The 57,671-nt window shown below is 58.4% G+C and carries 48 protein-coding genes and 1 pseudogene (1 of these 49 cut by a window edge); 22 read left to right on the forward strand and 27 right to left on the reverse strand.

Annotated elements, in window-relative coordinates:
* The 7 genes from fdhA to glyA all read right to left on the reverse strand — a co-directional run.
* Positions 1-410, reverse strand: the start of a protein-coding gene (fdhA, locus tag QWI18_RS15150) for a formaldehyde dehydrogenase, glutathione-independent (RefSeq protein ID WP_369319176.1). 790 nt of this gene lie to the left of the window's left edge; the window shows 410 of its 1,200 coding nt (coding positions 1-410); it begins with the start codon at positions 408-410; its stop codon lies beyond the left edge, outside the window.
* A gap of 118 nt (positions 411-528) precedes the next feature.
* Positions 529-1,386, reverse strand: coding sequence for a formyltetrahydrofolate deformylase (gene purU / locus QWI18_RS15155; protein WP_065991274.1), 858 nt, complete (start codon positions 1,384-1,386; stop codon positions 529-531).
* Between the two features lie 32 nt (positions 1,387-1,418).
* Entirely contained in the window at positions 1,419-2,051 is a 633-nt protein-coding gene (locus QWI18_RS15160; RefSeq protein WP_369319177.1) for a sarcosine oxidase subunit gamma, read from the reverse strand.
* A gap of 153 nt (positions 2,052-2,204) precedes the next feature.
* The gene (locus tag QWI18_RS15165; protein ID WP_369319178.1) at positions 2,205-5,225 is read right to left on the reverse strand and encodes a sarcosine oxidase subunit alpha; all 3,021 of its coding nucleotides are present in this window, start codon (positions 5,223-5,225) and stop codon (positions 2,205-2,207) included.
* The gene (locus QWI18_RS15170; protein WP_369319179.1) at positions 5,222-5,536 is read right to left on the reverse strand and encodes a sarcosine oxidase subunit delta; all 315 of its coding nucleotides are present in this window, start codon (positions 5,534-5,536) and stop codon (positions 5,222-5,224) included. The genes QWI18_RS15165 and QWI18_RS15170 overlap by 4 nt, the downstream gene beginning before the upstream one ends.
* A gap of 14 nt (positions 5,537-5,550) precedes the next feature.
* Positions 5,551-6,801, reverse strand: coding sequence for a sarcosine oxidase subunit beta family protein (locus QWI18_RS15175; RefSeq protein ID WP_065991270.1), 1,251 nt, complete (start codon positions 6,799-6,801; stop codon positions 5,551-5,553).
* Positions 6,802-6,816: 15 nt separating this feature from the next.
* The gene (glyA, locus tag QWI18_RS15180; protein ID WP_192134982.1) at positions 6,817-8,070 is read right to left on the reverse strand and encodes a serine hydroxymethyltransferase; all 1,254 of its coding nucleotides are present in this window, start codon (positions 8,068-8,070) and stop codon (positions 6,817-6,819) included.
* A 330-nt stretch (positions 8,071-8,400) separates the two neighbouring features.
* On the opposite strand from glyA, the gene QWI18_RS15185 reads away from it, so the two are divergent.
* Together QWI18_RS15185 and QWI18_RS15190 are read left to right on the forward strand one after the other, a co-directional pair.
* Complete coding sequence (locus QWI18_RS15185; RefSeq protein ID WP_369319180.1) at positions 8,401-9,138, forward strand: hypothetical protein; 738 nt, start codon at positions 8,401-8,403, stop codon at positions 9,136-9,138.
* Positions 9,139-9,471: 333 nt separating this feature from the next.
* Complete coding sequence (locus QWI18_RS15190; protein ID WP_192134986.1) at positions 9,472-9,939, forward strand: hypothetical protein; 468 nt, start codon at positions 9,472-9,474, stop codon at positions 9,937-9,939.
* Positions 9,940-9,996: 57 nt separating this feature from the next.
* Here the strand turns inward: QWI18_RS15190 and alaC are convergent, their stop codons facing one another.
* Together alaC and QWI18_RS15200 are read right to left on the reverse strand one after the other, a co-directional pair.
* Entirely contained in the window at positions 9,997-11,214 is a 1,218-nt protein-coding gene (gene alaC / locus QWI18_RS15195; protein ID WP_369319181.1) for an alanine transaminase, read from the reverse strand.
* Positions 11,215-11,474: 260 nt separating this feature from the next.
* The gene (locus tag QWI18_RS15200) at positions 11,475-12,200 is read right to left on the reverse strand and encodes a TraX family protein (RefSeq protein ID WP_369319182.1); all 726 of its coding nucleotides are present in this window, start codon (positions 12,198-12,200) and stop codon (positions 11,475-11,477) included.
* 117 nt (positions 12,201-12,317) lie between these two features.
* On the opposite strand from QWI18_RS15200, the gene QWI18_RS15205 reads away from it, so the two are divergent.
* Positions 12,318-13,358 carry a low specificity L-threonine aldolase gene (locus QWI18_RS15205; RefSeq protein WP_296311304.1) on the forward strand — a complete coding sequence of 347 codons (1,041 nt, stop codon included), beginning with the start codon at positions 12,318-12,320 and terminating at the stop codon, positions 13,356-13,358.
* Positions 13,359-13,425: 67 nt separating this feature from the next.
* Here the strand turns inward: QWI18_RS15205 and QWI18_RS15210 are convergent, their stop codons facing one another.
* Positions 13,426-13,728, reverse strand: a complete 303-nt coding sequence (locus tag QWI18_RS15210) for a cell division protein ZapA (protein WP_065991262.1) — start codon at positions 13,726-13,728, stop codon at positions 13,426-13,428.
* The gene (locus QWI18_RS15215) at positions 13,725-13,958 is read right to left on the reverse strand and encodes a hypothetical protein (RefSeq protein WP_065991261.1); all 234 of its coding nucleotides are present in this window, start codon (positions 13,956-13,958) and stop codon (positions 13,725-13,727) included. The genes QWI18_RS15210 and QWI18_RS15215 overlap by 4 nt, the downstream gene beginning before the upstream one ends.
* A 315-nt stretch (positions 13,959-14,273) precedes the next feature.
* Between QWI18_RS15215 and QWI18_RS15220 the strand changes: the two genes are divergently transcribed.
* Positions 14,274-15,899: a methyl-accepting chemotaxis protein gene (locus tag QWI18_RS15220; protein WP_369319183.1), complete on the forward strand. Its 1,626-nt coding sequence runs from the start codon at positions 14,274-14,276 to the stop codon at positions 15,897-15,899.
* Positions 15,900-15,974: 75 nt separating this feature from the next.
* On the opposite strand, the gene gbcB is transcribed toward QWI18_RS15220, so the two are convergent.
* Positions 15,975-17,075, reverse strand: a complete 1,101-nt coding sequence (gene gbcB, locus QWI18_RS15225; RefSeq protein ID WP_065991259.1) for a glycine-betaine demethylase subunit GbcB — start codon at positions 17,073-17,075, stop codon at positions 15,975-15,977.
* A gap of 329 nt (positions 17,076-17,404) precedes the next feature.
* Between gbcB and gbcA the strand changes: the two genes are divergently transcribed.
* The 6 genes from gbcA (at position 17,405) to QWI18_RS15255 (ending at position 22,137) form a co-directional block, all read left to right on the forward strand.
* A complete protein-coding gene (gene gbcA, locus QWI18_RS15230) occupies positions 17,405-18,703 on the forward strand; it encodes a glycine-betaine demethylase subunit GbcA (RefSeq protein ID WP_192134996.1) in 1,299 nt (432 codons plus the stop codon).
* Positions 18,704-19,078: 375 nt separating this feature from the next.
* A complete protein-coding gene (locus tag QWI18_RS15235; protein ID WP_369319184.1) occupies positions 19,079-20,080 on the forward strand; it encodes a hypothetical protein in 1,002 nt (333 codons plus the stop codon).
* A 9-nt stretch (positions 20,081-20,089) separates the two neighbouring features.
* Positions 20,090-20,428, forward strand: a complete 339-nt coding sequence (locus QWI18_RS15240) for an ATP-binding cassette domain-containing protein (RefSeq protein ID WP_369319185.1) — start codon at positions 20,090-20,092, stop codon at positions 20,426-20,428.
* Complete coding sequence (locus tag QWI18_RS15245) at positions 20,359-20,736, forward strand: hypothetical protein (RefSeq protein ID WP_369319208.1); 378 nt, start codon at positions 20,359-20,361, stop codon at positions 20,734-20,736. The genes QWI18_RS15240 and QWI18_RS15245 overlap by 70 nt, the downstream gene beginning before the upstream one ends.
* A 687-nt stretch (positions 20,737-21,423) precedes the next feature.
* Positions 21,424-21,612 carry a hypothetical protein gene (locus QWI18_RS15250; RefSeq protein ID WP_065991257.1) on the forward strand — a complete coding sequence of 63 codons (189 nt, stop codon included), beginning with the start codon at positions 21,424-21,426 and terminating at the stop codon, positions 21,610-21,612.
* Positions 21,613-21,618: 6 nt separating this feature from the next.
* The gene (locus tag QWI18_RS15255) at positions 21,619-22,137 is read left to right on the forward strand and encodes a hypothetical protein (protein WP_065991256.1); all 519 of its coding nucleotides are present in this window, start codon (positions 21,619-21,621) and stop codon (positions 22,135-22,137) included.
* A gap of 35 nt (positions 22,138-22,172) precedes the next feature.
* Here the strand turns inward: QWI18_RS15255 and QWI18_RS15260 are convergent, their stop codons facing one another.
* From QWI18_RS15260 to QWI18_RS15285, 6 genes are all read right to left on the reverse strand, one after another.
* On the reverse strand, positions 22,173-22,976 hold the full coding sequence (locus tag QWI18_RS15260) for an electron transfer flavoprotein subunit beta (protein ID WP_369319186.1): 804 nt from the start codon (positions 22,974-22,976) through the stop codon (positions 22,173-22,175).
* On the reverse strand, positions 22,966-24,186 hold the full coding sequence (locus QWI18_RS15265; RefSeq protein ID WP_369319187.1) for an electron transfer flavoprotein subunit alpha/FixB family protein: 1,221 nt from the start codon (positions 24,184-24,186) through the stop codon (positions 22,966-22,968). The genes QWI18_RS15260 and QWI18_RS15265 overlap by 11 nt, the downstream gene beginning before the upstream one ends.
* On the reverse strand, positions 24,186-26,147 hold the full coding sequence (gene dgcB / locus QWI18_RS15270; RefSeq protein ID WP_369319188.1) for a dimethylglycine demethylation protein DgcB: 1,962 nt from the start codon (positions 26,145-26,147) through the stop codon (positions 24,186-24,188). The genes QWI18_RS15265 and dgcB overlap by 1 nt, the downstream gene beginning before the upstream one ends.
* A gap of 161 nt (positions 26,148-26,308) precedes the next feature.
* Positions 26,309-28,369 carry a dimethylglycine demethylation protein DgcA gene (dgcA, locus tag QWI18_RS15275; protein WP_192135014.1) on the reverse strand — a complete coding sequence of 687 codons (2,061 nt, stop codon included), beginning with the start codon at positions 28,367-28,369 and terminating at the stop codon, positions 26,309-26,311.
* 15 nt (positions 28,370-28,384) lie between these two features.
* Positions 28,385-28,915, reverse strand: a complete 531-nt coding sequence (locus tag QWI18_RS15280; RefSeq protein WP_192135016.1) for a 4-vinyl reductase — start codon at positions 28,913-28,915, stop codon at positions 28,385-28,387.
* A gap of 87 nt (positions 28,916-29,002) precedes the next feature.
* Positions 29,003-29,980 carry a dipeptidase gene (locus QWI18_RS15285; protein WP_074886739.1) on the reverse strand — a complete coding sequence of 326 codons (978 nt, stop codon included), beginning with the start codon at positions 29,978-29,980 and terminating at the stop codon, positions 29,003-29,005.
* A 228-nt stretch (positions 29,981-30,208) separates the two neighbouring features.
* On the opposite strand from QWI18_RS15285, the gene QWI18_RS15290 reads away from it, so the two are divergent.
* Both QWI18_RS15290 and QWI18_RS15295 read left to right on the forward strand, forming a co-directional pair.
* Complete coding sequence (locus QWI18_RS15290) at positions 30,209-30,613, forward strand: lysozyme inhibitor LprI family protein (protein ID WP_192135020.1); 405 nt, start codon at positions 30,209-30,211, stop codon at positions 30,611-30,613.
* A 47-nt stretch (positions 30,614-30,660) separates the two neighbouring features.
* Entirely contained in the window at positions 30,661-31,080 is a 420-nt protein-coding gene (locus QWI18_RS15295) for a DUF3010 family protein (RefSeq protein WP_369319189.1), read from the forward strand.
* A 241-nt stretch (positions 31,081-31,321) separates the two neighbouring features.
* On the opposite strand, the gene QWI18_RS15300 is transcribed toward QWI18_RS15295, so the two are convergent.
* Positions 31,322-32,278, reverse strand: a complete 957-nt coding sequence (locus tag QWI18_RS15300) for a GlxA family transcriptional regulator (protein ID WP_192135024.1) — start codon at positions 32,276-32,278, stop codon at positions 31,322-31,324.
* 249 nt (positions 32,279-32,527) lie between these two features.
* Between QWI18_RS15300 and QWI18_RS15305 the strand changes: the two genes are divergently transcribed.
* From QWI18_RS15305 to QWI18_RS15315, 3 genes are all read left to right on the forward strand, one after another.
* Positions 32,528-33,415 carry a 3-keto-5-aminohexanoate cleavage protein gene (locus tag QWI18_RS15305; protein ID WP_065991245.1) on the forward strand — a complete coding sequence of 296 codons (888 nt, stop codon included), beginning with the start codon at positions 32,528-32,530 and terminating at the stop codon, positions 33,413-33,415.
* Between the two features lie 138 nt (positions 33,416-33,553).
* A complete protein-coding gene (locus QWI18_RS15310; protein ID WP_369319190.1) occupies positions 33,554-34,519 on the forward strand; it encodes an L-carnitine dehydrogenase in 966 nt (321 codons plus the stop codon).
* A gap of 225 nt (positions 34,520-34,744) precedes the next feature.
* Positions 34,745-35,233 (forward strand): thioesterase family protein, encoded by a 489-nt coding sequence (locus tag QWI18_RS15315; protein WP_369319191.1) that lies wholly within the window; start codon positions 34,745-34,747, stop codon positions 35,231-35,233.
* 75 nt (positions 35,234-35,308) lie between these two features.
* Here the strand turns inward: QWI18_RS15315 and fba are convergent, their stop codons facing one another.
* From fba to tkt, 6 genes are all read right to left on the reverse strand, one after another.
* Positions 35,309-36,373, reverse strand: a complete 1,065-nt coding sequence (gene fba / locus QWI18_RS15320; protein ID WP_065991242.1) for a class II fructose-bisphosphate aldolase — start codon at positions 36,371-36,373, stop codon at positions 35,309-35,311.
* A 121-nt stretch (positions 36,374-36,494) separates the two neighbouring features.
* Entirely contained in the window at positions 36,495-36,818 is a 324-nt protein-coding gene (locus QWI18_RS15325) for an MliC family protein (RefSeq protein WP_369319192.1), read from the reverse strand.
* A 110-nt stretch (positions 36,819-36,928) separates the two neighbouring features.
* Positions 36,929-37,156, reverse strand: coding sequence for a hypothetical protein (locus QWI18_RS15330; protein WP_065991240.1), 228 nt, complete (start codon positions 37,154-37,156; stop codon positions 36,929-36,931).
* 24 nt (positions 37,157-37,180) lie between these two features.
* Complete coding sequence (locus QWI18_RS15335; protein WP_369319193.1) at positions 37,181-38,344, reverse strand: phosphoglycerate kinase; 1,164 nt, start codon at positions 38,342-38,344, stop codon at positions 37,181-37,183.
* A gap of 19 nt (positions 38,345-38,363) precedes the next feature.
* Positions 38,364-39,410, reverse strand: coding sequence for an erythrose-4-phosphate dehydrogenase (epd, locus tag QWI18_RS15340; RefSeq protein ID WP_369319194.1), 1,047 nt, complete (start codon positions 39,408-39,410; stop codon positions 38,364-38,366).
* A 124-nt stretch (positions 39,411-39,534) separates the two neighbouring features.
* Positions 39,535-41,532 (reverse strand): transketolase, encoded by a 1,998-nt coding sequence (gene tkt / locus QWI18_RS15345; protein WP_192135033.1) that lies wholly within the window; start codon positions 41,530-41,532, stop codon positions 39,535-39,537.
* Between the two features lie 258 nt (positions 41,533-41,790).
* On the opposite strand from tkt, the gene QWI18_RS15350 reads away from it, so the two are divergent.
* The 5 genes and pseudogenes from QWI18_RS15350 to QWI18_RS15370 all read left to right on the forward strand — a co-directional run bounded on the left by QWI18_RS15350 (position 41,791) and on the right by QWI18_RS15370 (position 53,886).
* Entirely contained in the window at positions 41,791-42,789 is a 999-nt protein-coding gene (locus QWI18_RS15350) for a metalloregulator ArsR/SmtB family transcription factor (protein WP_192135035.1), read from the forward strand.
* Positions 42,790-42,806: 17 nt separating this feature from the next.
* Positions 42,807-43,997, forward strand: a complete 1,191-nt coding sequence (metK, locus tag QWI18_RS15355; protein WP_065991235.1) for a methionine adenosyltransferase — start codon at positions 42,807-42,809, stop codon at positions 43,995-43,997.
* A gap of 397 nt (positions 43,998-44,394) precedes the next feature.
* Positions 44,395-44,496 (forward strand): annotated as a pseudogene (locus QWI18_RS15360) (hypothetical protein); the annotation flags it as partial.
* A gap of 37 nt (positions 44,497-44,533) precedes the next feature.
* Complete coding sequence (locus QWI18_RS15365) at positions 44,534-45,367, forward strand: hypothetical protein (RefSeq protein ID WP_369319195.1); 834 nt, start codon at positions 44,534-44,536, stop codon at positions 45,365-45,367.
* Between the two features lie 527 nt (positions 45,368-45,894).
* The gene (locus QWI18_RS15370; protein WP_369319196.1) at positions 45,895-53,886 is read left to right on the forward strand and encodes a Tc toxin subunit A; all 7,992 of its coding nucleotides are present in this window, start codon (positions 45,895-45,897) and stop codon (positions 53,884-53,886) included.
* Positions 53,887-53,976: 90 nt separating this feature from the next.
* On the opposite strand, the gene QWI18_RS15375 is transcribed toward QWI18_RS15370, so the two are convergent.
* Entirely contained in the window at positions 53,977-54,597 is a 621-nt protein-coding gene (locus tag QWI18_RS15375) for a LysE family translocator (RefSeq protein ID WP_192135043.1), read from the reverse strand.
* Positions 54,598-54,787: 190 nt separating this feature from the next.
* Here QWI18_RS15375 and ligB point away from each other — a divergent pair, with 190 nt between their 5' ends.
* Positions 54,788-56,473 (forward strand): NAD-dependent DNA ligase LigB, encoded by a 1,686-nt coding sequence (gene ligB, locus QWI18_RS15380; RefSeq protein ID WP_192135045.1) that lies wholly within the window; start codon positions 54,788-54,790, stop codon positions 56,471-56,473.
* 59 nt (positions 56,474-56,532) lie between these two features.
* Positions 56,533-56,952: a DUF1090 domain-containing protein gene (locus QWI18_RS15385; protein ID WP_192135047.1), complete on the forward strand. Its 420-nt coding sequence runs from the start codon at positions 56,533-56,535 to the stop codon at positions 56,950-56,952.
* A 198-nt stretch (positions 56,953-57,150) separates the two neighbouring features.
* Here QWI18_RS15385 and QWI18_RS15390 read toward each other — a convergent pair whose 3' ends face one another.
* Positions 57,151-57,537, reverse strand: a complete 387-nt coding sequence (locus QWI18_RS15390) for an MAPEG family protein (protein WP_192135049.1) — start codon at positions 57,535-57,537, stop codon at positions 57,151-57,153.
* Positions 57,538-57,671: the final 134 nt, after the last annotated feature.

Genomic DNA, 57,671 nt, shown 5'->3' on the forward strand with positions numbered 1-57,671 from the left:
GCCTGACCGCCGGTCCAGTCGCCCATGTCGACATAACCGTAGGCACCACCGGCGCGGGCCGGGTTGACGGTCAGGCAGACGCCGGTGTGTTGCTCTTTGCAGGATCTGCAACGGCCGCAGGCGACGTTGAAGGGCACGGACACCAGGTCACCGATCTTCAGGTTTTCGACGTCGCTGCCTTTCTCGACCACCTCACCGGTGATTTCGTGACCCAGTACCAGGCCGACCTGGGCAGTCGTTCGGCCACGCACCATGTGTTGATCGGAGCCACAAATGTTGGTGGAAACCACGCGCAAGATCACCCCGTGCTCGATCTTCTTGCCGCGCGGGTCCTGCATTTTGGGATAGTCGATTTTCTGTACTGCGACCTTGCCCGCGCCCAGATACACCACACCACGATTACCAGACATGCCATCACCTCTTTATTTATTGTTGGATAGAGAGTGGATCGGTTTCGAGCGGCAAGCTACACGCCGCAAGAAGTGTGCACGCCGCCTTTTCTTGCGGCTTGAAGCTTGAATCTACCACCTACAGCACCACCGTCCTGTTGGCATTGAGAAACACACGTCGCTCGATGTGATAACCCACCGCTCGCGCCAGGGTCAGGCCTTCGATGTCGCGGCCCTTGGCGATCAGGTCTTCAGGATAGTGACTGTGGTCGACCACTTCGACGCCCTGGGCGATGATCGGCCCTTCGTCGAGGTCGTTGTTGATGTAATGCGCCGTCGCGCCGACCAGTTTCACGCCCTTGTTGTAGGCCTGATGATACGGCTTGGCGCCTTTGAAGCCCGGCAGCAGCGAGTGATGAATGTTGATCGCCTTGCCATCGAGCTTGCGGCACAGCTCCGGCGACAGCACTTGCATGTAGCGGGCAAGCACCACCAGTTCGGCGCCGGTGTCTTCGATCACCTTCATCACCCTGGCTTCCTGCGCCGGTTTGTCATTGGGGTCGAGGGGGAAATGGTAGTAGGGAATGTCGTGCCAGCGCGCCAGCGGTTCGAGGTCCGGGTGATTGGAAACGACGGCGACCACGTCCATGGACAGCTGATTGATGCGCTGTCGGTAGAGCAGATCGTTAAGGCAGTGGTCGGCCTTGGACACCATGATCACCACCTTCGGGCGATAGTTCGGGGCGGTGAGCTCGAAGATCATGCCGAAGGATTCGCCGCGCTCGGCGAGGCCTGCACGGAAAGACGCTTCGTCAAACCCGTCCGGTTGACGGAATTCGACACGAATGAAGAAGCGACTGGACAGACGGTCATCGAACGAATGGTGCTCGGTGACGTAGCAGCCCTGCTCGAAGAGATAACGCGTCACCGCGTCCACCGTGCCCAGCACGCTGGGGCAGTCGGCGGTCAGAATCCAGGTATCGGGGGCGCGGCTCATAGGTATTCCTTGATCGTGTGGTCAATCCGGGATCAGGCAGCGACGCTCAAACCATACTCCGCACTCGCATCCTGCAGCCACATCCACCAGTAATCGGCGAAGCTTCGGCGGATGACCAGTTCCCAGGCCTCTTCGCCGGTACGGCGGATCACCAGTTGCGATTTGGCGAATACCGTGCCGATGGCCTTGCCGACCGGGAAATTGTTCGGGTGTACGTCGTAGCTGGTGGATTTCATCAGCACTTCGCGGACCTTCGGGCCGGTCAGTTCCAGCAGCGATTGCCCGCCGCTGACGTTGACGACAGCGATGTGTAAACCGGCGAGCGCTTCGCGCAGCGTCTGCTCGACGGCGAACTCTTCACCGGTCGGGACGATCAGCAGCCACTCATCCGGGCCAAGCCACTGGATCGAGCTATCGCCGCTTGAGACCAGCGCCAGCGCGCCCGGCAGTTCCATGCCCAGCGCCTTGTGCACGCCCGCCGCGAACGCCGGGTCGTGCCCGTTGCCGCGAATGGTCAGATGGCCGAGCAGTTTTTTCTCCCGCAGCACGACGCCCGGATTGCTGCGGCCTTTGCCGATCAGGCTCTGCAGGTCAGCATGAAACAGCGGCGACTCGGCTTTGGCGTCGGTCGCTGGCCGCTGTTGGTAAACGTTGGCTGTGGTCATAGAGCACCTGTGTTGAATTCTGTTGTTTCAGTGAACACGTTCCCGTAGGAGTGAGCTTGCTCGCGATCGCGGTGTGTCAGTCACCAGATGTATGCCTGATCTCACGCCATCGCGAGCAAGCTCACTCCCACAGGGATGTCAGCAAGCCAAGACTTACTCCACGTTCTGCTGATCACCCTTCGGATCAAAGAACACCGAGGACACGATCTCCGCCTCGATCACCGACCCATCCGCCAGTGGCGCAAATACCCGCTCGCCCATGCGCTTCAGCCCGCCCTTCACCACACCCATGGCAAACGAGTAACCCAGCGAGTTCGCCGCATAACTCGACGTCACGTGGCCCACCATCTTCATCGGAATCGACTGCTTCGGATCGAACACCAGTTGCGCGCCTTCCGGCAGCCACTGAGTCGGATCAACCGGCTTCAGACCGACAAGTTGCTTGCGATCTTCCCGCACGCAGTCCTCTCGATTCATGCCGCGCTGGCCAATCCACGAGAACGGCTTGGTGCGGCCGACACACCAGCCCATATTCAAATCGTCCGGGGTCATCGAACCGTCGGTGTCCTGGCCGACGATGATGAAGCCCTTTTCGGCGCGCAGGACGTGCATGGTTTCAGTGCCGTACGGGGTCAGGTTGTACTGTTTGCCGGCTTCGGCGATTTTTTCCAGAACGCCCATGGCGTAGTCGGCCTGGATGTTCACTTCGTAGGAAAGCTCACCGGTAAACGAAATCCGGAACACTCGCGCCGGCACACCGGCCACCAGCCCCTCTTTCCAGGTCATGAACGGAAACGCTTCACGGCCCAGGTCGATGTCGGTCACTTCGCTGAGCAGCTTGCGGCTGTTCGGCCCGGACAGGGTCAGGGTCGCGTAGTGATCGGTGACGGAGGTGAAGTACACCTTCAGGTCCGGCCATTCAGTCTGTTGATAGATTTCCAGCCACTGCAGCACGCGTGCGGCGCCACCGGTCGTGGTGGTCATGATGAAGTGGTTATCGGCGATGCAGGCGGTCACGCCATCGTCGAAGACCATGCCGTCTTCCTTGCACATCAGGCCGTAACGGGCCTTGCCCACGTCCAGTTTGGTCCAGGCGTTGGTGTAGATCCGGTTCAGAAATTCCCGCGCATCCGGGCCTTGAATGTCGATCTTGCCCAGCGTCGATGCGTCCAGCAGACCGACGCTGTCGCGCACGGCCTTGCATTCGCGGCGCACGGCGGCGTGGATGTCCTCACCGGTTTTCGGGAAATACCACGGACGCTTCCACTGCCCGACGTCTTCGAATTCGGCGCCGTTCTTGACGTGCCAGGCGTGCAGCGCGGTGAAGCGCACAGGCTCGAAGACGTGACCGCAGTGACGGCCTGCGATGGCGCCGAAGGTCACCGGCGTATAGTTCGGACGGAACATAGTGGTGCCCATTTCCGGGATCGACACGTTCAGCGAACGGGCGGCAATCGCCAGGCCGTTGACGTTGCCGAGCTTGCCCTGGTCGGTACCGAAACCCAGCGCGGTGTAGCGTTTGACGTGCTCGACGGACTCGAAACCCTCGCGGGTCGCCAGCTCGATGGCCGCTGCAGTGACGTCATTCTGCAGGTCGACGAATTGCTTCGGCGCCCGCGCAGTGCCCTTTTCGTGCGGTACCTGAAACAGCGCCAGTGTTGGTTCTTCCACACGGCTCAGCGCTTTCGGCAGTACGCCTTCGACCGGTTTGAAACCGGCTTCACTGGCGGCACGAACACCCCCTTCAAAACCGTCGGCCAGCGAGTCGCCGAGCGCGTAAACGCCATTTACACCGCCGACGCAGACACGTTTCTGCGGCGCTTCGCCCGGCACGAAACCGAGGATGTCTTCGCGCCAGACCGGCTTGCCACCGAGGTGCGAAGCCAGGTGAACGATCGGGCTGTAACCCCCGGAGCTGGCCACCAGATCGCAGTCGAGCCATTCACCAGGGCTGGCCACTTTGTGGGCTTTGACATCGATGGCAGCCACGCGGGCGGCACTGACGCGCTTGCTGCCACGGGCTTCCACCACGGCGCTGCCGGTCAGGATCCGAATGCCTTTGGCGCGGGCCTCTTCCACCAACGCACCGCGCGGGTTGTGACGCGCATCGGCGACGGCCACCACGTGCAGGCCAGCGTCGAGCCAGTCCAGCGCCACGCGATAGGCGTAATCGTTGTTGGTCGACAGCACCAGTTTCTTGCCCGGCGCCACGCCATAACGGCGCACGTAAGTAGAAACGGCGCCAGCCAGCATGTTGCCCGGTACGTCGTTGTTGCCGTAAACCAGTGGACGCTCGTGGGTGCCGGTCGCCAGCACCACGCGCTGGGCGCGAACCCGGTGCATACGCTGACGTACCTGGCCGATTGGCGCGCGGTCGCCGAGGTGATCAGTCAGCCGCTCGTGAATGGTCAGGAAATTGTGATCGTGATAGCCGTTCACCGTGGCGCGCGGCAGCAGGGTGACGTTGGGCAGGCCTTTGAGTTCGGCCACCACCATCGCTACCCATTCCGCTGCCGGTTTGCCGTCCAGACTTTCGCGGCTGTCCAACAGGCTGCCGCCGAATTCTTCCTGCTCGTCCGCCAGGATGACCCGAGCACCGCTGCGCGCAGCCGCCAGTGCAGCGGCCAGACCTGCAGGGCCGGCGCCGACTACCAGCACGTCGCAGTGCTGGTTCATGTTGTCGTAGGTGTCCGGATCGAGCTCAGTCGGCGAACGCCCCAGGCCCGCCGCTTTGCGGATGTACTTCTCGTAGGTCATCCAGAACGACTGCGGGTACATGAAGGTTTTGTAGTAGAAACCCGGCGGCATCAGCTTGCCGCCGACCTTGCCGAGAATGCCCATCATGTCGGTGTTCACGCTCGGCCAGCCGTTGGTGCTGGTCGCGACAAGGCCCGAGTAAAGCGCCTGTTGCGTGGCGCGCACGTTGGGAATCTGCGTGGCTTCGGTGGCGCCGATCTGCAGCACCGCGTTCGGCTCTTCGGAACCTGCCGCAAAGATGCCGCGGGGCCGCGAGTACTTGAAGCTGCGGCCGATGATGTCGACACCGTTGGCCAGCAAGGCGGCGGCCAGGGTATCGCCTTCAAAGCCCTGGTAGGTCTGGCCGTTGAAGTTGAAATTCAGGACTTTGCTGCGATCGATGCGGCCGCCGTTGGGCAGGCGATTGGACTGGCTCATAGCTGATCCCCCTTTCTGATCGCAGGCGCAGGGTTGACGAACTGAGGCTGCGTGCCGATCGGATAGGTTTCGAGAATTTCGTAGGTCACGGTGTCACGCGTGGTGTTGAAGTACTGCCGGCAGCCCGCTGCGTGAATCCACAACTCGTGGTGCAGGCCGCGCGGGTTGTCGCGGAAGAACATGTAATCGCCCCACTCTTCGTCGGTGCAGGCCACTGGGTCCAGCGGACGCGGGATATGGGCCTGACCGGAGACGTGGAATTCCTCTTCGGAGCGCAGTTCGCCACAGTGAGGACAGAAGATGTGCAACATGGGAAAGTCCTCTGTTAGTGGGCTACGGCTGCAGCGCCGTGTTCATCGATCAATGCGCCGTTGTGGAACCGGTCGATTGAGAAGGGTTTGGCCAGCGGGTGCATTTCGCCTTTCGCCAGGCTTGCAGCAAACACGTTGCCCGAGCCCGGCGTCGCCTTGAAGCCACCGGTGCCCCAACCGCAGTTGAAGAACATGTTCGGCACAGGCGTCTTGGAAATAATCGGGCAGGCGTCCGGCGTGGTGTCGACGATGCCGCCCCACTGGCGGTTCATGCGCACCCGCGACAGCACCGGGAACATCTCGACGATGGCCTGAATGGTGTGCTCGATCACCGGGTACGAGCCGCGCTGGCCGTAGCCGATCCAGCTGTCAATACCGGCACCGATCACCAGATCGCCCTTGTCGGACTGGCTGATATAACCGTGTACGGCGTTGGACATGATCACGCTGTCGATGATGGGTTTGATCGGCTCCGATACGAGCGCTTGCAGCGGATGGGATTCCACCGGCAGACGGAAACCGGCGAGCTTGGCCATGTGGCCGGAATTGCCGGCCGTCACCACGCCGACGCGCTTGGCGCCGATGAAGCCCTTGTTGGTTTCAACGCCGATGCACACGCCGTTTTCTTTGCGGAAGCCGGTCACTTCGGTCTGTTGAATCAGGTCCACGCCCAACGCATCGGCGGCACGGGCATAGCCCCAGGCCACGGCGTCATGACGCGCCACACCGCCGCGACGTTGCACGGTGGCGCCGATGATCGGGTAGCGGGTGTTTTTCGAGCAGTCGAGGTACGGAATTTCTTCAGCCACTTGCTTGCCGTTGAGCAGCTCGCCATCGACGCCGTTCAAGCGGTTGGCGCTGACGCGGCGCTCGGAATCACGCATGTCCTGCAGGGTGTGGCACAGGTTGTACACGCCGCGCTGGGAGAACATGACGTTGTAGTTGATGTCCTGGGACAGACCTTCCCACAGTTTCATCGCGTGTTCGTACAAGTGCGCGGATTCGTCCCACAGGTAGTTGGAACGCACGATGGTGGTGTTGCGCGCGGTGTTACCGCCGCCCAACCAGCCTTTTTCGACCACAGCCACGTTGGTGATGCCGTGCTCTTTGGCCAGGTAATAGGCCGTTGCCAGACCATGGCCGCCGCCGCCCACAATCACGACGTCGTAGACCTTTTTCGGGGTCGGCGTGCGCCACATGCGCTGCCAGTTTTCGTGGTGGCTGAGGGAGTGTTTGAAGAGGCCGAAGCCCGAGTAATGCTGCATGGTGCGACTCCTGACTCAGCGGTAAACCGGGAAATCGGCGCACAGCGCGGAGACCTGCTCGGCAACGTTGGCCTCGACATCGGCGTCGCCGAGGTTGTCGAGGATGTCGCAGATCCAGCCGGCCAGCGTGATGCACTGGGTAACTTTGAAACCGCGCGTGGTCACGGCGGGGGTGCCGATGCGCAGGCCCGACGTCACGAACGGCGATTGCGGATCGTTCGGCACGGCGTTCTTGTTGACGGTGATGTGCGAGCGACCCAATGCCGCGTCAGCGTCCTTCCCGGTCAGGCCCTGACGGATCAGGCTGACGAGGAACAGATGGTTATCGGTCCCGCCCGAAACGACGTCGTAACCGCGATCAATGAACACCTGCGCCATGGCCTGGGCGTTGTCGATCACTTGCTGTTGATAGGCTTTGAAACCCGGCTCCATGGCTTCTTTGAAGCAGACGGCTTTGCCGGCAATCACGTGCATCAATGGGCCACCCTGTGCGCCCGGGAACACGGCGGAATTAAGCTTCTTCTCGATCTCTTCGTTGGCTTTGGCCAGGATCAAACCGCCACGTGGACCGCGCAGGGTTTTGTGGGTGGTGGTGGTGACCACATCGGCGTACGGCAGCGGGTTCGGATACAAACCGGCAGCGACCAGACCGGCGACGTGGGCCATGTCGACGAACAGCAGCGCGCCCACTTTGTCGGCGATCTGACGGAAGCGCGGGAAATCCAGGGTTTTGGAGTAGGCCGAGAAACCGGCAACGATCATCTTCGGTTTGTGCTCGACGGCCAGTCGCTCGACTTCGTCGTAATCGATCAGGCCGGTGGCAACGTCGATGCCGTATTGAACGGCGTTGTACAGCTTGCCCGAGGACGACACTTTGGCGCCGTGGGTCAGGTGACCGCCATGGGCCAGACTCATGCCCAGCAAGGTGTCACCCGCTTGCAGCAGCGCCAGGTAAACCGCGCTGTTGGCCGACGAACCGGAATGCGGCTGGACGTTGGCGTAATCGGCGCCGAACAGGAGCTTGGCGCGATCGATCGCCAGTTGCTCGACCTTATCGACGTGCTCGCAGCCGCCGTAATAACGTTTGCCGGGATAACCCTCGGCGTATTTGTTGGTCAGGCCGCTGCCCTGAGCCTGCATCACGCGCTTGCTGGTGTAGTTCTCCGAGGCGATCAGCTCGATGTGGTCTTCCTGACGCTGCTCCTCGGCACTGATCGCGGCCAACAGTGCATCGTCATACCCCTGAATCTGGTCTTGCTTGCTGAACATCGCGGTTCTCCCAGCGGCGGCGCGGCGCCTGAATGATCGACAGGGCCTTGAACTGCCCTTTGGCCACGATGGTATGGCTGACGCTGACAGCCCAGATGCCTACGCACGCCACACAAAGGCGCGTTTACGACATGGGTCAACGGGGAGCGAGATTTGCGCGGCTCTGCGCGCAGCAGACTGCCGGTCCTGAGCAAGCCGCGAATCCTCGGCACGCCACAACGCCTCAGACCAATGGGCACGGGGACTGTCAAAACTGACAGTATTCAAATAGCGATGACAGGCTTACTTTTGGGCCCACGGAATGCCAGCTACTCAATCAAGGGAATGATCATGGGCACAATCGCAAGGTCGCATACGCTAACTCCCCAGTTGTGGAAAAGCCTGAGGGGGAAACACGTCAGTCGGCAGGGGCCTGCTACTGAGCCGCTGCTCTTTCTGACTCAAGGCGTGTTCCATACGGTGGATATAGAAGGCTCGGTCAAGCTGAGGATTATTCGCGAACTGAACTCAGCTGAGGCGCTGATTGCCGTCTACGTCGAGGATTCGGACGAAGTTCTTTCGGCCACAGTCGCAGTAGGCGATGCCAGGCTTTATGCGACCCCCCAAGACATCGTTCATCAGGACGGCGGGTACTATTCGGTCATTCTCAAGATCATTTCCTATCCGGACGCAGAAGTGGTCGCCGATATCTACTTATGGGAACTACCGCCCATCGCGGCACCGCAGTCCGTCGAATCCGACCTTGCGCTGTATCTTCCAAAAGGCTCGACTTTTTACGTAAGTCCCTCTGAAGAAGACATTGTGATGGACAGAACGTTGAGACTGTCTGCAGACCGCCAAATATCGGTGAACATCCGTACTGTTGAGGGACGTAGTTACTCGAAAACAGTCACGGAAGCCGAAGCAACTCGATGTGCCGCGCCCGGTGATTATTACGTGGAGAGCGGTTCCAATGAGTTGTCGGTCGTATACGGCATAACCACTCGTCCCGAATCAGCCTCATCGCCGATCCTCAAGCATATGTCGCTGCCGGATGCGCCGAGGTCCCGTCATGAGCTCGGCAAATAAGTAACGATATTCAGTGTTTTGCGCAGTGAGCCCGTCCAGTCCGAAGCAGGTAGACCGAGTGTCGCAATCGGACCGTTTTGGCAACGCTCGACAATACATCTGGAGCATCGCAAATCCACTCTCTTTTACGAACCACGGCGGCATCACCTGTCATTTCTGACAGTAGACGTGCATGGCGCATGAGCCTAAATTGAAAGTGCAGTTGATTTGGGATAAGTGGCTTCAGCCCTGAGCATTACTACTTGACGATCCCAGCAAGCCTGAACCCCAAACTTAAGAGTTATTGAGCGCATGTAAACCTAATACTCATCCAAGCTAAAAAGGACTGACGACATGACTGACACAAATAACGTTGAAAAACAGTATATAAAGCTAACAGCGGGACCCATTCCAATCAATGAAGCAATGTTCTATGTTTATCCCGGTGACTGGTACCGCTGGATACCCTCTGGAGGCGATCAAGTGGTCTTATACAGAGTGTTCGACTACGACACGGATATGCAGGAAGTCGCTGTAGGATTCTACGCCACCACACCCGGAGGCCAGGAAAAGATAACCAAAAAAACAGATCCAGCGCTGGATCTCATCACCAACGGTTATTACTTTAAGGTTCAGGCCAACGACTACATTCGCATTGACTTTTTGAACACGTTCAAAGTCTTCAATAAAAATGTTGTTTTTGATGAGCTCGCAGACGAGGCAACGGTTGAGCTTCTGGTTGAGGCCGTGGAGGATCAGAACAAACCGCGAGTGTCATTTCGTCCGCCCTCACAGGATCGACGAGTCACCGATGAATTGTAAACGCTTGCAAAACCTAAGCTCTCCCCTGCTACTGCAAGGGAGAGTTTGATAATTGAATCAGAGTAACTTCGCAGGCAGCAGTCCATCCGCCCTGAACATCCCGCGAATACCGCGTATAGCCTGACGGATGCGGTCCTGATTCTCGATAAGCGCAAAGCGCACATGGTCGTCGCCATATTCACCAAAACCGACGCCAGGCGACACGCAGACTTTGGCTTCGGCCAGCAGTTTCTTCGCGAACTCAAGTGACCCGAGGTGCGCATAAGCCTCTGGAATCTTGGCCCAGACGTACATCGACGCTTTCGGGTTTTCGACCATCCAGCCCAGTTCGTGCAGGCCTTTGACCAGCACGTTACGACGCTGGCGGTACTGCTCGGCGATGTCGAGCACGCACTGTTGATCGCCTTCCAGCGCAGCGATGGCGGCGACTTGCAGCGGCGTGAACGTGCCGTAATCGTGGTAGCTCTTGATCCGCGCCAGTGCATTGACCAGCTCGGGATTGCCGACCATGAAGCCGATGCGCCAGCCGGCCATGTTGTAGCTCTTGGACAGGGTGAAAAACTCCACCGCAATGCCCTTGGCGCCTGGGACCTGCATGATCGACGGGGCTTTCCAGCCGTCATAAACGATGTCGGCGTAGGCCAGGTCGTGAACCACCAGCACGTCGTACTGTTTGGCAAGGGCAACGACGCGCTCGAAAAAATCCAGCTCGACGCATTGAGCGGTCGGATTGGATGGGAAACCCAGAATCATCATCTTCGGTTTGGGGATCGAGCCGCGAATGGCTTTCTCCAGCTCGGCGAAGAAGTCCACGCCCGGCACCAGCGGCACGGAGCGCACCTGGGCGCCGGCGATCACGGCGCCGTAGATGTGAATCGGGTAACTGGGGTTCGGCACCAGGACGGTGTCGCCCTGATCCAGCGTGGCGAGCATCAAGTGCGCCAGGCCTTCCTTGGAGCCGATGGTGACGATGGCTTCATCTTCTGGATCGATGTCGACGTCGTAGCGTTTTTTATACCAGCTGGAAATCGCCCGACGCAGACGCGGGATGCCACGCGAAGTCGAGTAGCCGTGAGTGTCTTCACGTTGGGCGACGGTGACCAGTTTCTCGACAATGTGCGGCGGCGTTGCCCCATCGGGGTTGCCCATGCTCAGGTCGATGATGTCCTCACCACGACGACGCGCAGCCATTTTCAGCTCGGCGGTGATGTTGAACACGTAAGGGGGGAGTCGATCGATGCGCGCAAAGCGGCGCGGCGAACCTTGGTCTGCCATGGAAACCTCTGAAGACGTAAGCGCCCGGAACCGTCCGAGCGACGCTGGCCACTGCGGTGGCCTGAGGCGGAAGATACGGGCGGTGACGGCGGTTTGTCTAGAGCGACACCGAGAAACTGATGGTGCTCACACGGGCCTCTTCCCGGTCCCACTAACACACCGAGTTTCGACAGTAGGACCGGCTTTAGCCGGGAAGGCGTCCGAGGTCGCGACGCGAAACCAAGGGCGCACACGCTGCGTAAATGTCCTCCAAACCACCGTCATTCGATGATCTGCCGCAGCCCGAAGAGCAGCAAAAAATGCACCGGATAAATCAGGTACGCCCACCGCCGCATCGGCCACACCCCGAATGCCGGGCGCCCGCGAACAATCGCTAACCCCAACAGCGGTGCCAGCAGACAGGCCGTCAGGGCGCCGATGGAAATCGGGTCGCCCCACAGCATGCCATCAATGATTTTCGGCCACTCGTTGCTCAACAAGCAGACAATCCCCGGCACAATCGCCAGCCATAACGAGGTCCGCAACACGAGCACAAACGCCAGCGGCAGCAACACCCCATACATGCCGAACATCAACTGCGGTCCAAACAGCGCACCGATAACCAGGGCAGCGATCCCCAGCAGCCGCGCAGGCCATGACCGACTCATCCCGCCCTGCGCAACCAGCAAACCCAGCGCCAGCGTCGGCAATACATTGAGCGTCGTGACCTCACCCGCCATGTAAATCCGATAGGGCAGCTCCGCGATCACAGAAAACACGGCCAGCCAGGCCAGATATTTCCACTTGATCGACGAATCCACTTCGCGCCGGCCAGTGCGCACGACGTTCACCGCGATCGCCAGGCAGAACCAAGGGAATGCCAGGCGCCCCGGTACGTACAGCCAATTGGCGTGCCAGCCGACATAGCGCAGGTGGTCCATCACCATGCTCAGCATCGCCAGCCACTTGAGCAGGTCCAGCGCGCGATCACGCGCGGGTAAGGTCATTGATTTCGTTTCGGTCATATTGCTTCGCTGCCTGGCTGAATTTTCCGACGCAAGAATGCATGACCAAACCGATCAACTTTGGTTACAGTCGCAGGCTTCGATTACAGGGAACCGGCCATGTCAGACCAAAGCCAGCAGTTTGCCAGCGACAACTATTCGGGAATCTGCCCGGAGGCGTGGGCGGCCATGGATCAAGCCAACCACGGGCACCAGCGTGCCTATGGCGACGACCAGTGGACAGCGCGCGCGGCCGATCAATTCCGTCAGTTGTTCGAAACAGACTGCGAGGTGTTCTTCGCCTTCAACGGCACAGCGGCCAACTCCCTGGCGCTGTCATCCCTCTGCCAGAGTTACCACAGCGTCATTTGCTCGGAAACGGCTCACGTCGAAACGGACGAATGCGGCGCGCCGGAGTTCTTCTCCAACGGCTCCAAACTGCTGACCGCACGCAGCGAGAACGGCAAGCTGACACCCGCGTCCATTCGTGAAGTCGCGCTCAAACGCGCCGACATCCATTATCCGAAACCCCGAGTGGTCACGCTGACCCAAGCCACGGAAGTGGGCAGCGTGTATCAGCCGCAAGAGCTCGAAGCCATCAGCGAGACCTGCAAGGAGCTGGGCCTGAACCTGCACATGGACGGTGCCCGCTTCGCCAATGCCTGCGCGTTTCTGGGTTGCTCGCCTGCGGAGCTGACCTGGAAAGCCGGCGTTGATGTGCTGTGCTTCGGCGGCACCAAAAACGGCATGGCAGTGGGCGAGGCGATCCTGTTCTTCAATCACAAGCTCGCCGAAGACTTCGACTACCGCTGCAAACAGGCCGGGCAACTCGCCTCGAAGATGCGTTTTCTGTCGGCACCGTGGGTAGGTTTGCTGGAAAACGACGCCTGGCTCAAGCACGCACGCCACGCGAATAGCTGCGCGCAGTTGCTGGCGGATCTGGTCAAGGATATTCCCGGGGTGGAATTGATGTTCCCCGTGCAGGCCAACGGCGTTTTCCTGCAATTATCGGAAGCGGCCATTGCTGCGCTGACCGCACGAGGCTGGCGCTTCTACACCTTCATCGGCGTCGGTGGCGCGCGCTTCATGTGTTCGTGGGACACCGAAGAAGCCCGCGTAAGGGAGCTGGCAGCGGATATCAGGCTGGTGATGGGAAGCTGAAAACAGCTGGCCCGTCACCGGCAGGTTGCAGCCCATCAGCAGTCAGCGGATGGGCTGCACCGGCGCCTCACCCCTGAGCAATCACCTTCTCGATCACCTCGACCGTCGCGCTGACCTTGTCTTCATAACGGCTCAGCGCTTCGGCATGTTGTTGCTTGAGTTCGATCTGCTTTGAACACAGGTTCAACGCCGCCAGCACCAGCAAGCGGTCGCCGATCAGCGTCGGGTAACTGCGCTTGGTTTCGAACAGTGCCGATTTCAGCATCGACACAGCGTCCATCAAAGTCTGCTCTTGGCCGGCAGGTGCCTTGATCGTGTAGTCGTTGCCAAGGATGGAAATAACCTTGGCGCCGTCCTGATCGGTGATCATGCGTCAACCGCGCTGACGCTGGTGGCGCGATCGACCAACGCCTGAATACGCGCAGCCGTTGCACCCTGTTTCTCTTCCTGCTCCATCAGGCTCAACTGCAGACTGTCGTTGTCATCCCTGGCTTGTTTCAACTCTTCGGCGAGTTGTGCGTTCGTGTTCTGCAGCTCCTGATTGTGCTGTACCAGGTCACTGACGAGCTTTTCCAACTGGCTTAGGGATGCTTCCAACATTTTGATATCTCAGGCAAATTTCAAAGGGCGCGTACGATAAAGAAAAGTCACTTTAGCTACCAGTGAAATCAGGGCATTCATGCCACTACACCGACCAACAAGCATCTCCACAACTCTATTCCGCAAACGCATAGCGGCCCTGATTGACTCCATTTTCGCGATCTTGTTCCTGCTGCTCGTCAGGTCATCGACTGCGACATAACCGCGCAGCGCAGAGGAACGGCATCAAGTCCCCGTAAAGACGACCGATAAACGGTGCATCTCTGTCCCTTCTCACTTTCGCCTCGCATGGATCGCGGCCTCTCTGGAACCGTAATGTCCCTACGTAATTTGAATATAGCGCCCCGCGCTTTTCTTGGATTTGCCGTCATCGGCCTCCTGATGCTGATTCTGGGCGTGTTCGCTCTCTCGCAAATGAACAAAATCAACAACGCCAACGTCGCCATGGCCACCAAAAGCATGCCGAGCATCAAGGCGCTGGATAAATTGACCGAAGGCAGCATTCGCCTGCGTGTTCTGTCCTATCGCCTAATGCTGAACCGCGACCCCGACACGCTGCAGAAAACCACTGAATTGTTTGCCATGCGCAACAAGCAGATCGACGACGCCCGGACAATCTACGCCAAGATGATTTCCGCGCCCGAAGAGCAGTCGGCCTACGACCAGTACGTCAAGTTGCTCAACGACTACCGCCAGCTTGAAAGCCGTATGAAGACGCTGAGTCAGGCCAACGACATGACCGAGCTGACCCGTTTGCTCAGCGCCGATCTGCAGACCAATTCAGACCAGATGAACGTGGTGCTCGCCAAGCTGATTGAGATGAATACCCAACAGGTCAATGAAGCCAGTGCGACGGCCACTCAACAGTATTCGACCGCGTTCACGATGGTCGTCACGCTGCTGATCATTGCCACTGTGCTGACCGTGTTGTTCGCCTGGTTGCTGACCAACAGCATCACCCGACCTATCGCTTCGGCACTGAACGCCGCTGAAGACATTGCCGAAGGCGATCTGACGCGCACCATCAACGTGGACGGAACCGACGAAGCAGGCCGTTTGCTGGCCGCGATGCTGAAGATGCAGTCCAAGCTGCGCGACACCCTGCAGCGTATTTCCGGTTCGGCGACCCAGCTCGCTTCGGCCGCCGAAGAGCTGAACGCTGTCACCGACGAAAGCGCGCGCGGCCTGTCCCAGCAAAACGACGAAATCGAACAGGCCGCCACTGCGGTCAACCAAATGACCAGCGCCGTGGAAGAAGTCGCACGCAACGCTGTGAGCACCTCGGAAGCGTCGAAGAACGCTACGACGTCCGCCAGCGATGGCCGTGATCTGGTGCAGGAAACCGTCACCGCCATCGAACGCATGAGCACCGACGTGCAAAGCACGTCCGCCTTGATCGGCAATCTGGCGGACGAGTCCCGCGACATTGGCAAGGTGCTGGATGTGATCCGCGGTCTGGCGGACCAGACCAACCTGCTGGCCCTCAACGCCGCCATCGAAGCGGCCCGTGCGGGTGAAGCGGGTCGCGGGTTTGCTGTGGTTGCCGACGAAGTCCGCGCCCTCGCCCACCGCACCCAGCAGTCGACCAGCGAAATCGAGCGGATGATCGGCAGCATTCAGGGCGGTACCGAGCAGGCTGTGAACTCCATGCGCAGCAGCACTGAACGCGCCGAGTCCACCCTGAACATCGCCAAAGGCGCAGGCTTGGCTCTGGACACCATTAATAGCGCCGTTGTGGAAATCAATGAACGCAACCTGGTGATCGCCAGCGCGGCGGAAGAGCAGGCCCAGGTCGCTCGGGAAGTGGACCGCAACCTGGTCAACATCCGCGACCTGTCGACCCAGTCGGCCACCGGCGCGAATCAGACCAGTGCTGCCAGCAACGAGCTGTCGCGCCTGGCCGTGGATTTGAACGGGATGGTTGCGCGCTTCAAGGTTTAACCGACGTTAAAGCGCCGACTCCACACCGAGTCGGCTCTTTAGGCCGCGGAGAGCGTTTGAGGACGGCGTCAGGCCTCAATACTCAATCCGGACATCCCCCTTCGGCACGCTGCAGCACGCCAGGATGTAGCCTTCGTCCACGTCGTCATCGGTGATGCCGCCGTTGTGTTCCATCTCGACCTCCCCGCTTAGCTTCATCACCTTGCACGTACCGCAGATGCCCATGCCGCATGCCTTGGGAATCATCAGGCCAAGCTTGGCAGCCGCCGCATGGACGGTTTCGCCCGGCGCGACGCGGATACTCTTGCCGGTGTCGGTGAATTCAACCTGATTCAATTCAGCGACATCCAGATCCGGCGCATCGGCGGCCTGTTCGGCATGCTCCACGGCGTCAGCGCGGGCTTCCGGTGGCGTCGCGCCAAAGGATTCTTCATGGTACTGCGCCATGTTGAAACCGTTGGCTTCAAGCAACCGCTTGACCGCACTCATGTACGGCGTCGGCCCGCAGCAGAACACCTCCCGCTCCATGAAATCCGGGGCCATCAGTTCGAGCATCTTCTGGTTCAGATAACCGCGATAACCTGCCCACGGCTCACCCAACCCGTGCTTTTCACAGACGATGTGCAGGGCGAAATTATTGATTCGCGACGCCATCTGCTCCAACTCGCGGTGGTAGATGATGTCTTTTGGCGAGCGCGAACTGTGCACGAAGACCATGTCGACGTTAGCGTTGGTGTCGTAGTACCAGCGTGCCATGGACATGACCGGCGTGATGCCGACCCCGCCGCTGAGGTAAAGGATTTTCGGGTTCGGGAAATCGATGGCGTTGAACAGACCCACCGGCCCGTGCACCGCCAGCTCCTGGCCTTCGTGCAGCGTGTCGTGCAGCCAGTTTGACACCTTGCCGCCGGGCACACGCTTGATGGTGATAGAAAAGCTATAGGGCACCGAAGGCGAACTGGAGATGGTGTACGAGCGCATGATTGGCACGCCGTCGATTTCCAGCTCCAGGGTGACGAACTGGCCGGGCTTGAAGAAGAACAGAATCGGCTGGTCGGCCATGAAGCAGAACGTGCGCACGTCCCAGGTTTCCTGGATCACTTTGACGACCCGTACCAGGTGGCGGCCGTTGGCCCACGTCTGGGTGTTGACCGGGCTGAGGAAACTCTGGGACATACTCACTCTCCACGGCCGACGGTCGGCCTCTCATGGTGGCGATTCTGCGTAACGCGCGAGCCGCCTATTTACCTATCAGCGACATTCACATACTTATGGCGACCAGCCCCGGTCTATAGGGGCCGCGCCGTCGGAAACGGATTCGGCCATGTCGCCCATGGATAAGGTTCAGGTCGCGCCCGGCTCCACACTCGCCATCAATTCATTACAGATTCTTTATCCATCGGCCTGAGCGTCAGAAATCACTGCCGCCTCGCGCGCTTCGCTACACACCCACCGTATCAGCCACATTCGTAGACTGCGCAAAGCGCGGCCTGAGGACTTGAAAGATGGACGTCACCGCAACTCTGAGCTTGGGCGATCCGCTGGAACCTGCGCGCAAGGCGACTGCCGAGATGCTGCACACCCGCGAGCGCACATACTCGCTGCCGCAGCCTTTCTACAGCGATGAGCGGCTGTTTGAAATCGACATGCAGGAAATCTTTCAGAAAGAGTGGCTGATCGCAGGCATGAGCTGTGAAGTGCCGGCCAAAGGTAACTTCCTCACCCTGCAGATCGGCAAGAACCCGATCCTGGTCGTGCGCGGACCGGACGGCTCGATCAATGCGTTCCACAACGTCTGCCGCCACCGCGGTTCTCGCCTGTGCACCAAGGAAAAAGGCAAGGTCGCCAAGCTGGTTTGTCCTTACCACCAGTGGACGTACGAACTCGACGGTCGCCTGCTGTACGCGGGCACCGAGATGGGTGCGGACTTCGACATGAAGGCGTTCGGCCTCAAGCCTGTGCACTGCAAAGTGGCGGGGGGTTACATTTTCATCAGCATGGCCAGCAACCCTCCCGCCATCGACGCGTTTCTGCAGACGCTGAATCACTACATGGAACCGTATGACATGGAGAACACCAAGGTGGCGGTGCAAACCACCCTGGTCGAAAAAGCCAACTGGAAGCTGGTGCTGGAGAACAACCGCGAGTGCTACCACTGCAACGGTTCGCATCCCGAGCTGCTGAATACCTTGCTGGAGTGGGACGACGTCACCGACCCACGCGCCGACCAGGCATTTAAGGACCACGTTGCAGCCTCCGCCGCCGCCTGGGAGGCCGAAAAAATTCCGTTCGCCCACGCCAGCTTTGGCCTGCGCAACCGCATCGTGCGCATGCCGCTGCTCAAAGGCACCGTCTCGATGACGATGGATGGCAAGCAAGGCAGCAAGAAACTGATGGGGCGCATCCAGAACCCGGACCTGGGCTCGATGCGCATCCTGCACCTTCCCCATTCATGGAACCACTGCATGGGCGACCACGTGATTGTGTTCACCGTGTGGCCGGTCAGCGCACAGGAAACCCTGGTCACCACCAAGTGGCTCGTCCACAAGGATGCTGTCGAGGGCGTGGACTACGATGTCGCTCGCCTGCGTGAAGTCTGGGACGCCACCAACGACCAGGACCGCCGCCTGGCCGAAGAAAACCAGCGCGGGATTAACTCCGTCGCTTACCAGCCGGGGCCGTATTCGAAAACGTACGAGTTCGGCGTGGTGAACTTCATCGACTGGTACAGCGCCAAATTACTGGAAAACATGGGCGCCGAGCCTGCTTCTTATCTGAAGGGGGTGGCGGTAAATCACGAGTAGGTTCTTACCTGGCGGGTTTGAGCTGACACCTTCGCGGGCAACCGCACTTCTACAGACATTCGAGCTGTAGGAGCGCGCTTGCCCGCGCTGCGTTTTGGGTGTCTGTGCGGAAGTTTTGAATAAAGGCACAGGAGGTCGTTCGCAGCTTTTTCGACTTATCAGCCACTGCCTCCTACAAAAAAACCTGAGTTAAATCATAGAGTTATTCAGACCGACCTACGACATCACTGAAGCGGCCTACAGGAAGAACAGAAGTTTCACCTCAGCAATCGATGTGAATGACGATCAGCGCCTGTTATCAGTACAGCACTCGTAGCAAATGATGAGGCTTTTTAAGCGCTCATCGACAGTGTGCTCCCAGAGGTACTTATGCGGATGATCGATTTTATCACCGAGACACTGAGGGCCAGGAAAAGACTGTTCATAAGCGCCACCGCACTTACCGTTCTATTGAAGCTGTCCACTCTAGCGCCAGCCCTGTTGCTGGGAAAGATTATTGATAACCTCTCTGTCGCAGAAGATGTCGCTTCACTCACACTTAGCGATTTACTGATTATTCTTTGCGGCGCTGTGCTGCTGCAGTCCGTGTTGCACCCGCTTCAGACTTATCAACTGGTGAAGCTCGTGCAGACAACACTGGCAGACTTCTCCACCGAATGGTCTGAAAAAATACTGGGCAAAGAGTTTGAGCAATTTTCGTCCCTTCGGATTGGCGGGCTCATCAAATCCGTGGAACGAGGAATAACTGCTCACGAGAAGTTTCTGATTTTTTTCATCACATCAGGGTTTCCGCTGCTGATTGAACTGGCTTTGATCGCGAGCATCTTTGCCTACTTGGGCGGCGCACTGATGTTCACCACCCTGCTGGGTGTTTCTGTCGGCTACATCTTGCTCTACCACCAGCTGATCTGCTGGCGGCGCCCTTATCTGGTTGCCGTCAATGATGAAGATGACAGGGTGTCGTCCAAGCTATTCGAAACCCTGCAGGCAGGCAAAATCCTGAAACTCGAGCAGGCTTGCGGCCTCGCCATGAAACCGCTTCGCCAGAGCTACACAGAGTACGCACACGCGGCAACACGAGTGGCAAGTACCGGCGCTGTTCTCAGTTCGATCAAAGTTTTGTACATCGGGCTGTCCACGGCCGGGCTGCTTGCCTGGGGCGTCAGTGACCAGGCTTCCCTATCTCCACGCTTGTCTGTTGGGGAGCTGGTCGCCGTATTTTCGCTGGCTGGCATGTTTCTCAGTAATTGCAGCGCTTTGGCAGAGGCCTATCGGGCACTGGATCAGTTTTCGGTAGACAGACAGAGGCTTCTGAAAATCTTGTCACTGGAGGATCTTGTAGAGGTACCGCAAGAACCTTTACCTGAACCTTTATGAAGACTGGAATTGGTCGCAGTTGCTCAGGTAACGAACTGTAAGCTGCATTTCACGCCTGACCAATCCGTTGCGATCATCGGGCCCAGTGGTGCCGGCAAAAGCACGCTTTTAGACACGATGGCCGGAACGCTGAAAACACTCCGGCACGCCCTTTCCATAAATGGCAGGACATTACGAGGGTGCGACATTCAGACGTATCTGGATCGGGTTCGCTACTGTCCTCAAGACCCAGTGTTTCTTGAAGGCACATTCAAACACTCTGTGCTCTTTGATCACCCATGTCAGACCACCTCCCCCGAATCCTTGACGATCTTGGCGTGGCACACCTGGCCGCCTACCGGTCAATAGCTGAAGGCGCAGTAAACATTTCCGGAGGCGAAGCAAAGCGACTTTCACTGCTCCGGCTGATAAATCGCCCTGGAGATTTCAACTTGTTCGACGAGCCAACATCGGCTCTGGATCAGGAGACCGCCCAGGGTGTGTGGAGCACTCTGTTCGAGCACTTCCATAAAAGGGGGCTGGTGTGCGCTACCCACGACATGACTGCGCTGTCCCGTTTCGATCGTGTGATTGTGTTGAAAAACGGCGAGGTCATTGCAGACGGCCCCTGGAGCGAATTGCAAAACGAAGGGGTCGTTGCGCAGGCGCTGGCGTAGATACGAGTTTGCTGAATCGGACAATGACACTCTCCTACCTGCCTGCCGAATGAGGAGATTTACAACGCCATCAGGGTTGAAGATTTGGAGATATTCGCGCGACTGAATACTGCCCCGACTGTATTCAGCGCAAGTGGCTGATCACTTTTTGAGCAGATTGCTCAACCTACCGGATTCAGGGGCTCAAGCCTAACCGCGAACATGTTATCCACAGAAGCGCCAACAGCATATGTGCGTAAGTATGCCCAGCGCTGTGGACAAGCGTGGAATACGCTTGATAACGATGCCCAGAGAGACAAAAGGGCGCGCCAGAGGCATTATTGGTTAAAATCTGACCGCCACTCCAGAGACCACGGATTACGTGGCCTACAGGGGATCACGAACATCTTATCCACACGCCCGCACACAGAGAATGTGGGTAAGAACAAGGACCGCGAGGCCTGGCGTGTGGAAAAAACCTATAAGAATCCGCGGGATAGAGCGATCAAAAATTGACCACCTGCTTGAAAGCCATAGAGAACAAGGTCTGTAGCAATGGCCGAACAGTTTATCCACAGGCGGATCAACAGCGATTGTGGGTATATGCACATGGACGTTTGGGCCGGTACGTTTAGGAAGCGTCTGACATCAATGCCCCGGACGGCTCGCTACACTCAGCGCAAATCACCGGCGGCAAGGAGCACACTCATGCATCACTGGACACCGTTCTCACGCAAAGTCGTCATCGAGGCGAACAACAGGCTATCCAAACGTAAGCAAGGAGCCTCGTTCGCTCTGCCCAAAGAATTATTGGGCATTATCAGCTTTAAACCTAAGACTACGGAAGAAATCAGGGAAGCATTCCGATCGGCCTCCCGCAGGCTCCGGCAGGAGTGATTTCACATGATCGAAGAGCGCTACAACTACATCTTCAGCGAGTTAGTGAACGATGAGGACGACATACTCGGCCAACTGGCGTACTCGGTGTATAAACGGCAAAAAATCGAGTATATCCACGCGTTTAAAGAGAGGAACGGTACTGATCCGCTAGATTGCGATCTCGTTGCGTTCCACGACATCAGCAACAGCAGCTCGCAAATTGAAGCCTATCGAACCCAAGCGACCCGGCTGGCGACAAACTTCCTGGAGTCCTCACTGAGCACCGAAACGGAAGAGCTGGCAGCGTTTTACTCTTCAAGAGCCGCCAACGACATCCGCATGGCGCGGCCAGGGTTCTGGAAGGGGGCTGCGCAGAGCCTCGTTGGCTCGGGCTTGTTCACTTTACTTGTTGGGTGCCTCGTTTTCTTTGCATGGAGTTTGAAACAGGGACCACGTCAGGTTATTGAGCAGGTTTTCGACGTTGTGATTGTAGATGCAGATTCCAGAAGTCGAAAAATGCAGCCCGATACGCCTCAGTCGTGAACACCGAGAGGCGCCATTGTGACGCCTTTCGGTGTTCAACGAACCACCCCCTCTTCCACCAACAATTTCAAAATCGCCGCAGCCCCCTCCTGAGCAGTCACCCCTTTGAGCACCTGCCCACCGCCTCCGCTCGCTTTCGCCGTTGCGGCCTTCATGCGATCAGCGCCGCTCTTGGCTTTGATGACCTTCAAACGTTTAGGCCGTGGTTTCGCGGGCGTCAGCTCAGCGCCGGTGAACACTTCATCGATGACCACCTCGATCGCCTCCACGTCCAGCAGGCCGCGCTGCGCCGGGCCGTAGGCGCTCTGCCGAGGTTTCGGTGCCGAGTTATCCACAGTCGCGAGAAACGGCAGCCGGACCTTGAGTCGGCGGCGCTGACCTCGGGGGAGCGCCTGCAGCACCTGGGCGCTGCCGTTGCTCATGGACTCGACCTCCGCCAAGCCCACCACGAGCGGCCAGCCTAGCGTTTCAGCCAGCAAATACGGGAGCATGCCGGAACCTTCACCCGTCTCCGTCTGACTGCCGGTCAGCACCAACTGCACGCCCGACTCGCGAATGTAATCCGTGAGCCCAGGCACCGCGTCCGCGCCTGGCGGCTGAGCCAGCACGTGAAGCTCGTCCACGCCCATGCCCAGGTAGCCACGTAATGCAGGTTCTTCGGCGTCACCCGCATGTAATACGTGCAAGTTATCCCCAGCCAGTTGCAAACCCAGCTCTACGGCACGGGCATCCTGCTCAGCCCGACGCGGCCGTCCTGACGTCGGGTGCGCGCCAACGGAGACGAGGCTGATCACGTGCAGCGCACCTTTATCCACAGAGACACCCATTTCAGGCTGCATCGCGCTTCTCCCCGTTCCGGTAGGTGTCGACCGCCTCAATCAGCGCTTCGAGAATGGCAGAGCTCTCGCCGATCACTGACAGATCCGCGCGCTTGATCATGTCGCAGGTGGGGTCGAGATTGATGGCCACCACCTTGTCGCAGGCGCCAATGCCCTGTAGATGCTGGATCGCACCGGAGATCCCGACCGCCACGTATACCCGGGCGGTGACCCAGGTGCCGGATGCACCGACCTGACGATCCCGGGTCATGAAGCCATCGTCAACGGCCACTCGGGATGCGCCTTCGGTGGCGCCCAGCGCGACGGCGGTACGGTGAAACAATGACCAATCCTTGATCCCGTTGCCACCCGAAAATATGAACTCAGCTTCAGACATGGGGATAAGTGCCGGGTCGACCGAAACGGCACCGAGGTCCTCGATTCGTGACAAGCTGCGCGCGACAGCTGTGGATAACTCTACCGGCAGCGCTTCATGCCGTGTCTCACTGACGGGTTCGGCACATTCCGCTTGAGCAAGAATCAACCGGGACACGGGACGCGACAGATCCTCGGCACCAGCGCCTGCACGACCGATGCACCGTTCACCAGCGACTTGCCACACTCGTGTCGACGGTCGCTCACCCAGACTGGCCGCAAAGCGGCGTCCCAACTCTCCCCCGCCGTTTCTGCTGTCGGGCAGCAACCAGTGATGGGGGTCGAACTGGTTATCCACAGCTCGCAAACCTTGCACACGCTGCTCGGGGGAATAACCAGTGAACGCGCTGCCTTCCAGTATCAACAGACGATCGACGCCTGCAGTGTCGAACGCCGTCTCTTTGTGCTCGCCAAAAATCACCGCCAGGACGGCGCCCTCGTTGCCAGCCAGACCATGGGCCAAGCCCAGCAAGTCGCGGTCATGGCTGCTCAGACGGCCGCCGACCATGTCGGGAACGACAGCGATGTAGAAAGAGGGCTCGGCAATCAGGTGCAGCGGCAATTGCACGTCCACCGATGCCGAACGCTTGACCGCTCCACCCTGTTGCGCACCGCTTCGATCAATGCGTTTGACGCCGTTGGGACCGATAAAACCGATGCCATGCACGTTTTTACGCAGCACACCGTTGGGCCCCATCCAGCTGGCTTGAGCCGGTTGCATGGCCGCGTGCAGCGGATGCAAACGGTTACGTGCGATCCATTCGGCACGTGGGTCACGGCGGATAATGTCACTCATCAATGCGCCTCCGCAGGTTCACGTCGGGCCGCTGCCGGTTTTGCAGGCGCGGTTTCTTCAAGCAGTGCTTCAGCCACCAGCTCGGCGATGTCCTTGATCATCGGCCGTGGCTCGACCACGCCTTCAAGCATCGCGGTGCACTGTGGACAACCCACAGCCACCAGCTCGGCGCCCGTCTCGCGGATGTCATCCATGCGCATGTCCGGGATACGTTGTTTGCCAGGAATGTCGGTGATCGGCGCGCCACCGCCGCCGCCGCAGCAGCGTGAGCGGAATCCGGACCGGACCATTTCCTTGACCTCAATGCCCAGCGCACGCAGCACATCGCGCGGCGCCTGGTACTCGCCGTTGTAACGGCCGAGGTAGCACGGATCGTGATAGGTGACGCTGGCGCCTTTGTGCTGACCCAGATTCAACGCGCCGTTGACTATCAGCTCGGCCAGATACGTGCTGTGGTGCTGTACGACGTAGTGACCCCCGAACGCACCGTATTCGTTTTTCAGCACATGAAAGCTGTGGGGGTCGCAGGTGACGATGCGCTTGAAGTCGTACTGCGCCAGCGTCTGGATGTTGCGTCTGGCGAGCGTCTGGAACGTTGCTTCATCGCCCAGACGACGAGCCACATCGCCGCTGTCGCGTTCCTCCAGCCCCAGCACGGCGAAGTCGACCTTGGCCGCTTTCAGCACTTTGACGAAGGCGCGCAAGGTGCGCTGATTGCGCATGTCGAACGCGCCATCGCCGACCCAGAACAGCACGTCCACGGTTTTCTTGTGGCTCATGACGTCAAGGTTCAGGTCAGCCGCCCAGTTCATGCGTCCGCCCGGCGCGAAGCCACCTGGGTTGTCCGTTGCGATGAGGTTCTCCAGGACCTCGGCGCCTTTGTTGGGGGTGGCGCCTTTTTCGAGGGTCAGATGCCGGCGCATGTCGACGATGGCGTCAACGTGCTCGATCATCATTGGGCATTCTTCCACGCAGGCCCGGCAGGTCGTGCACGACCACAGGGTGTCGGCGTCGACCAGCCCGTTGACGATGGGTTGATGGGGGTTGCCGCCATGTTCGCCGATAGGCTTGCCCTGGCCGTCGAGGGACGGATAAGGGCTGCCGGCGAAGTTTGCATCGGTGCCGCCCGCCAGGCCGACGACCATGTCCTGAATCAGTTTTTTCGGGTTCAGCGGCTGGCCGGCAGCGAAGGCCGGGCACGCAGCTTCGCACTTGCCGCACTGCACGCACGCATCGAAACCGAGCAGCTGATTCCAGGTGAAGTCCTTGGGTTTCTCCACGCCCAGCGGCGCGGTTCTGTCCTTCAGATCGAGGGGTTTCAGCCCCGTCGAGCGGCCACCGCCAAAACGCTCGGGACGGCGATGCCAGGCCAAGTGCAGCGCGCCAGCGAAGGCGTGTTTCATCGGGCCGCCCCAAGTCATGCCGAGGAACAATTCGCAGACGCCCCACAGCACGCCGATGCCCAGAATGATCGCCAGCAACCAGCCACCGAAGTTCGCCGGCAGAACGCCCGCAACCGGCAACGTGACGATAAAGAACGAGCCCGAGAACGCCAGCAGGCTCTTCGGCAGGCGCATCCACGGGCCTTTCGACAACCGACTCGGCGGGTTGCGACGACGCAGGTACATGAAGATTGCGCCCACGAACATCACGGCCGACATCAGCAACAGCGCGTAGCCGAGGACCCGGTTATGCCAGCCAAACCCGTGAACCAGAATCGCAAGCACGATCGACGCAACCGCCCCGCCCGCCGTAGCCACGTGGGTATTGGCGATGTATTTGTCCCGGGCGACGACGTGGTGCAGATCGACCATGTAGCGCTTGGGCATGGCCAGCAACCCGCCGAGCAGATCGACCTTGGCGGCACGCCCGTTGCGCCACAGGCTCACCCGCCGCAACGCGCCAAGGACCGCAAGGCCCAGGGCAGCGAAGAGCAGGATGGGAAGAAGGGTGTTTAGCATGTGGAGCTCCCAAAGACTCAGGGTCTTGCAGGTCGGGATGCCTTACTCGATTCCTGTAGGAGTGAGCTTGCTCGCGAAGCCGGACTGACATTCAACATGGATGTCGACAGACCCGCCGCTTTCGCGAGCAAGCTCACTCCTACAGGGTTGTGTGCCGGCCGCTAGAAATCCTTGCACAGCCTGAGTGCGTCATAGATCGCCGCATGGGTATTGCGTTGAGCCACGCAGTCGCCAATGCGGAACAGCAGATACCCGTCACCCGGCTGACTCAACGACGGCTGCGGCTGAATCGCAAACAGGGCGTCGATGTCGATCTGGCCCTTGTTGCGCGAACCTTCCTTCATCCCGTAATAGAGCCCCTCGTCAGGACGAACGCCGTTCTCGACCACCACTTGATCGACCACCCGCTCCTCTTTGGCGCCGGTGTATTCGTTCTCCAGCACCGCGACCAGCTTGTCCCCTTCGCGGTAGACCTTCTCCAGCATCATGTCGCCGGTCATGATCACTTCCTTCGGGTACATGCTGCGGTAGTAAGTCGGGAACGACGTACCACCGATGGCCACGCCCGGCTTGATGTCATCTGTGACGATCTCGACCTGGCAGCCTTTGTCCGCCAGAAAGTCGGCCGTGGACATGCCGGTGAACTCGCAAATGGTGTCGTAGACCAGCACGTTCTTGCCCGGCGCGACTTTGCCGTCGAGGATGTCCCAGCTGCTGACCACCAAGCCTTCAGCGGCGCCCCAATGCTCGTTCTGCTCAATGAACGGATGACCGCCCACCGCCAGCACCACCACGTCCGGACGCAGGTCCATGATGGTCGCGATGTCCGCCGCCGTGCCCAGACGCAGATCGACTTTCAGGCGCGCCAGTTCAAGCTGAAACCAGCGCGTGATGCCGGCAATCTGATCGCGCTGCGGTGCTTTCGAGGCCGTTGTGATCTGTCCGCCGATGGCGTCTTTCTTCTCGAACAAGGTCACGTCGTGGCCACGCTCGGCCGAAACGCGCGCCGCTTCCATCCCGGCAGGCCCTGCCCCGACGATCACCACTTTGCGCTTCACGCCGGTGGTTTTTTCGATGATGTGCGGCACGCCCATGTATTCGCGGGACGTTGCGGCGTTCTGGATGCACAGCACGTCCAGGCCCTGGTACTGACGGTCGATGCAATAGTTGGCACCGACGCACTGACGGATCTGGTCGACCTGACCCATTTTGATCTTGGTGATCAGGTGCGGGTCGGCGATGTGCGCGCGGGTCATGCCGACCATGTCGACGTAACCGCCTTCAAGGATGCGCGTCGCCTGATTCGGGTCCTTGATGTTCTGCGCGTGGAGCACAGGCGCCTTGACCACTTCCTTGATGCCGGCCGCCAGATGCAGAAATGGCTCCGGTGGATAACTCATGTTCGGGATGACGTTGGCCAGGGTGTTGTGGGTATCGCATCCTGATCCGACGACACCGAGGAAGTCGATCATGCCGGTCTGGTCGTAGTACTTGGCGATCTCCTTCATGTCCTCGTGGCTGAGGCCGTCCGGGTGAAATTCGTCGCCGCAGATCCGCAGGCCGACGCAGAAGTCAGGGCCGACTTCCTTGCGCACAGCCTTGATCACTTCCAGGCCGAAGCGCATGCGGTTTTCGAAGCTGCCGCCCCACTCGTCAGTACGCTTGTTGACCCGAGGGCTCCAGAACTGATCGATCATGTGTTGATGCACTGCCGACAGCTCGACGCCGTCCAGGCCACCGGCCTTGGCACGCGCCGCCGCGCTGGCGTAATTGCCGATCACCCGCCAGATCTCTTCCGGCTCGATGGTCTTGCAGGTCGCGCGGTGTACCGGCTCGCGGATGCCCGAAGGCGACAGCAGCGTCGGCCAATGATCGCCGTCCCAGCGGGAGCGACGGCCCATGTGGGTAATCTGGATCATGATCTTGGCGCCGTGCTTGTGCATGGCGTCGGCAAGGTTCTGGAAGTGCGGAATGATCTTGTCAGTCGCCAGGTTGACCGATTTCCACCAGCCTTGCGGGCTGTCGATGGCCACGCTGGACGAGCCGCCGCAAATGGCCAGACCGATGCCGCCCTTGGCTTTCTCCTCGTAGTACTTCACGTAACGGTCGGTGGTCATACCGCCGTCGGTGGCGTAGACCTCGGCGTGCGCGGTACTCAATACGCGGTTGCGTATGGTCAATTTACCGATCTGAATCGGTTGAAACATCGCTTCGAAAGCCATGACGGAAACCTCGACTTACAACGGCTTGACGACAAACAGGCCGTCGTCGTGGCCTTCTTCGGATCCGCCGTAAACCTGCTCGGCCACGGTGCGGATTTTGCTGCCGCTGGCTTCCAGGACCTGGTCCATGGCGCCGGCAAACCAGCCGGTGAACATGTAATCGACCTTGCGCCCCACTTTGCCGTAGACGTAAACGAAGGCCGAGTGCTCAATCTTGACGCTGGCGGTGCCTTTTTCCAGATCGATGTCCTGAATCTTGAACAGCCCCCAACCGCGCTGGGACAGACGATTCATGTAGTGCTCGAACACCGCGACGCCTTCGATGCCGTGGCATTCGGCTTCTTTCTCGCACCAGTGCCAGGCGGACTTGTAGCCGGCCTTGTAGAGGATGTCGGCGTACGCTTCGGCGCCCAGTACTTCTTCGATGCCCATGTGGTTGTTGACGAAGAAATGGCGCGGCACGTACAGCATCGGCAGGGCGTCGGAGGTCCAGACACCGGTCTCGCTGTCGACTTCGATTGGCAATTGCGGGGCGATCTTGGCCATGGAAACTTAACTCCGGAAATTCGAGTGGATGCCCTCTCCGCGACGGGGAGAGGAAAAATTCAGTGCTCGGCGCGTGGGGCTGGCGGCTTATTCGCCCCAGACGTCACCCAAGATGCGTACCCAGTTTTCGCCCATGATCTTGCGCACCACGCGCTCGGAGTGGCCGCGTTTAAGCAGGGTTTCGGTGAGGTTCGGGAATTCGCCGACGGTTCGGATGCCCAGCGGGTTGATGATCTTGCCGAAGTTGGTCAAGCGGCGGGCGTAGCCTTTGTCGTGGGTCAGGTATTCGAAAAATTCCTGGCCGTGACCCTGGGTGAAGTCAGTGCCGATGCCGATGGCGTCTTCGCCGACGATGTTCATCACGTACTCGATGGCTTCGGCGTAATCGTCGATGGTCGAATCGATGCCCTTGGCCAGAAACGGCGCGAACATGGTCACGCCGACAAAGCCGCCGTGATCGGCAATGAACTTCAGCTCGGCGTCGGATTTGTTGCGGGGGTGTTCTTTGAGGCCCGAAGGCAGGCAGTGGGAGTAAGTCACTGGCTTCTTCGACTCGAGGATGACTTCCTCGGACGTCTTCGAGCCCACATGGGAGAGGTCGCACATGACGCCGACGCGGTTCATTTCCGCGACGATTTCACGACCGAAGCCCGACAGGCCGCCGTCGCGCTCGTAGCAGCCGGTGCCCACCAGATTCTGGGTGTTGTAGCACATCTGCACGATGCCCACGCCCAGCTGCTTGAAGATCTCGACGTAGCCGATCTGATCCTCGTAAGCATGGGCATTCTGGAAGCCGAACAGGATGCCGGTCTTGCCCAGTTCCTTGGCCTTGCGGATGTCAGCGGTGTTGCGCACCTGGATCACCAGGTCGCTGTTCTCACGAATCAGTTTCTGGCTGGACGCGATGCTGTTGACGGTCTGCTGAAAACCTTCCCACACCGAAACTGTGCAGTTGGCCATGGTCAGGCCGCCTTTGCGCATGTCCTCGAACAGCTCACGGTTCCATTTGGCAATGATCAACCCGTCAATGACGATGCTGTCGGCGTGTAATTCGGCTGGGCTCATCAGGCGGTCCCCTGTAGTTCTTTAATGGCCGGAAGGTCTGCCGGCGCTTTGGGGTCAGCATATGCCTGAGGGTCAGAGGAGCCGGGTGCAAAAACGACAGGGGAATTGCCGAAAGCGTCAAGAAACGACAAAGGGGGGGACGTGGTCTTTTTCCGGCCGCATTTCATACCTGTTCTTTGCCTCGCGCTTGGGCGAGAATCCAATCCATCTCTGACTCGGGAAGTCCCAATGAAAACCATGTTTCTGGCTTTGGCTTTATTCGCGACAGGTGCCCACGCTGCAGCCAATCCGGCCGCCAATCCTTGTGATGGCGTCGAAGAGGACCAACAGACCCTAGAGTGCTCGGTGTACAGCCGCGACACAGCGGAGAAGCTGCTGACCGAGAATGTGCAGAACGTGCTTGAGCGGGTGCAGACGCAGTTCGGGGCGAACAAGGCCCAGGCCGAGGAGTTCGCCACCAAACTCAAGGCGGCTCAGGAAGCCTGGAAAAAACTGCGTGACGCGGATTGCGCCGTTGAAGTGTTCCCGGCCAAGCCCGGAACTAAAGAATTCAACATCGACCAGAACGATTGCCTGACCCGCGCCAGCGACGAGCGATCGGAGTATCTGGACACCGTCGCGCAGTCTGAGTGATCCCGAATGCGCTACCCTGACGCCCTTCCCGAGCTCAAGGTATGCACATGAACATCTGCGGCGTAGAAATCAAAGGCAGCGAGGCCATCTTCGCTGTCGCCACCCGCGCGTCCGGCGCGCTCGAACACGTTCCACTGCCAATCAAGAAGATCGCCCTTAAAGACGACGATGAGGCCGCCAACGTGAAAGCGTTCGCACGCCAGATCGAGGCCTTCGTGCGTGACAACGGCATCGGTCATATCGCGATCAAAAAGCGCAGCAAGAAAGGCGAGTTCGCCGGCGGCCCGACGACGTTCAAAATCGAAACCGTCTTCCAACTGCTGGAAGACTGTGACGTCATCCTGCTGTCGCCTCAGACGATTAATGCTCAGATGAAGAAGCACAGCTTTGAGCTGCCGACAGCGCTGAACAAATATCAGCATGAGGCTTACAAGGCGGCGTGCTCGGCGTTGATGAAGACTAAGTAGAGAGGTCTGCACCCCATCGCTTGCTCGATGGTTGACCGGGGTTAAAACCGACTGTAGGACCGGCTTTAGCCGGGAAGGCGTCAGGCGCCACCACCTTAAACTGAGGGTGCTCAACCGGACCTATTCCCGGCTGAAGCCGGTCCTACTGAACGAGCCGGAGCCTGAGGAAGAAGGCGGAAGGAGCACGCCGCGCCATTTATACCCAATTATAGTCACGACTATAATTCACAATAATTGGGGTTCAGACAGCCTTCACCTCACGTGTACGCCCTCGGTCCTCCCTCGGGCACACCACAAATCTCCCCCTGTAACTGCGGGTGAAATACGATGGCGATTCAAACCCGCACGCAATACTGACTTCCAGCACGCTCATGTCGCTCTGACGCAGCAGTTGCCTCGCTTTTTCCAGCCGCAGGCCGAGGTAGAAGTTGCTCGGCGTGTCGTTCAGGTGCAGACGAAAGAGCCTCTCCAGCTGACGCCGCGTCACCTGAATCCCTTCCGCCAGTTCCAGCGTGCTCAGCGGCGGCTCGGTGTGCTGCTCCATGACGCCAATCACCTGAACCAGTTTCTTGTTATTGATGCCGTAGCGCGTGGCAATCTGCATGCGCTGGTGGTCTTTGCGCTGACGTATGCGCCCGAGAACGAACTGCTCGGAGACCTTGATCGCCATGTCAGCTCCGTGGGCCTGCCCGATGAGGTCGAGCATCATGTCGATGGAGGCCGTGCCGCCAGCCGACGTAATGCGGCGCCGATCGATCTCGAACAATTCCTGTGTTGCTTGCAGCCGGGGATAGGTTTCCTTGAAGGCGTCCAGCGCTTCCCAGTGCAGAGTCAAACGATAGCCCTCCAACAGACCGGCCTGGGCGAGGACGAAACTGCCGGTGTCGATGGCCCCGAGAGTCACGCCTTCCAGGTCCAGGCGGCGGAGCCAGTGTTCCAGCGTCCCGGTGTAAAACTTCAGCGGATCAACGCTGCCCATCACCCACAGCGTTGCGCCTTTTTTCAGGGGCTCCAGTGCGGCATCGGCGTTCACCGACATGCCGTTGCTGGCAATCACCGGACCGCCGTCGGCGCTCAGAATGTGCCAGCGAAACAGCTCGCCACCAAAGCGATTGGCGACGCGCAGCGGCTCCAGCGCCGACACGAAACCCATCATCGAAAAGCCGGGCATGAGCAGAAAGTAGAAATCCTGGGACATCGTTGGCGCGTTCCTTGGGATTTGAGCCTATGGGCGATTTGCGCGAGGCGGGGTCAAAAGCGATCGCGCTTCCCGGACCCGCTCATCAAATACACCTCTTTGCCGATCGGCAGCAACCGCACAGGTCGCTGCTGTGCAAGACCTTGTCGCCGCTGTGCGTTTTGACGGGCTCGCCGCTGCGTAGCTTTGCACCTCAAAAGCGGGCCCCAAACGTCCGCGTCACTGTCTGGCCTGCAAGGAACCTTACCCATGAATCACGACGTCATCATCACCTGCGCACTGACCGGTGCTGGCGACACGACCGGGAAAAGCCACCTGGTTCCGATCACGCCCAAGCAGATTGCCGCAGCCGCAGTCGAGGCCGCGAAGGCCGGGGCGACAGTCGTGCACTGCCATGTGCGCGATCCCGAGACCGGCAAGTTCAGCCGTGACGTCGAGCTGTACCGCGAAACCATGGACCGCATCCGTGAAGCGGACATCGACATCATCGTCAACCTGACGGCAGGCATGGGCGGCGATCTGGAAATCGGCCCGGGCGAACGTCCGACCGATTTCGGCCCCGGCACCGATCTGGTCGGGCCGCTGACCCGGCTCGCGCACGTCGAAGCGCTGCTGCCGGAAATCTGCACACTGGATTGCGGCACCCTCAACTTCGGCGATGGCGACACCATTTATGTGTCCACACCCGCGCAACTGCGGGCGGGGGCCAAGCGTATTCAAGAGCTGGGGGTGAAAGCCGAGCTGGAGATTTTTGACACCGGCCACCTGTGGTTTGCCAAGCAGATGATGAAAGAAGGCTTGCTCGACAACCCCCTGTTTCAGCTGTGCATGGGCATTCCATGGGGCGCGCCGGCGGACACCACCACGATGAAAGCCATGGTCGACAACTTGCCTGCTGACGCAGTGTGGGCCGCTTTTGGTATCGGGCGCATGCAAATGCCGATGGCTGCGCAGGCGGTATTGCTCGGCGGCAACGTGCGGGTCGGTCTGGAGGACAACATCTGGCTCGACAAAGGCGTGCTCGCCAGCAACGGCGCGCTGGTCGAGCGGGCCAGCGAGATTCTCAGCCGCCTGGGCGCTCGGGTTCTGACCCCGGCCGAGGGCCGCGTGAAGATGGGGCTGAAAAAGCGGTTTTGATCCCCACACAAATCCTACCGTGCAGGAGTGAGCTTGCTCGCGATGACGGTGTGTCAGCCACACATCCGGCACATATAAATAGCTATCGCGAGCAAACTCACTCCTACAAGGGCTTCGACACTTTCTCGAGTAACCGACATGACCTTCATCACCACCATCAAAACCTTCGCGGCCTTGGGCAGCGGTGTCATTGGCAGCGGTTGGGTGGCGCGCGCGCTGGCTCATGGCCTGGACGTCGTGGCCTGGGACCCGGCGCCGGGAGCCGAAGCAGCGCTGCGAAAACGCGTCGCCAATGCCTGGCCAGCGCTTGAGCAAAAGGGCCTGGCATCGGGCGCCTCCCAGGAACGTCTACGCTTCGTCGACACCATCGAAGAGTGTGTTCGCGACGCCGACTTCATTCAGGAAAGCGCCCCGGAGCGCCTTGACCTCAAGCTGGATCTGCACAGCAAGATCAGCGCGGCGGCCAAGCCTGACGCGATCATCGCTTCCAGCACTTCCGGCCTGCTGCCGTCGGAGTTTTACGAAAGCGCCACGCACCCGGAACGCTGCGTGGTGGGCCATCCGTTCAACCCGGTTTATCTGCTACCGCTGGTGGAAGTGGTCGGCGGCAAGAACACCGCGCCGGAAGCGGTGCAGGCAGCGATTCAGGTCTATGCATCACTGGGCATGCGACCGCTGCATGTGCGTAAAGAGGTCCCCGGTTTTATTGCGGATCGCTTGCTCGAGGCGCTGTGGCGTGAGGCCCTGCACCTGGTGAACGATGGGGTGGCGACCACCGGCGAAATTGATGACGCGATTCGTTTCGGCGCCGGCCTGCGCTGGTCATTCATGGGCACCTTTCTGACTTATACCCTGGCCGGTGGCGATGCGGGCATGCGTCACTTCATGGCGCAGTTCGGTCCGGCGTTGCAGTTGCCGTGGACCTATCTTCCGGCACCGGAGCTGACCGACAAGCTGATTGACGACGTGGTCGATGGCACCTCCGATCAGCTGGGTAGCCACAGCATTGCGGCGCTGGAGCGGTATCGCGATGACTGCCTGCTGGCGGTGCTTGAGGCGGTGAAAACCACCAAGGCCAGGCATGGAATGGCGTTTGAGGATTGATACGCCATGCGCCCCATCGTCTGAACTGACGCTTTCGCGAGCAAGGTCACTCCTACAGGGGATCGGGAAATACTGTTCTGATGAGCACCCGAAATGTTGCGGTGTGGCGCTTGCCGTCTTCCCGGCTAAAGCCGGTCCTACATTCGTTCACGCAAAACCTGTGGGAGTGAGCTTGCTCACGAATAGGCCCATTCAGCTCACCACGATTTCAGCCCTGGAACTCCTATGCCTGCGCTCATCACTTACAAAACCCCAGTCCTCGCCGATTGGGTCGACTACAACGGCCACCTGCGCGATGCCTTCTATTTGCTGATTTTCAGCTTCGCCACAGACGCTTTCATGGACCGCATCGGCCTCGCCAGGGATGACCGGGATGCAAGCGGCCACTCGCTGTTCACGCTCGAGGCGCACATCAACTTCCTGCACGAGGTGAAGCTCGGCGAGTCGGTGGAAGTGCGTACGCAAATCGTCGGACACGATGGCAAGCGGGTGCAGATCTATCACGGGCTGTACAAGGCAGACGGGGATGTCGAGCTGGCAGCGAGCGAGCAAATGCTGCTGCATGTGGATCTGGCCGCCGGACCGAAATCGGCGCCGTTCAGTGAGGCGTCGCTGCAGGCCTTGCGCCTGCTCTCGGAAGCTCAACACGATCAGCCTGAGCCAAAGTATGTCGGGCGGATCATTGCCCTGCCTGGCCGGCAACATACCGTGTAGAAGCGCAGATCACGGCCACAAAAAAGCCCGCATCGCTGCGGGCTTCTTCATTTCAGCAAATTGATCAGAAAACGATCAGTTCACTTTGGCGTTCAGCTCGCCTTTGGCATAACGTTCAAACATCTTCTCCAGGGAGATCGGCTTGATCTTGGAGGCGTTGCCGGCGGTGCCGAAGGCTTCGTAACGGGCGATGCACACGTCGCGCATGGCCGAAACGGTTTTCGCCAGGTACTTGCGTGGGTCGAACTCGCTCGGGTTTTTCGCCATGAACTCGCGGATGGCACCGGTGGACGCCAGACGCAGGTCGGTGTCGATGTTGACCTTGCGCACGCCGTGCTTGATGCCTTCAACGATTTCTTCGACCGGCACGCCGTAGGTTTCTTTAATGTCGCCGCCGTACTGGTTGATGATTTTCAGCCATTCCTGCGGAACGGAAGAAGAACCGTGCATTACCAAGTGGGTGTTCGGAATGCGCTTGTGGATCTCTTTAATGCGCTCGATCGCCAAGATGTCGCCGGTAGGCGGCTTGGTGAACTTGTACGCGCCGTGGCTGGTGCCAATGGCGATGGCCAAGGCGTCGACCTGAGTTCGTTTAACGAAATCAGCTGCTTCTTCCGGATCGGTCAGCATCTGGCTGTGATCCAGCATGCCTTCTGCGCCGACGCCGTCTTCTTCACCGGCCATGCCGGTTTCCAGCGAGCCCAGAACACCCAGCTCACCCTCAACCGACACACCGCAGGCGTGAGCCATGGCGACGGTTTCCTGGGTGACGCGTACGTTGTAGTCGTAGTCCGCAGGGCTTTTGCCGTCTTCGCGCAGAGAGCCGTCCATCATCACCGAGCTGAAGCCCAGCTGGATGGAGCGTTGGCAGATAGCAGGGCTGGTGCCGTGGTCCTGGTGCATGACCACCGGGATGTGCGGGAATTCTTCGATTGCCGCCAGGATCAGGTGGCGCAGGAACGGGGCGCCAGCGTATTTGCGCGCACCGGCGGAAGCCTGAACGATCACCGGAGAATCGGTCTTGTCGGCCGCTTCCATAATGGCGCGCATTTGTTCCAGGTTATTCACGTTGAATGCAGGGACGCCGTAACCGAATTCGGCTGCGTGGTCCAACATCTGGCGCATGCTGATAAGTGCCATTGTCTGTCTCTCTCCCGGTGGGGTCGTTAATCGTGCGTGCCGTATTGGCGGCTATTCAAATTATAGGGGTCGATTGCTCAGTCATCGCCCCGGTACAGCCTCGTTCGAACTGCCCGGCCCTTTACGGCGCCTTGCAGCCACGACCGATCAAATCGTTGGTAGCGTCCCAGTAGACCAGGCCTTCGCTGCCTTTGTTGTCAAACGCCAGCACGCCGTTACTGTAGAGCGCGCCGGAAGCTCCGGGCGACGCTTGCAGACGGAATACCTGCTCGCTCTGATTGAGGCGCACATCCACCTCCTTCTTCGCGGCATCGGCGTACTTCCAGAAAATCTCGGCTTTGCTGTCGCAGACCCAATGGGTCCAGGGGGCTACCGGTTCCGAAGCCTTCATGCTGGCGCAACCGCTCAGCAGCATCAGTGTCGCAAGGGCTAACAAGCCTTTCATTACTACTCCTGAATCCCCTGCATCGCGTGACGGATGTCGATCATGGCAGGGGCAATGCTGTTCCTGTATTCCGGCGCACCGTCAGCTGAGCATCAGTGGTCAACTGAGCATCAGTGACAGGGGACTGGTCCCACGGCAGGCATGAATTCGTATTTTTCCCAGACTTCAGGCCCGCCACGCTTGTAAACGATCGGTACGGTTTCCGCCTGCCAGCCCGCCTGATAGCAGCTGACCTGAAGCAATCCCGGCGCCGCGCTGGACGCCGTTTCCGCTTCAGGCTTGCTTGCGCAGCCGACCAGCAAACCCGCCATGATCAACAGCGGTAATGGCTTGACCATTTCACTCCCCTTCACCTTGGCCGGTCAGGCCTTGGCGCGTTGTTCCAGAACTTCCACGGCAGGCAGAACCTTGCCCTCGACGAACTCGAGGAACGCGCCGCCGCCTGTAGAGATATAGGAGATTTTGTCGCCTACACCGTATTTGTCGATGGCGGCCAAAGTGTCGCCCCCGCCGGCGATAGAAAAGGCAGAACTCTCAGCGATTGCGTGAGCCAGCGTCTTGGTGCCTTCGCCGAACTGATCGAACTCAAAAACGCCGACCGGGCCGTTCCAGAGAATAGTCTTGGAAGATTTCAGCAATTCGGCGAAGTGCGCAGCGGTCTGCGGACCGATGTCGAGGATCATGTCATCCTCGGCCACATCGGCGATCAGCTTGACGGTGGCTTCGGCATCGGCGGCGAATTGCTTGGCAACCACCACGTCGACCGGCAGCGGCACGCTGACCTTGGCGGCGATAGCTTTGGCAGTCTCAAGCAGGTCCGGCTCGTACAAGGATTTGCCTACCGGATGACCTGCCGCTGCCAGGAAGGTATTGGCGATGCCACCCCCGACGATCAGCTGATTGCACTTCTGGCTCAAGCTGTTGAGCACGTCCAGTTTGGTGGAAACCTTGGATCCGGCAACGATGGCGGCCATTGGCTGGGCCGGATTGCCCAGGGCCTTGCCCAGTGCGTCCAGCTCGGCAGCCAGCAAAGGGCCTGCGGCAGCGACTTTGGCGAACTTGGCCACGCCGTGGGTCGAGCCCTCTGCACGGTGGGCGGTGCCGAAGGCGTCCATCACGAACACATCACACAAAGCGGCGTACTTCTGCGCCAGCTCGTCAGCGTTCTTCTTTTCGCCCGTGTTGAAGCGCACGTTCTCGAACAGCACGATATCGCCCGCCTTGACGTCGACACCGTTCAGGTATTCCGCCACCAGCGGCACTTCACGCCCGAGCGCCTTGCTCAGGTAGTCAGCGACCGGCTTGAGGCTGTTCTCGGCGGAAAACTCACCCTCGGTGGGGCGACCCAGGTGCGAGCAGACCATGACGGCTGCGCCTTTCTCCAGCGCCAGCTTGATGGTGGGCAACGACGCGAGAATGCGGGCATCGCTGGTCACCACGCCGTCTTTGACCGGAACGTTGAGGTCTTCGCGGATCAGTACGCGCTTACCTTGCAGATCGAGGTCGGTCATCTTCAACACGGTCATGAGGCATTCCCTGTTTTTACTATTGTTTATGGATGGTGTGCAGGTAGTGATCGGCGACGTCCAGCATGCGATTGGCAAAACCCCACTCGTTGTCGAACCAGGCCAGGATGTTCACCAGCCGAGGGCCCGAGACCCGCGTCTGGCTGGCATCGATGATGGCCGAGTGCGGGTCGTGGTTGAAATCGCAGCTGGCATGGGGCAATTCGGTATACGCCAGCAGCCCCTTCAGCGGGCCGCGGTTAGCGGCCTCACGCAGGATACGGTTGACCTCGACAGCATCGGTATCACGAGCGACCTGCAGCGTGATGTCCAGGCACGAGACGTTCACCGTCGGCACACGAACTGCTTTGGCCTGAATTCGGCCGGCAAGTTCCGGAAGCAGCCGCTCGATGCCCCGCGCCAGACCAGTGGACACCGGGATGATCGACTGAAAGGCCGAGCGCGTACGGCGCAAGTCTTCATGATGATAGGCGTCGATGACCGGCTGATCGTTCATCGCCGAGTGAATCGTGGTGATGGTCACGTATTCGAGGCCCAGCTCGCGGTTCAGCAGGTCGAGTAATGGCACGCTGCAGTTGGTGGTGCACGACGCGGCAGACACCAGTTGCTCATCGCCCGTCAGGGTTTCCTGATTGATGCCGTAGACGATGGTGGCGTCGACGTCGGCTTCGCTGGCCATGGGCTGGGAAAAAAGCACTCGCGGCGCGCGGGCCGAAAGAAAGCGATCGCCATCGGCACGCGTGTTGTAGACGCCGGAGCATTCGAGCACGAGATCCACGTCGAGCGTGCCCCAGTCGATGCCTTCCGGCGTCGCGCTGCGAAACACTTTGATGACGTGATCGTTGATGTGCAGAAAATCGCCTTCGACCCGCACTTCGCCGGGGAACCGGCCATGTGTGGAGTCAAAGCGCGTGAGGTATTCGAGACTGGCCATGTCGGCCAGGTCGTTGATTGCCACCACTTCAAAGCCCGCCTTCGCACCTCGCTCGCACAGCGCGCGCAGCACGCAGCGGCCGATGCGACCGTAACCATTGAGGGCGACTTTATATGGGCGAGGCTGAGGCATGGGGCTCTCAAAATCTTGAGTGGTACAGAGAACCTGCAAGCGCGTGGCTCACCCCTCGATCTGCCAGGCTCAGGCAGCAGATCTCAGGACAAGCCACGCGCCTGCAAGGGCAACGCGGTGGTGCTTAGTCTTCCAGCAGCTCTTCAGCCGTGGAAAGGACGTTCTCCAGCGTGAAGCCGAACTCTTCGAACAGCAGGTTGGCAGGTGCCGACTCACCGAAGGTGGTCATGCCGATCACGCGACCTTCCAGGCCCACGTATTTGTACCAGTAGTCAGCGTGAGCCGCTTCGATGGCGATGCGCGCGCTGACTTCCAGCGGCAGGACCGACTGCTTGTACTCGGCGCTCTGGGTCTCGAAAACGCTGGTGCATGGCATGGAAACCACACGGACATTCTTGCCGTCTGCGGTCAGCTTGTCGTATGCCTGAACAGCCAGGCCGACTTCGGAACCGGTGGCGATCAGGATCAGATCCGGTTCGCCGCTGCAGTCGCGCAGTACGTAGCCACCGCGGTTGATGTTTTCAAGCTGCTCGGCATCACGCGCCTGATGTTGCAGGTTCTGACGGGAGAAGATCAGCGCCGATGGGCCGTCATCACGTTCAATCGCGTGTTTCCAGGCGATGGCGGATTCAACGGCATCAGCCGGGCGCCAGCAATCCAGGTTCGGCGTGGTGCGCAGGCTGGTCAGTTGCTCGATCGGCTGGTGAGTCGGGCCGTCTTCGCCCAGACCGATGGAGTCGTGGGTGAACACATAGATGATGCGTTTCTTCATCAGCGAGGACATGCGCACGGCGTTGCGGGCGTATTCCATGAAGATCAGGAAGGTCGCGCCGTATGGCACGAAACCGCCGTGCAGGGCGATCCCGTTCATGATCGCGCCCATGCCGAACTCACGCACGCCGTAGTGCAGGTAGTTGCCGGTGGCGTCTTCGCCGGTGATGCTGCGGCAGCCTTTCCAGATGGTCAGGTTGGAACCTGCCAGGTCAGCAGAACCGCCGAGGAACTCAGGCAGCAGCGGACCGAAGGCGCTCAAGGCGTTCTGGCTGGCCTTGCGGCTGGCGATGGTTTCGCCCTTGGCGTTGACTTCAGCCACGTACGCGGCGGATTTTTCGGCGAAGTCAGCAGGCAGCTCACCGCTCATGCGGCGGATCAGCTCGTTGGCTTCGGCAGGGAAGGCAGCGGAGTAGGCAGCAAAACGCTGGTCCCATTCGGCTTCGACAGCCAGGCCTTTTTCCTTGCCGTTCCACTCGCTGTAAATGTCGGCCGGGATTTCGAATGGGCCGTGGGTCCACTTCAGCGCGGCGCGGGTCAGGGCGATTTCGTCAGTGCCCAGCGGAGCGCCGTGGCAGTCTTCCTTGCCCTGCTTGTTCGGCGAACCGAAACCGATGGTGGTCTTGCAGCAGATCAGCGTCGGCTTGTCGCTCTTGTGAGCGGTGTCGATGGCGGTTTTGATCTCGTCGGCGTCATGGCCGTCGACGTTGCGGATGACCAGCCAGCCGTAGGATTCGAAGCGCTTCGGGGTGTCGTCGGTGAACCAGCCCTCGACTTCGCCGTCGATGGAAATCCCGTTGTCGTCGTAGAACGCGACCAGCTTGTTCAGGCGCAGGGTACCGGCCAGCGAAGCCACTTCGTGGGAGATGCCTTCCATCATGCAGCCATCACCCATGAACACGTAGGTGTGGTGGTCGACGATGTTGTGGCCTGGACGGTTGAACTGGGCGGCGAGGGTCTTCTCGGCAACCGCGAAACCGACGGCGTTGGCGAAACCCTGACCCAGTGGGCCGGTGGTGGTTTCAACGCCCGGGGTGTAGCCGTATTCCGGGTGGCCCGGTGTGCGGCTGTGCAGCTGACGGAAGTTTTTCAGATCTTCGATGGACAGGTCGTAACCGGTCAGGTGCAGCAGCGAGTAGATCAGCATCGAGCCGTGGCCGTTGGACAGGATGAACCGGTCGCGGTCGGCAAACATCGGATTGGCTGGGTTGTGCTTCAGATAATCGCGCCAAAGCACTTCAGCGATATCCGCCATGCCCATCGGGGCACCCGGGTGGCCGCTATTGGCCTTTTGCACGGCATCCATGCTGAGGGCACGAATGGCATTGGCTCGCTCACGACGGCTTGGCATCGCTGATCTCCTGGGGCAGATAAAAGTGGGACCGGAAAAAGGCGGCCATTTTCCCTCAGGCACCCTCCGGGGGCAATGACAGATCACACACCATCGGTGTTTTCCTCTGCTGCTGGCGTGTTTTCGTACACCGCACCCAATGCCCGACGGCAAGCGGCAGAATCACGGCGCCGGGGTGCCGCCACTGATCGACCAATATCAAAACTTTTTGATATTGGCCTTGCGACAGCCCCGGTCGATAACTAGACTGCCTGCCTTATGAATCTTCGCGTGCCTGCCATTAGCCATGATGAATGCGACGAGCTGGCTGCCCTGTGCAAAGCCGGCGGCGATCCGCTGCGGCTGAATGTCTTGCGCGCGCTGTCGAACGATTCCTTCGGCGTGCTGGAGCTGGCGCAGATTTTCGCCATTGGCCAGTCCGGCATGAGCCATCACCTCAAGGTACTGGCCCAGGCTGACTTGGTAGCGACGCGGCGTGAAGGCAACGCGATCTTCTATCGACGCGCCCTGCCCCACACCGAACACACCGGCGGCAAGCTGCACGCGGCGATGCTTGAAGAAGCCGACAATCTGCGCCTGCCCGATGATGTACAGACCCGGATCGGGCTGGTGCATCGGCAGCGGGCCAACGCCAGTCAGGACTTCTTCGCACGCACTGCCGAGAAATTTCGGGCCCAGCAGGACCTGATCGCAGGACTGCCGCAATACCGCGACAGCCTGCTGTCGTTGCTGGACAAGCTGAGCTTTCCCGCCGACGCCACGGCGATAGAAGTAGGGCCCGGGGATGGCGGTTTTCTGCCGGATCTGGCGCGGCGTTTTCGGCACGTTACGGGGCTGGACAACAGCCCGGAAATGCTCGATCTGGCGCGCAAGATCTGCACGCAAAAGGCGCTGGTTAACGTCGAGCTGAAACTGGCCGATGCACTGACCAACGCTAATATCTCCGGCAACTGCGTGGTGTTGAATATGGTGTTGCACCATTTCGCCGCGCCCGCCGAAGCGCTCAAACATTTGGCCAACCTGTTGCAACCGAGCGGTAGCCTGCTGGTGACAGAGTTGTGCAGTCATGACCAGAGCTGGGCCAAGGAGGCCTGTGGCGATCTCTGGTTAGGCTTCGAACAGGAAGATCTGGCCCGTTGGGCCATCGCTGCGGGGCTGGTCCCCGGGGAAAGCCTGTACATAGGCTTACGTAATGGTTTCCAGATCCAGGTCCGCCATTTTCAGCGACCGGCTGGCAACACTCACCATCGGTACTAATCAGGAAAACCGTCGAGATGAGCGAATACTCCCTTTTCACCTCCGAGTCCGTGTCTGAAGGACATCCGGACAAAATCGCCGACCAGATCTCCGATGCGGTGCTGGACGCCATCATTGCCCAGGACAAGCAGGCTCGCGTTGCCGTGGAAACCCTGGTCAAGACCGGTGTGGCCATTGTTGCCGGCGAAGTCACCACCACCGCGTGGGTCGACCTGGAGCAGATCGTTCGTGACGTGATCTGCGAGATCGGCTACACCAGCTCCAACGTCGGTTTTGACGGTGCGACCTGCAGCGTGATGAACATCATCGGCAAGCAGTCCCCTGACATCAACCAAGGTGTCGACCGCGCGAAACCTGAAGATCAGGGCGCTGGCGACCAGGGCCTGATGTTCGGCTACGCCAGCAACGAGACCGCCGAGCTGATGCCTGCGCCGATCGCGTTCTCGCACCAGCTGGTGCACCGCCAGGCCGAAGCCCGTAAATCCGGCCTGCTGCCATGGTTGCGCCCGGACGCGAAATCCCAAGTCACGTGCCGCTATGAAAACGGCATCGTGGTGGGCATCGACGCCGTTGTTCTGTCGACCCAGCACAACCCGGAAGTGTCCTACAAAGATCTGCGCGAAGGCGTGATGGAGCTGATCGTCAAGCACGTGCTGCCGGCCGAACTGCTGCACAAAGACACCCAGTTCCACATCAACCCGACTGGCCAATTCATCATCGGCGGCCCCGTGGGCGACTGCGGTCTGACCGGTCGCAAGATCATCGTCGACAGCTACGGCGGCATGGCCCGTCACGGCGGCGGCGCGTTCTCCGGTAAAGATCCATCCAAGGTCGACCGTTCGGCTGCGTACGCTGGCCGGTACGTTGCCAAGAACATCGTCGCCGCCGGCCTGGCCGAGCGCTGCGAAATTCAGGTTTCCTACGCCATCGGCGTTGCACAGCCGACGTCGATCTCGCTGAACACCTTCGGCACCGGCAAGATCAGCGACGACAAGATCGTCCAGTTGGTCCGCGAGCACTTCGACCTGCGTCCATACGCGATCACCACCATGCTCGACCTGCTGCACCCGATGTACCAGGAAACCGCAGCCTACGGCCACTTCGGCCGCACGCCGCAAACCAAGACCGTGGGCGACGACACCTTCACCACGTTCACCTGGGAAAAAACCGACCGCGCCGACGCATTGCGCGCCGCTGCCGGTTTGTAATACCTGCTGGGTGCATTGCGCCTAGCGGCACCCGGTAAGAGAAAAGCCCCTGGCGATGGAAGTCGTCAGGGGCTTTTTTTTGCTTATTGCCCGGTTAATTAGCGTCAAACGGATAACTGGCCACAGGATTTACCGGTATCGGCCTAAACCAATTGGCAATGAGTGTTATCGCGACCGGCGATAACGAGCTTCAACCCTTTGATTCACTTGTCATTTCATTCAAGTACATCTCATCAGCAATTTCGGTCGATCCCTGCACTTGTCTCTACGCTGGATTAATAACTGCGAATCTCGCAATTCATCCAGCGTAAAAGGAACTCGATCATGGACGACACCACTACTTCAGTGGTTTACGGAAAGCTATTTCCCGACCAAGTCGCTGACAGATGCTCCTCCGATGCACTTGAGTGCCAATAACTGTCCCATTGCCTACCTGCACGCGCTGTATCAGATGGCGTTAGGTGTTGAAGCGAAGGGCGATCCCCAAAGCAGGATTACTCTCGCCGAGAGGAGGCCGGATATCGGTGAACGAGTGCTTGATCAAGGCAGCCTTTTATCGGCGGCTTACGCCCAGCAGTCTCAATCACGCATGGCTGAGTTATCAAAAAGCACTCAAGCTAATCGGTTCGCTGCCAGAGCGGGTTTCAGTATCGCGATGGGTTGCTGACCCGCTCAAGAATATACAAAGCTGGTCATTTCGGACGCGCAGTAACGAGCGGATTATTAATGCGCGAAAAACGGTGGAGCAAAGACTGTTCAATCTTCGCCACGGGCTGACCATTGACGGCAGGATATTACCCGCCATCGGCTGGCAAACCGAAGGCACAGATGGTCTCAGCATCACCCAGCGCAACGTCGATCATGTGATGAGCACCTACAACAGTGGTCGAGCTCCAGTGGAAATGGAGAATGCCTATCTGCATAGCCGAGAGCGCCGCCTGACGATCAAAAAGACCATCGATATGAAAGGCAAGCAAACGGATGCTGCATGGCTGGCCACGATAAGCGGCTTGGCCACCACGCCTATTACCCTGGAGCTCAAGGCTGTCGATTTAGACAAAAACTACCCAGGTCATTATCTGTGTCAACTCAAGCACGTTTCTATCTCTTTCGTCATGACGTCGAGTAGTGGCATGGCCTTGGAAAACATCATTGCCATTCTGACTCAAGTAGATAGCACAACGCTGGTCGAACCCACTGAAGAGGGGTTGGGTTATCTCTACAACGCGACAAAAGCGCCGCCGGAAATCAAGCGCAGTTTGCGCGCTAACCAGCAAATTGCATCGTCGTCTCAAGTCGCTGATGATGGATTGGGACTAGGCAAGGATGGCTGGATGTATGAGCTGTTGTTCCGTGACGGCCGTTACTAACCATTTGAAGGTTCGGCTGCCATTTCCCGCTGGGAACTGAGTTTTCCGGACGCTGAATTTGCGAGGCCACTCATCAGCGCCGACAAGAAAACCGCTCTCGTAAAAATCCAGATTCACCTTGTTTAGACAGCGGTAGAAGGAGGCAATGAATTCACTGAAAAAGTGAAAGCCATTATGCCAACCTGATAGTTGGCAGCAGCACCTTAAAGCAGCTGTTAGCTGGAAGACCTATGAAATCCCTCAAACGAAACTCGTTGGGGATTTCTGTACACTGAAAACTTATAAATATATAGCGGAGTGACGCTGCCCTGCACTCCAGCAACCTGGGAGTCAAGAAAGCTTTATAGTTAGACACATTCGCGATTACTGTTATAGCGACAGGCGATAGCCGTAGCTAATCCACTGTTTCATATAGCCTTTAGCAAATAGCACTTCGTCTGGCATTTCTACAGATCGCGGCCCCCGCGTCTACCCTGAGTATTAGTTGCGATCCCGCAATCTAATCCCGCGTGTATAGGAATACGATCATGGACGACACAATCACTTCAGCCGTGTTCAGAGAGCTCTTTCCCGAACAAGTCTCCGATACATGCTCTTCTGATGCACTGGAGGCCAATAACAGCCCGCTCGCCTATCTTCACGCGCTTTACCACCAAGCACTAGAGCTTGAAAAGCTTGGCGACGCCGCTACTCAGATCAGGCTCGCCACACGGCGCCCGGATATAGGCGAACGGGTACTTGATGAAGGCAGTCTTGAAGCCCACATACCCGCGCTAACCCTGGTCATAGAGGCGATGACACGTGAGGCAAAACTCCACGTAGGGGACAAAACCGTCCTGTCAGAGCGAATCGCCAACGCACAGTACCCTGTGCAGTTACCCTTTCATTATCCCCTTGAACAAATCAACGCCGTACTTAGCGTTAGACAGTCCTCCCTGTTTAATCTGCTACAGCAGACTGATTATGCCTACCCCAACTTCGTTTACGGAAACCTACGAACCGATCAACTGCGTAATATCATGCGCAAAGCCACCGGATTCAGTCCCGCACTGCAAGCGTTATTGCTGGAAAAAAGCGACAGCACAGTTGCCGACTTTTTGCTAAAGCGCTACGGCGTGACAGGCACTGCGGAGCACGCGCTGGAACGATTGAGTGATGTCGAATTTCTTGCGCGGCAAACAGGGTTGAAGCCGGAAGATATTGTTGATTTGCTCGCTGTGTCCGGCGTAGCAGACGAGGGCCAGGAGGCATTTACCGCTGTTAAACAGTCAAGCGCCTACTTGCCAGCCGGTAAGAACACGGCGCCGATCGCGGGACACATTTTCGGCGCAGCTTTTATCAATAACGCCACTGCCCCCGCCCTTACGCTGCAAGACACGTTAAGCGGAGCAGGTATCTCACTGCGAATCAAAGGCGCCAATGCGGACCACCTCGGCCGCATCCACAAAATCATTCACCTGCAACACGCCCTGCAGTTGCCCTACTCGGAAGTAGATCTTCTGGTCATGGCCGCGCTGCGCGCGGAAGGTCAGACCAAAGACTTCACCATTACGGAAAACACCCTCAGGGCATTGGGCGTATTCAAACACCTGCGAAATGAATATCAGATTTCTGCCGAGCAATTCGCGGCGCTGATAGATGAGGTGACGCCTTATGCCGTAGGTGAAACCAAGCCGTTTCTCAATAGAGTTCTTGATGGCCCAGTGGCAGGCACGCTGGCAGAAATCGATACGCCGCTGGTGCTCGATGCACGGGTGTTTGAACTCCCCACGACCACGGGCGTCGAGAATGCTGCACCAAACCCCGTGATCGCTGAACTCTGCAGAGCGTTCGCGCTTGAAGAGAACGTGGCAATTCTATATCTGAACCAGATCAAACGGACGTTGGGCGTGAAACAGCATGCCCTGACGCTTGGGGTCTTTTCGTCGTTATACCGTCTTACTCGATTGCCGCGACTTATGCGCCTGGGCATGAACGAGGGCGCCAGCCTGATCGCACTGCTCGACGCCGCTAACCCTCAGGTCATGGCACAACTGGCTGGCAAACCGGTGATTGCCAGCGATGAAAAGACGACCGACGTCCTCGATGTATTGATTGGCCTTGCGAATCTGGACCACTGGCTGCGCGAGCACAGGATCACGCCGACCGCGCTTTTGAGTTGGCTCACGCCCTACCCCGCTAACATACCCGCCAGCCTTAAATCGTATTTCGCTTTGGATGCGCGCATCCAACGCACCGTTCTTGACGCTGTCCCGCGAATCAAATCGTCACTGGTCACCGAGTCGGGCCTCGCTCAGACCGCTGGGGCGGGTGTAATGCTCATATCGGGTTCATGGCTGGACACGCTGTCCGCTTACATTGACAGCAGCGGCCTTATTAAATCGTTTGCCCTGGAGACCTCCGGTCCCCTCGCCAGTCAATTGACCGAGGCGATGGTAGGCAAAGTTGCTAGCACTTCCGGCCTGCTCATAGCCAAAGCCAATTTGGTGGAGATAGCTGATGGTCTTGGGTCGCTCATACAAAACGCAGTGATCGCCCAAGAAGATGCGGTAAAGCACATCATTGGCGCAGCGTTTGGTAAATCGAACGATGTCCTGGCCCTGAAGCCTGAACATGCTCTGCCATTACTGCAGTGGGTGAGCGTCTCGCGCCTTGAGGTCCTCGCTGGAATCCTCGAAGCAGAATCCGGTCCACCAGAGCAATCCGGTGCGACCGCAAATGGCCTTGATGTCGCGCTATGGAGCAATCTCGCTCGCCATGCGCAGGTGATCAAGCATTTCAAGTTGAGCGCAGCAGGCTTGAGCGCGCTGCTGAATAAGCCCGAATGGTTTTCGCTTGAACAAACCACGCTGGATAACACGGCGCCGTCAACAGTGCTGCCTGTGTTGAATCTCGATCTGTGCTACCAGATCGGGCATTACCACGACTGGGTGTCCAAATGTGAAGAAAATGGTTTTGAAGAGAAAGACGCGCTGGCCTTCTTCGGCAACATTCCAGCCGCCGACGATACCGAGGCAGTCGTCGCTTCGTCCCAGCGTTTAGGAAAATTGACGGGCTGGTCCGAGAGCGAAGCCTTGTCGCTGATGTCTTCGTTGCAAAAAGTGAAAGAACATCCGTTGGAAGCAAGTCTATTGTCAGCACAGCCCGTCAAGGCCGTCGCCACATTTGATGACTTCCTAAAATTGCTCAAACCTGCTGAGAAAGCGCTCTACGATCGCTGGGAGCAAAGGCCCAGAGGCGCAATGGCCGAATTGCTTAATTTGTACATGTTGGAAAACAGAACATCGAGCGGAGGCACAGAGGCTGACATTGAACGCGGAATGTACGACAAATTCAAAACATTCATGAGCGATAACCCGGCGCCTCTGCGAGTGTTTGCGAGCCAATATTTGCCAGAAACGAAGCCTACCCTGTGGAAAGAAATGGAGCTATATCAAAGAAATAAATCTCCGCTGACCTTGACGAAATATGACCCGGAAAGTTTGGAGCCTGAGTTAGGAAAGCTTGAGCCTCAAGTAGCATCAGGTCTGAAAAGCACCTTAAGCGACATTGATTACGTGCTGAGATCACAGCGCCTTTGCACTTTGACGAAATTGCGGTTCCGTTCAGTTCTGGACATGTACAGGCTTGACAGGAACGCGACATTTGATGCGTATCGAAATACCGCGCGGCTGTTACTGGGTGCATGTAGCGAGATGGAGTCAGCGTCGGTCCAGTCACTCTTGCAGGAAAAGTGGCGTGATGCATTGGCGGGTTACCTGCTAGGACATTGGGCGCCCTCCACTGACGCTACCAAAACGCTGATTAATTCGTTCGATGACCTGTCCAACTACTTTCTGACAGATATCCTGGTCAGCTCAGCTGCCACTACCTGCGTTGCCATTAAGCATATTGCCAGTCTGCAGCATTATTTGCACAGGCTGTTTGCCCGTCTGGAACCTGGCTATGTGAATGCCGCAATTCCGGAAGCCGCCTCGACGGTGTGGCGAGAGTACATGAGTGAATATGGACTATGGAAAATCTGGAAAACTCAGATCAACCACCCGGAAAATTTAATTTATTATGCAAACCGGCCAAATAAAACCGCCGCATTCCAATCCCTGGAAGTCGAGCTCAACCAAGGCAAGCTTGATCCCGCACTACTGCAAACTGCCATTACCAGCTACCTGACTAAGTTTGAACAGACCAGCAACCTGCAGGTTGTTAGCGGGTATTTGGACGGCGTAGATCCTAAAAGCGACACTTATCATTTTATTGGCAAGACCAACACGTCGCCCCCTGAGTACTACTGGCGCTCGGTAGACATGGGCCTGCGTGATGACAAAGAACGCTTGAGCCCGCTGGCTTGGACGGAGTGGGAAAAGATTAGCGTCGCACCTGGTGGCCAAATCACACAAAGCAGCTACAGAGAGACAACAAGGGACAAGAAGACCATCAAACACACTTGTGACACGATCCGCCCGGTGATGATCGAGGGGCGGCCTTATGTATTTTGGGTTGAGCGCGGGACGGTAGGCCTTCCCAGCGCCGATGAGAAAAACCAGACGCCTACCAAGTTCAAGAAGCTGACCGTTCAGTACATTTACAAACAAAGCGATGGTTTTTGGTCACCGCCTAATGAGCTTCTCTGCCTGGATGGTACAAAAGACGGGGAACGTTTGCCGGATGCAGATAATGCTTATCTGAAAGACGATACCTATGTGCCCGGCCTGGTCGCACTGGTGGACTCGGAAGGAGAACGCGCCAAGGATCCTTGGTTGAGAGTGATGCTCTATGACTGCGCCTATACCGCCCAAAACGAAACGGCAGAGGCCGCGAGCTGCGGAACTTTTCACAAAGATTATTTCATCGAGTCTAGGGACTTGCTGCTCATTGATAAGAAAGAGTCCTCGAGCGGGAAAATCGCGGAATCTTTCAGCAAATCAGCTTATAAAGCTTTCGGTGATATCAGAAAGATCCAACACCCGGACTCGATGAATAAAAACGGGATAAATCGTCGCGAGCAAGAATGGGGCATGATACTTTTTGCGCTAGAAAAATATAATGAACACTCGCTATCAACCCCAAATTTTAATCCGTGGGTAGTAGATGAGATTTACAATTACCTGGACAGTGGCGCAGGCAGTGAACTTATAGATAAACCCACAGGATTTCACGAAAAATTCGCCAAAGCATATCCTTTCTTACTGCAACTTCCTTTCTGGGCTGTCGACAGCACAAGATTTAAAATTGTTGAGATCACCGTTAAAGGAATGACGGGCGGTGTGACAGTCGAAGACGTTAGTACCCTTGAAAAAATCCCCCTAGTAGCACCCGGCACTCATAATAAACAATCCTCTTCCGAAAAGAATCAATTCTTTGCAAACTTAAACTTGCCCATGACGCTAGACGCAGCACGCAAACGTGAAAACGTGATACAGATCACTGCTCACTACCCTAAATCAATCATAAAAAAATCTGTCGCCCCAACGGTTAGTTATATTGGTATCAATGCTGAATTTTCTTCAGCCCTTTGCCATTATAGAGTCACCTGCCAGCAGAACAACATCTCTTATACCCCAGGAGAGCCATGCACCCTCCTGATCAAACTGGAAACCACCGATAAAAAATTTATTCGCGTGGGTTACTCGGTAACCGCCCACCAACAATGTATCTCTGAACAGTTTGATCCTGACGAGACAACCACCATCAACCTTCAAAGCAGGACTTACAGCGTTAAGCTAAAAAAAGCCGACTATTTGTTTGAAGAAAGTTTCAGGATAGAGCTTTTCACGCTCCCTCCGAAACTTATAAAGTCGTTGCCAATGCAAATAATCGTCAACCCGGCAGCCTATGAAAAGATAGACCTCCGACTGTATGCCAAGGGACCTAACGAGAACTCCTTCAGTAGATTGACCGAGGAAAGCGTTGTGGCCAACGGCCAAGCGGTTATCAGCCAGGAGTACATTTGTGCAACTTCGGGCCCTTATATGTTTGCTCTTTGTGAAGCAGGCGATCCCATGCAGAACGTCTTCTCCACTTTCGACTTCCAGACGGCGGATTTGGAGGAGGAGTGGAAGATCGCGATAAAAAGGGATGACCAACAAGCGCAGTACCTGGACTTGAGCTCAGTCGCCGAGCGCAGCCCCGTCCTCCCCTCAAACGCCATTCGGCTAAATACGTTATTTGGCAAACAGCTGGTGTCCCGCGCAACGCGCAGTGTTGAACGCGCACTTGAATGGGAGGCGCAATGCATTGAGGAACCGACTATTGATGACAGCATCCCCACGCCTCGGGTCGACTTCCATGGCGCCAATGGCGCGTATTTCCGCGAATTGTTCCTGCATTTGCCGAATCTCGTAGCCACTCGCCTGAGCGAACAACAACAATTCGATGAGGCTGAGCGTTGGTACACCCAGTATTTGTTCGACCCCTACAGAACACAGAAAGACGAAAAACAGCGTCCGCCCTTCTGGAACACCCGTCCCCTCGCGGATGCGGGGACAGGTACCTCAGAGTTGCAAAAGGTGGTGAACCCCACGACCAGAGCTTTCATTCTGTCGCGATACAACCGGCAAGCGGTGTTCCTTTCGATGGTGGAAAACTGGCAGCGCCAGGGCGACCATTTTTACCGTCAACTTACCCCGAGCACGCTCAATCACGCTTGGCTAAGCTATCAAAAAGCGCTGAAGCTGATCGGGCCCTTACCAGAGCGCACGGCGGTGTCGCGTTGGGTGCCTAACGCACTGAGCCAACTGGAAGGCTCGGCATTCCGTATGCCGATCAATGAACGCGTTATAGAAACGCGGAAAATAATCGAACATCGCCTGTTCAATCTACGCCACGGCCTGACGCTGGACGGAAAACTGCTGCCGGTCATGGACTGGCGCACAGAAGGCACAGACCCTTTCGGGTTCGCCCAACGAGGCATCGGTCATCTCATCAGCAGCTACAACAGCGACCGCATGCAAATACCGGCCTACCGGTTCAGACAGTTGATCCCCATGGCCCGAGCTGCGGTACAGCAACTTCAGGACATGGGTCGGCATTACATGAAGCTGATGGAGGATGAGTTCAACACTACCCTTTCCGTGCTGCTAAAACAGCAGGAGATCAGAATCTCCGATTTCACATTAAGACTTAAGCAGGAGGCAATCAACTCGGTCAAGGCTAAAATGGAAACATTGTTGATAAGCAAGGAGATAGCGACTTTCAAGAAGGATCACTTCACAAATCTGATTGAAGTTGGGCGGTCTGCAAGGGAGGAGGCGGCAACAGGCCTGCAGTGGACGGCGGCAATACTGGAAAACACTTCAATGCCGCCAAAGCTTCTTGCCAGTGCAATCAAGGCAGTGGTGCCGAACATTTATGGCTTGGCAGTCGGCGGAAATGAACCTTCAAAAACCATTGACACGTTCTCTGAGTTGGCCGAAATCGGTGCTAAAGCCTCCAAGTATCTTGCAGACAAACTCCTTGTTGAAGCGGGCTACGAACGCCGGGCGAACGGATGGACATTCGAACAGGGCCTCGCAGCGTTGGATATTCAGTCCATCGACCTGCAGCTGAAAGAAACCAATATCGAACTAAACGTAGCCACCTTATCTATGGATGAGGCCCGTACCTATCGCAAAAACCTCGAAGAAGCCCACATGGCCATGACGACCGGCTTCACCATCATCCCCATCTACAACTGGCTCGTCGCCCGTCAGGAACTGCTCTATGCACCAGCCTATGACGCCGTCTTGTCGTTGTGCCTGAGCGCCGAAGCCGCCTGGCGTTACGAGATCGGCGATTACAAACGACCTGCGTTTGTTAAGACCAGCGCATGGATCGACTCCTACAAAGGCATGCTGGCGGGCGAGTCGTTGCTGGTCGATTTGCAGGAAATGGAAAATGCGTACCTGCAAAGCAATGAGCGTCGCTTGACGATCAGAAAAACGATCAATATATGGGAGGCGCAGACTGATACAGGTCTCAAGATCCTTAAGGGGCTGAAGAGCACCCCTCTGACATGCGACATTAAATCCGCCGACTTCGACCGGAGCTATCCTGGCCATTACCTGCGGCAGCTCAAGCACGTATCGGTTTCGTTCGTAATGGCTGCCGAAGCCGGCGATACCATGAAAGAGGTCAGCGCGATTCTGACCCAAACCGACAGCACGACGCTGATCGAGCCTGTCAAAGATGGGGCTGAGCATCTTTACGGTCTAGCCACCAAACCACCTGCCAGCGTTAAACGTAATTTACGAGCGCAACAGCAAATCGCCCTATCGTCAGGCACTGCAGATGACGGATTGGGTTTTGGGCCAGGGGATTGGGTATATGAACTGATGTTCCACGATGGCCGGTATTTGCCATTCGAGGGCACCGGTGCGATATCGCGCTGGCAGCTGAGCTTTCCTGACGAGCAATTCGTCAAGTCATTGGTCAACGGGGATAAAGCGCTGGTTAAGAGCATCCAGCTTCATATGGTCTACACCGCAGTAGACGGCGGTAAAGACTTCACTGACAAGGTGAAAGCGCTGCGAGACAAGCCGTAACCGCAACAAGCGCCACGTCGGGGGTCATGATCATTTCATGGCCTTTGACGATTACCTGGATTCAGCCCATTTCCGTGGGCTGAATACGTATTAACCCCGCCGCGCCACCAATAAAAACGACGCCGCACTCGCCAACAACCCCGCACACCCCCGATTGAACAGCCGCTTGCCACCCGCCTGGGCAAACAACCGACGCGCATGCACCCCCATCCAGCAGTACAGCGCGATGGCGATACATTCCAGCACCAGAAACATCGCCCCCAGTTGTGCGAACTGAGTGGTGACCACGCCGGAACGATCCACAAACTGCGGCAGGAACGCCGTAAACAACAGAATGGCTTTGGGATTGCCGATGGCGACCAGAAACTCCTGGCGCGCCAGTCTCGTCACTCCGGCCTGCGCGCCGGCTTCGACATCGTGCGCCTCGCATGGCGCTCGCCACAGTTGTAACGCCAGATAGAACAGATACGCCGCCCCCACAATCTTGATCGTATGAAACAGCCACTCGGACGTATGCAGCACCGCTGTAAGCCCAACCGCTGCCAGCGCGATCATGATCGCGAATGCCAGCAACCGACCAATGCCGCCCGAACAGGCACTGATAAATCCGTAGCGCGACGCATTGCTGATGGAGAGCAGATTGTTCGGGCCCGGCGCCATGTTCAGGGCGAAACAGGCGGGGATGAAAACAGCGAGGGTCGACAGGTCCATGGCAGTGTCTCTTCCAGTTGCCGGGATGAAACATCATTTTGCACTCGTGGGCGCGCGGCTCAAGGCACAGCTGCGCGGGGAATCAGGGCCTGGCTGTATCGGTACGAGACAAACGCGGTAACCAAGGCGCGATGAAACACCCATCGGGAAAACCTAGCCTTGCAGTCCCTCCCCCGGCAAGGACGCTCCGATGCTGCTCTCCCTTCGCGCAATGGTCCTCTGTGCACTGCCTCTTCTGGCCATCCATGCAAACGCGCAAACATGCCCCGACTGGCCACCGGCCAAAGCCCGAAGCGAGATCCTTTCGCTGCAAACCCAGATCACCCAATGGGACGACAGCTATCACCGCCAAGGCGTGTCTCTGGTGGCCGATGAGTTGTACGACCAATCCGTTCAGCGACTCGCCGATCTGCGCAGTTGTTTCGCCGCCACTTCGGCGTCGCCTTCCAATCCGCTGAAAACCGCGCGCGGTTCCGTCGCCCACCCCATCCCTCACACAGGCCTGACCAAATTGCCGGGCGAGGCCGCCGTTCAGGCATGGCTTGAAGGCCGAAGCGATCTATGGATTCAGCCAAAAGTGGACGGCGTGGCGGTCACGCTGGTGTATGTCGACGGGAAACTGGTGAGCGCCATCAGCCGGGGCGACGGGGTTTTCGGTCAGGACTGGACCGGACATGCCCACCAGATCGAGGCGATCCCTCGCCATCTCGCCTGGGAAAAGACCGTGATCCTCCAGGGCGAGTTGTATTGGAAGCTGACAGATCACGTTCAGGCAGACGCCGGCAGTCTGAACGCTCGCAGCAAAGTGGCCGGGCTGCTGGCGCGTCACGCGATCAGCGAACAGGAAGGCGCGAATATCGGGCTGTTCGTCTGGGACTGGCCAGAAGGTCCGTCGGACATGACCGAGCGATTGGCAGGGCTCAGGGCCATGGGTTTCGAGGACAGCGCGCGCTTCAGTGAGCCGTTGGAGGGTTTCATTCAGGCGAAAAACTGGCGAGAGCACTGGTACCGTTCGCCGCTGCCGTTTGCCACCGATGGCGTGGTTATGCGGCAGGGCGAGCGTCCGTCAGCCGAGCGCTGGCAGGCGAAAGCGCCTTACTGGATCGCGGCGTGGAAGTACCCGTTTGCGCAGGCGCTGGCCGAGGTGCGCAAGGTTCATTTCAACGTCGGGCGCAGCGGCAAGATCACGCCCGTTCTGGATGTCGAACCGGTGCGCCTGGATGACCGCATGATTAATCGCATCAGCGTCGGTTCGTTCAAGCGTTGGCAGGAGATGGACATTCGGCCTGGGGATCAGGTCGCAATCAGCCTGGCCGGGCTGACGATTCCGCGGCTGGATGAGGTGGTGTCGCGAAGCGTCGAGCGGGCGCCGCTGAGCGTTCCGCGCGCTGAGGATTTTCATTCGCTGAGTTGCTGGCAGCCGGTCGAGGGCTGCGAAAGCCAGTTCCGCGAACGGTTGAAATGGCTGGGCGGGAAGAAGGGGTTGGCGCTCAGCGGCGTAGGGCCGGGCACGTGGGATAAGTTGATTCAGGCAGGGCAATTAAAGGGTTTGTTGGGCTGGATGACCCTCGATGGTGCACAGCTTGCTAACATTCCCGGCATGGGCGAGCGCAGCAGCGCTAAACTGCTGGCAAGTTTTCAGGCTGCACGCGATAAAACCTTTGTCGTGTGGCTCAAAGCCATCGGTTTACCGCCGGCCACGGGCGTTGATCTGGGTGATTCGTGGGCAGCGCTGGCCTCGCGAAGCGTCGTTGAATGGCAGGCCGAACCCGGCATTGGCTCGGGACGTGCGAAGCAGTTACATGCATTTTTTCAAGACCCGCAGGTGCAGGCCCTAAGCAGGCAGCTGAAGGACGAAGGCATCAACGGTTTTTAGTATTTTCAGGGCCGCATGATGGTGTAGAGCGTGCGGCTACGTGTATTCAAGGAGTATCCATGAAATTCCTGACATCCCTTTTTGCATTCACCGCGTGCGGGTTTCTGGCCGCACCCGTGTTTGCAGCCGAGCAGGCGCCGGAACCGTCCGGATGCGCCGCGAAGCGCCAGGACATCGCCACTCAGATTGAGAGCGCCAAAGCCGCCGGCAACACCGATCAACAGGCCGGGCTGCAAAAAGCCCTGAGCGAATTGAACGCCAACTGCACCGACATCGACCTGGTCAAGCAGCAGGAACAGAAGGTGCTGGATGCCAAGCGTGAAGTCAGCCGTCGCCAGGCGGACCTGAACAAGGCCATGAGCAAGGGCGATCCGGAGAAAATCGACAAGCGTAAAGACAAGCTGGCCGAGTCCCGCAAGGAACTGCAGGACGAGCAGGAAAAACTGGAGAAGGTGCAGCCCGACGAGGATGACGAGTAAGGTCGTCTGCGGGCCTGTGTCTTTTTGTGTGGGAGTGACCGGGGTGGCGCTCCACCTGGCCCGCGAGGCGGTATCAGACCCATCGGATTTGCAGCTACTACACTGGCCTCTTCGGGAGCAAGCTCCCTCCCACACAAGCTCCCTCCCACAGTAGCCAGGTGCGCCAACTGACCGCGCAGCGTCAAAAGCGCTGAGCGATCAGACTGAGACGCCAAACAACGCAATCACCAGCCCAAGCCCGACGATCCAGGCCAGCGAACGCAACGTCGCGAGATCCGCCAGATAGAAGATGATGTAGAGCAGGCGGCTGGTCACGAACAGCACGGCGAGTACGTCGATCGTCACCAACTGCGCCACGCCGGCGACGTGGGCGATGATTACGCCAGCGGCAAACCCGGGAATCGCTTCAAAACTATTGAGCTGCGCATTGTGGGCGCGGCGCGGGAGACCTTCGAGGCGGTCGAGAAAGTCCCGGGGGTCATGATTGTGCCGTGCACTGAATTTGCCGCTGCTGAACTTGGCAATGCCAGCGCACCCTATCGGCAACAGAATCACGATCAACACACACCAAAACGCGACGGTCATACCTGCATCCTTTTTTAGAATTTGAGCTTCATTAGAAAACGCCCATCTACAGCCTAAGAGCCACGGCCCGTCGAAAGGTTCTTACAGGCAACGAATGCAATCGTAGGACCGGCTTTAGCCGGGAAGGCATCACC

It is taken from the genome of Pseudomonas sp. W2Oct36, assembly GCF_041060465.1.
Classification (GTDB): domain Bacteria; phylum Pseudomonadota; class Gammaproteobacteria; order Pseudomonadales; family Pseudomonadaceae; genus Aquipseudomonas; species Aquipseudomonas graminis_B.

Coding starts and splice junctions, on each gene's coding strand:
- purU (WP_065991274.1), bottom strand. CDS start 1,386: ATGAGCCGCGCCCCCGATACCTGGATTCTGACCGCCGACTGCCCCAGC.
- QWI18_RS15160 (WP_369319177.1), bottom strand. CDS start 2,051: ATGACCACAGCCAACGTTTACCAACAGCGGCCAGCGACCGACGCCAAA.
- QWI18_RS15165 (WP_369319178.1), bottom strand. CDS start 5,225: ATGAGCCAGTCCAATCGCCTGCCCAACGGCGGCCGCATCGATCGCAGC.
- QWI18_RS15170 (WP_369319179.1), bottom strand. CDS start 5,536: ATGTTGCACATCTTCTGTCCTCACTGTGGCGAACTGCGCTCCGAAGAG.
- QWI18_RS15175 (WP_065991270.1), bottom strand. CDS start 6,801: ATGCAGCATTACTCGGGCTTCGGCCTCTTCAAACACTCCCTCAGCCAC.
- glyA (WP_192134982.1), bottom strand. CDS start 8,070: ATGTTCAGCAAGCAAGACCAGATTCAGGGGTATGACGATGCACTGTTG.
- QWI18_RS15185 (WP_369319180.1), top strand. CDS start 8,401: ATGGGCACAATCGCAAGGTCGCATACGCTAACTCCCCAGTTGTGGAAA.
- QWI18_RS15190 (WP_192134986.1), top strand. CDS start 9,472: ATGACTGACACAAATAACGTTGAAAAACAGTATATAAAGCTAACAGCG.
- alaC (WP_369319181.1), bottom strand. CDS start 11,214: ATGGCAGACCAAGGTTCGCCGCGCCGCTTTGCGCGCATCGATCGACTC.
- QWI18_RS15200 (WP_369319182.1), bottom strand. CDS start 12,200: ATGACCTTACCCGCGCGTGATCGCGCGCTGGACCTGCTCAAGTGGCTG.
- QWI18_RS15205 (WP_296311304.1), top strand. CDS start 12,318: ATGTCAGACCAAAGCCAGCAGTTTGCCAGCGACAACTATTCGGGAATC.
- QWI18_RS15210 (WP_065991262.1), bottom strand. CDS start 13,728: ATGATCACCGATCAGGACGGCGCCAAGGTTATTTCCATCCTTGGCAAC.
- QWI18_RS15215 (WP_065991261.1), bottom strand. CDS start 13,958: ATGTTGGAAGCATCCCTAAGCCAGTTGGAAAAGCTCGTCAGTGACCTG.
- QWI18_RS15220 (WP_369319183.1), top strand. CDS start 14,274: ATGTCCCTACGTAATTTGAATATAGCGCCCCGCGCTTTTCTTGGATTT.
- gbcB (WP_065991259.1), bottom strand. CDS start 17,075: ATGTCCCAGAGTTTCCTCAGCCCGGTCAACACCCAGACGTGGGCCAAC.
- gbcA (WP_192134996.1), top strand. CDS start 17,405: ATGGACGTCACCGCAACTCTGAGCTTGGGCGATCCGCTGGAACCTGCG.
- QWI18_RS15235 (WP_369319184.1), top strand. CDS start 19,079: ATGATCGATTTTATCACCGAGACACTGAGGGCCAGGAAAAGACTGTTC.
- QWI18_RS15245 (WP_369319208.1), top strand. CDS start 20,359: ATGTCAGACCACCTCCCCCGAATCCTTGACGATCTTGGCGTGGCACAC.
- QWI18_RS15250 (WP_065991257.1), top strand. CDS start 21,424: ATGCATCACTGGACACCGTTCTCACGCAAAGTCGTCATCGAGGCGAAC.
- QWI18_RS15255 (WP_065991256.1), top strand. CDS start 21,619: ATGATCGAAGAGCGCTACAACTACATCTTCAGCGAGTTAGTGAACGAT.
- QWI18_RS15260 (WP_369319186.1), bottom strand. CDS start 22,976: ATGCAGCCTGAAATGGGTGTCTCTGTGGATAAAGGTGCGCTGCACGTG.
- QWI18_RS15265 (WP_369319187.1), bottom strand. CDS start 24,186: ATGAGTGACATTATCCGCCGTGACCCACGTGCCGAATGGATCGCACGT.
- dgcB (WP_369319188.1), bottom strand. CDS start 26,147: ATGCTAAACACCCTTCTTCCCATCCTGCTCTTCGCTGCCCTGGGCCTT.
- dgcA (WP_192135014.1), bottom strand. CDS start 28,369: ATGGCTTTCGAAGCGATGTTTCAACCGATTCAGATCGGTAAATTGACC.
- QWI18_RS15280 (WP_192135016.1), bottom strand. CDS start 28,915: ATGGCCAAGATCGCCCCGCAATTGCCAATCGAAGTCGACAGCGAGACC.
- QWI18_RS15285 (WP_074886739.1), bottom strand. CDS start 29,980: ATGAGCCCAGCCGAATTACACGCCGACAGCATCGTCATTGACGGGTTG.
- QWI18_RS15290 (WP_192135020.1), top strand. CDS start 30,209: ATGAAAACCATGTTTCTGGCTTTGGCTTTATTCGCGACAGGTGCCCAC.
- QWI18_RS15295 (WP_369319189.1), top strand. CDS start 30,661: ATGAACATCTGCGGCGTAGAAATCAAAGGCAGCGAGGCCATCTTCGCT.
- QWI18_RS15300 (WP_192135024.1), bottom strand. CDS start 32,278: ATGTCCCAGGATTTCTACTTTCTGCTCATGCCCGGCTTTTCGATGATG.
- QWI18_RS15305 (WP_065991245.1), top strand. CDS start 32,528: ATGAATCACGACGTCATCATCACCTGCGCACTGACCGGTGCTGGCGAC.
- QWI18_RS15310 (WP_369319190.1), top strand. CDS start 33,554: ATGACCTTCATCACCACCATCAAAACCTTCGCGGCCTTGGGCAGCGGT.
- QWI18_RS15315 (WP_369319191.1), top strand. CDS start 34,745: ATGCCTGCGCTCATCACTTACAAAACCCCAGTCCTCGCCGATTGGGTC.
- fba (WP_065991242.1), bottom strand. CDS start 36,373: ATGGCACTTATCAGCATGCGCCAGATGTTGGACCACGCAGCCGAATTC.
- QWI18_RS15325 (WP_369319192.1), bottom strand. CDS start 36,818: ATGAAAGGCTTGTTAGCCCTTGCGACACTGATGCTGCTGAGCGGTTGC.
- QWI18_RS15330 (WP_065991240.1), bottom strand. CDS start 37,156: ATGGTCAAGCCATTACCGCTGTTGATCATGGCGGGTTTGCTGGTCGGC.
- QWI18_RS15335 (WP_369319193.1), bottom strand. CDS start 38,344: ATGACCGTGTTGAAGATGACCGACCTCGATCTGCAAGGTAAGCGCGTA.
- epd (WP_369319194.1), bottom strand. CDS start 39,410: ATGCCTCAGCCTCGCCCATATAAAGTCGCCCTCAATGGTTACGGTCGC.
- tkt (WP_192135033.1), bottom strand. CDS start 41,532: ATGCCAAGCCGTCGTGAGCGAGCCAATGCCATTCGTGCCCTCAGCATG.
- QWI18_RS15350 (WP_192135035.1), top strand. CDS start 41,791: ATGAATCTTCGCGTGCCTGCCATTAGCCATGATGAATGCGACGAGCTG.
- metK (WP_065991235.1), top strand. CDS start 42,807: ATGAGCGAATACTCCCTTTTCACCTCCGAGTCCGTGTCTGAAGGACAT.
- QWI18_RS15370 (WP_369319196.1), top strand. CDS start 45,895: ATGGACGACACAATCACTTCAGCCGTGTTCAGAGAGCTCTTTCCCGAA.
- QWI18_RS15375 (WP_192135043.1), bottom strand. CDS start 54,597: ATGGACCTGTCGACCCTCGCTGTTTTCATCCCCGCCTGTTTCGCCCTG.
- ligB (WP_192135045.1), top strand. CDS start 54,788: ATGCTGCTCTCCCTTCGCGCAATGGTCCTCTGTGCACTGCCTCTTCTG.
- QWI18_RS15385 (WP_192135047.1), top strand. CDS start 56,533: ATGAAATTCCTGACATCCCTTTTTGCATTCACCGCGTGCGGGTTTCTG.
- QWI18_RS15390 (WP_192135049.1), bottom strand. CDS start 57,537: ATGACCGTCGCGTTTTGGTGTGTGTTGATCGTGATTCTGTTGCCGATA.